This is a genomic window from Flavobacterium degerlachei, from assembly GCF_900106645.1.
GTDB lineage: Bacteria > Bacteroidota > Bacteroidia > Flavobacteriales > Flavobacteriaceae > Flavobacterium > Flavobacterium degerlachei.
Genome location: NZ_FNMV01000004.1, coordinates 1 through 57,671 on the forward strand (window position 1 = coordinate 1; position 57,671 = coordinate 57,671).

The 57,671-nt window shown below is 34.1% G+C and carries 51 protein-coding genes and 1 tRNA gene (1 of these 52 running past the window's edge); 21 read left to right on the plus strand and 31 right to left on the minus strand.

Annotated features, from left to right (window positions below):
• Nucleotides 1–230: 230 nt before the first annotated feature.
• From BLV91_RS04905 to BLV91_RS04935, 7 genes are all read right to left on the minus strand, one after another.
• Nucleotides 231–305 (minus strand) — tRNA-Val (locus tag BLV91_RS04905).
• A gap of 86 nt (nucleotides 306–391) precedes the next feature.
• Nucleotides 392–1,612, minus strand: coding sequence for a bifunctional folylpolyglutamate synthase/dihydrofolate synthase (locus BLV91_RS04910; RefSeq protein ID WP_091430328.1), 1,221 nt, complete (start codon nucleotides 1,610–1,612; stop codon nucleotides 392–394).
• Nucleotides 1,613–1,663: 51 nt separating this feature from the next.
• Nucleotides 1,664–2,461 (minus strand): energy transducer TonB, encoded by a 798-nt coding sequence (locus BLV91_RS04915; RefSeq protein WP_091430330.1) that lies wholly within the window; start codon nucleotides 2,459–2,461, stop codon nucleotides 1,664–1,666.
• A gap of 33 nt (nucleotides 2,462–2,494) precedes the next feature.
• On the minus strand, nucleotides 2,495–2,887 hold the full coding sequence (locus BLV91_RS04920) for an ExbD/TolR family protein (RefSeq protein WP_091430333.1): 393 nt from the start codon (nucleotides 2,885–2,887) through the stop codon (nucleotides 2,495–2,497).
• A gap of 33 nt (nucleotides 2,888–2,920) precedes the next feature.
• Nucleotides 2,921–3,625 (minus strand): MotA/TolQ/ExbB proton channel family protein, encoded by a 705-nt coding sequence (locus BLV91_RS04925; protein WP_091430336.1) that lies wholly within the window; start codon nucleotides 3,623–3,625, stop codon nucleotides 2,921–2,923.
• Between the two features lie 238 nt (nucleotides 3,626–3,863).
• Nucleotides 3,864–5,090 carry a Glu/Leu/Phe/Val dehydrogenase dimerization domain-containing protein gene (locus BLV91_RS04930; protein WP_091430338.1) on the minus strand — a complete coding sequence of 409 codons (1,227 nt, stop codon included), beginning with the start codon at nucleotides 5,088–5,090 and terminating at the stop codon, nucleotides 3,864–3,866.
• A 68-nt stretch (nucleotides 5,091–5,158) separates the two neighbouring features.
• Nucleotides 5,159–6,229, minus strand: a complete 1,071-nt coding sequence (locus BLV91_RS04935) for an anhydro-N-acetylmuramic acid kinase (protein WP_091430340.1) — start codon at nucleotides 6,227–6,229, stop codon at nucleotides 5,159–5,161.
• Nucleotides 6,230–6,448: 219 nt separating this feature from the next.
• On the opposite strand from BLV91_RS04935, the gene BLV91_RS04940 reads away from it, so the two are divergent.
• The 8 genes from BLV91_RS04940 to BLV91_RS04975 all read left to right on the plus strand — a co-directional run bounded on the left by BLV91_RS04940 (nucleotide 6,449) and on the right by BLV91_RS04975 (nucleotide 13,235).
• On the plus strand, nucleotides 6,449–7,588 hold the full coding sequence (locus BLV91_RS04940) for an acyl-CoA dehydrogenase family protein (protein WP_091430343.1): 1,140 nt from the start codon (nucleotides 6,449–6,451) through the stop codon (nucleotides 7,586–7,588).
• A gap of 396 nt (nucleotides 7,589–7,984) precedes the next feature.
• The gene (locus BLV91_RS04945) at nucleotides 7,985–8,473 is read left to right on the plus strand and encodes a hypothetical protein (RefSeq protein WP_091430345.1); all 489 of its coding nucleotides are present in this window, start codon (nucleotides 7,985–7,987) and stop codon (nucleotides 8,471–8,473) included.
• On the plus strand, nucleotides 8,461–9,171 hold the full coding sequence (locus tag BLV91_RS04950; protein ID WP_091430348.1) for an NRDE family protein: 711 nt from the start codon (nucleotides 8,461–8,463) through the stop codon (nucleotides 9,169–9,171). Before BLV91_RS04945 ends, BLV91_RS04950 begins: the two co-directional genes overlap by 13 nt.
• Nucleotides 9,172–9,185: 14 nt before the next feature.
• Nucleotides 9,186–10,235, plus strand: coding sequence for an ATP-grasp domain-containing protein (locus BLV91_RS04955; protein WP_175513959.1), 1,050 nt, complete (start codon nucleotides 9,186–9,188; stop codon nucleotides 10,233–10,235).
• Between the two features lies 1 nt (nucleotide 10,236).
• Entirely contained in the window at nucleotides 10,237–10,878 is a 642-nt protein-coding gene (locus BLV91_RS04960) for a hypothetical protein (RefSeq protein WP_245709609.1), read from the plus strand.
• 33 nt (nucleotides 10,879–10,911) lie between these two features.
• The gene (locus BLV91_RS04965; RefSeq protein WP_091430350.1) at nucleotides 10,912–11,889 is read left to right on the plus strand and encodes a M28 family peptidase; all 978 of its coding nucleotides are present in this window, start codon (nucleotides 10,912–10,914) and stop codon (nucleotides 11,887–11,889) included.
• A gap of 56 nt (nucleotides 11,890–11,945) precedes the next feature.
• Nucleotides 11,946–12,623 (plus strand): SDR family NAD(P)-dependent oxidoreductase, encoded by a 678-nt coding sequence (locus BLV91_RS04970; RefSeq protein WP_091430352.1) that lies wholly within the window; start codon nucleotides 11,946–11,948, stop codon nucleotides 12,621–12,623.
• A 12-nt stretch (nucleotides 12,624–12,635) separates the two neighbouring features.
• Nucleotides 12,636–13,235, plus strand: coding sequence for a SprT-like domain-containing protein (locus tag BLV91_RS04975; protein ID WP_091430354.1), 600 nt, complete (start codon nucleotides 12,636–12,638; stop codon nucleotides 13,233–13,235).
• Nucleotides 13,236–13,280: 45 nt separating this feature from the next.
• Here the strand turns inward: BLV91_RS04975 and BLV91_RS04980 are convergent, their stop codons facing one another.
• From BLV91_RS04980 to gcvP, 6 genes are all read right to left on the minus strand, one after another.
• Nucleotides 13,281–14,042 carry an ABC transporter ATP-binding protein gene (locus BLV91_RS04980; RefSeq protein ID WP_091430357.1) on the minus strand — a complete coding sequence of 254 codons (762 nt, stop codon included), beginning with the start codon at nucleotides 14,040–14,042 and terminating at the stop codon, nucleotides 13,281–13,283.
• On the minus strand, nucleotides 14,039–14,788 hold the full coding sequence (locus BLV91_RS04985; RefSeq protein ID WP_091430361.1) for an MlaE family ABC transporter permease: 750 nt from the start codon (nucleotides 14,786–14,788) through the stop codon (nucleotides 14,039–14,041). The genes BLV91_RS04980 and BLV91_RS04985 overlap by 4 nt, the downstream gene beginning before the upstream one ends.
• Before the next feature lie 92 nt (nucleotides 14,789–14,880).
• On the minus strand, nucleotides 14,881–15,729 hold the full coding sequence (locus tag BLV91_RS04990) for a glycosyltransferase family 2 protein (protein ID WP_091430363.1): 849 nt from the start codon (nucleotides 15,727–15,729) through the stop codon (nucleotides 14,881–14,883).
• Nucleotides 15,729–16,253 carry a class I SAM-dependent methyltransferase gene (locus tag BLV91_RS04995; protein ID WP_091430365.1) on the minus strand — a complete coding sequence of 175 codons (525 nt, stop codon included), beginning with the start codon at nucleotides 16,251–16,253 and terminating at the stop codon, nucleotides 15,729–15,731. The genes BLV91_RS04990 and BLV91_RS04995 overlap by 1 nt, the downstream gene beginning before the upstream one ends.
• A gap of 215 nt (nucleotides 16,254–16,468) precedes the next feature.
• On the minus strand, nucleotides 16,469–17,527 hold the full coding sequence (locus BLV91_RS05000) for a 3-oxoacyl-ACP synthase III family protein (RefSeq protein WP_091430369.1): 1,059 nt from the start codon (nucleotides 17,525–17,527) through the stop codon (nucleotides 16,469–16,471).
• A gap of 304 nt (nucleotides 17,528–17,831) precedes the next feature.
• Entirely contained in the window at nucleotides 17,832–20,675 is a 2,844-nt protein-coding gene (gcvP, locus tag BLV91_RS05005) for an aminomethyl-transferring glycine dehydrogenase (protein ID WP_091430371.1), read from the minus strand.
• 137 nt (nucleotides 20,676–20,812) lie between these two features.
• Between gcvP and BLV91_RS05010 the strand changes: the two genes are divergently transcribed.
• Entirely contained in the window at nucleotides 20,813–21,625 is an 813-nt protein-coding gene (locus BLV91_RS05010) for a hypothetical protein (RefSeq protein ID WP_175513955.1), read from the plus strand.
• A 75-nt stretch (nucleotides 21,626–21,700) separates the two neighbouring features.
• Here the strand turns inward: BLV91_RS05010 and BLV91_RS05015 are convergent, their stop codons facing one another.
• Both BLV91_RS05015 and BLV91_RS05020 read right to left on the minus strand, forming a co-directional pair.
• The gene (locus BLV91_RS05015) at nucleotides 21,701–22,771 is read right to left on the minus strand and encodes a hypothetical protein (RefSeq protein ID WP_139262278.1); all 1,071 of its coding nucleotides are present in this window, start codon (nucleotides 22,769–22,771) and stop codon (nucleotides 21,701–21,703) included.
• An 82-nt stretch (nucleotides 22,772–22,853) separates the two neighbouring features.
• Entirely contained in the window at nucleotides 22,854–24,881 is a 2,028-nt protein-coding gene (locus BLV91_RS05020) for a M3 family metallopeptidase (protein ID WP_091430781.1), read from the minus strand.
• 219 nt (nucleotides 24,882–25,100) lie between these two features.
• Here BLV91_RS05020 and BLV91_RS05025 point away from each other — a divergent pair, with 219 nt between their 5' ends.
• Nucleotides 25,101–25,769, plus strand: coding sequence for a hypothetical protein (locus BLV91_RS05025; RefSeq protein ID WP_091430377.1), 669 nt, complete (start codon nucleotides 25,101–25,103; stop codon nucleotides 25,767–25,769).
• Between the two features lie 70 nt (nucleotides 25,770–25,839).
• On the opposite strand, the gene purE is transcribed toward BLV91_RS05025, so the two are convergent.
• The 3 genes from purE to BLV91_RS05040 form a co-directional block, all read right to left on the minus strand.
• Nucleotides 25,840–26,328: a 5-(carboxyamino)imidazole ribonucleotide mutase gene (gene purE, locus BLV91_RS05030; RefSeq protein ID WP_091430379.1), complete on the minus strand. Its 489-nt coding sequence runs from the start codon at nucleotides 26,326–26,328 to the stop codon at nucleotides 25,840–25,842.
• Nucleotides 26,329–26,397: 69 nt separating this feature from the next.
• A complete protein-coding gene (locus BLV91_RS05035) occupies nucleotides 26,398–27,549 on the minus strand; it encodes a 5-(carboxyamino)imidazole ribonucleotide synthase (RefSeq protein WP_091430381.1) in 1,152 nt (383 codons plus the stop codon).
• Between the two features lie 55 nt (nucleotides 27,550–27,604).
• The gene (locus tag BLV91_RS05040) at nucleotides 27,605–28,135 is read right to left on the minus strand and encodes a hypothetical protein (protein ID WP_091430383.1); all 531 of its coding nucleotides are present in this window, start codon (nucleotides 28,133–28,135) and stop codon (nucleotides 27,605–27,607) included.
• 112 nt (nucleotides 28,136–28,247) lie between these two features.
• Between BLV91_RS05040 and hpt the strand changes: the two genes are divergently transcribed.
• The 4 genes from hpt (at nucleotide 28,248) to obgE (ending at nucleotide 31,954) form a co-directional block, all read left to right on the plus strand.
• Nucleotides 28,248–28,778, plus strand: coding sequence for a hypoxanthine phosphoribosyltransferase (gene hpt / locus BLV91_RS05045; RefSeq protein WP_091430385.1), 531 nt, complete (start codon nucleotides 28,248–28,250; stop codon nucleotides 28,776–28,778).
• A gap of 22 nt (nucleotides 28,779–28,800) precedes the next feature.
• A complete protein-coding gene (locus BLV91_RS05050; protein ID WP_091430387.1) occupies nucleotides 28,801–29,373 on the plus strand; it encodes an adenylate kinase in 573 nt (190 codons plus the stop codon).
• Between the two features lie 200 nt (nucleotides 29,374–29,573).
• Nucleotides 29,574–30,797 (plus strand): hemolysin family protein, encoded by a 1,224-nt coding sequence (locus BLV91_RS05055; protein WP_245709617.1) that lies wholly within the window; start codon nucleotides 29,574–29,576, stop codon nucleotides 30,795–30,797.
• Between the two features lie 155 nt (nucleotides 30,798–30,952).
• Complete coding sequence (gene obgE / locus BLV91_RS05060; protein WP_091430391.1) at nucleotides 30,953–31,954, plus strand: GTPase ObgE; 1,002 nt, start codon at nucleotides 30,953–30,955, stop codon at nucleotides 31,952–31,954.
• A 73-nt stretch (nucleotides 31,955–32,027) separates the two neighbouring features.
• Here obgE and BLV91_RS05065 read toward each other — a convergent pair whose 3' ends face one another.
• The 3 genes from BLV91_RS05065 to BLV91_RS05075 form a co-directional block, all read right to left on the minus strand.
• Entirely contained in the window at nucleotides 32,028–32,435 is a 408-nt protein-coding gene (locus tag BLV91_RS05065) for an alpha-2-macroglobulin family protein (protein ID WP_175513960.1), read from the minus strand.
• Between the two features lie 2 nt (nucleotides 32,436–32,437).
• Nucleotides 32,438–32,899 (minus strand): Mpo1 family 2-hydroxy fatty acid dioxygenase, encoded by a 462-nt coding sequence (locus tag BLV91_RS05070; protein ID WP_091430393.1) that lies wholly within the window; start codon nucleotides 32,897–32,899, stop codon nucleotides 32,438–32,440.
• 248 nt (nucleotides 32,900–33,147) lie between these two features.
• Complete coding sequence (locus BLV91_RS05075) at nucleotides 33,148–34,137, minus strand: glycosyltransferase family protein (RefSeq protein ID WP_091430395.1); 990 nt, start codon at nucleotides 34,135–34,137, stop codon at nucleotides 33,148–33,150.
• A 199-nt stretch (nucleotides 34,138–34,336) separates the two neighbouring features.
• On the opposite strand from BLV91_RS05075, the gene BLV91_RS05080 reads away from it, so the two are divergent.
• The 6 genes from BLV91_RS05080 to BLV91_RS05105 are packed head-to-tail and all read left to right on the plus strand — an operon-like array spanning nucleotide 34,337 to nucleotide 39,111.
• Nucleotides 34,337–35,044 (plus strand): tetratricopeptide repeat protein, encoded by a 708-nt coding sequence (locus BLV91_RS05080; RefSeq protein WP_091430396.1) that lies wholly within the window; start codon nucleotides 34,337–34,339, stop codon nucleotides 35,042–35,044.
• Nucleotides 35,041–36,396, plus strand: a complete 1,356-nt coding sequence (locus BLV91_RS05085; protein ID WP_091430398.1) for a UDP-N-acetylmuramate--L-alanine ligase — start codon at nucleotides 35,041–35,043, stop codon at nucleotides 36,394–36,396. Before BLV91_RS05080 ends, BLV91_RS05085 begins: the two co-directional genes overlap by 4 nt.
• Nucleotides 36,397–36,404: 8 nt before the next feature.
• Nucleotides 36,405–36,863, plus strand: coding sequence for a GNAT family N-acetyltransferase (locus BLV91_RS05090; RefSeq protein WP_091430400.1), 459 nt, complete (start codon nucleotides 36,405–36,407; stop codon nucleotides 36,861–36,863).
• Nucleotides 36,864–36,894: 31 nt separating this feature from the next.
• Complete coding sequence (radC, locus tag BLV91_RS05095; RefSeq protein WP_245709610.1) at nucleotides 36,895–37,626, plus strand: RadC family protein; 732 nt, start codon at nucleotides 36,895–36,897, stop codon at nucleotides 37,624–37,626.
• An 18-nt stretch (nucleotides 37,627–37,644) separates the two neighbouring features.
• Nucleotides 37,645–38,334 (plus strand): YjjG family noncanonical pyrimidine nucleotidase, encoded by a 690-nt coding sequence (locus BLV91_RS05100; protein WP_091430402.1) that lies wholly within the window; start codon nucleotides 37,645–37,647, stop codon nucleotides 38,332–38,334.
• 3 nt (nucleotides 38,335–38,337) lie between these two features.
• Nucleotides 38,338–39,111: a hypothetical protein gene (locus BLV91_RS05105; RefSeq protein ID WP_091430404.1), complete on the plus strand. Its 774-nt coding sequence runs from the start codon at nucleotides 38,338–38,340 to the stop codon at nucleotides 39,109–39,111.
• A gap of 66 nt (nucleotides 39,112–39,177) precedes the next feature.
• Here BLV91_RS05105 and BLV91_RS05110 read toward each other — a convergent pair whose 3' ends face one another.
• Nucleotides 39,178–40,455, minus strand: coding sequence for a replication-associated recombination protein A (locus BLV91_RS05110; RefSeq protein ID WP_091430406.1), 1,278 nt, complete (start codon nucleotides 40,453–40,455; stop codon nucleotides 39,178–39,180).
• Nucleotides 40,456–40,778: 323 nt separating this feature from the next.
• Between BLV91_RS05110 and BLV91_RS05115 the strand changes: the two genes are divergently transcribed.
• Complete coding sequence (locus BLV91_RS05115) at nucleotides 40,779–41,531, plus strand: rhomboid family intramembrane serine protease (protein WP_091430786.1); 753 nt, start codon at nucleotides 40,779–40,781, stop codon at nucleotides 41,529–41,531.
• A 113-nt stretch (nucleotides 41,532–41,644) separates the two neighbouring features.
• Here the strand turns inward: BLV91_RS05115 and BLV91_RS05120 are convergent, their stop codons facing one another.
• The 9 genes from BLV91_RS05120 to BLV91_RS05160 form a co-directional block, all read right to left on the minus strand.
• Nucleotides 41,645–43,141 carry a RagB/SusD family nutrient uptake outer membrane protein gene (locus BLV91_RS05120; protein ID WP_091430408.1) on the minus strand — a complete coding sequence of 499 codons (1,497 nt, stop codon included), beginning with the start codon at nucleotides 43,139–43,141 and terminating at the stop codon, nucleotides 41,645–41,647.
• A gap of 9 nt (nucleotides 43,142–43,150) precedes the next feature.
• Nucleotides 43,151–46,297, minus strand: a complete 3,147-nt coding sequence (locus tag BLV91_RS05125) for a SusC/RagA family TonB-linked outer membrane protein (RefSeq protein ID WP_091430410.1) — start codon at nucleotides 46,295–46,297, stop codon at nucleotides 43,151–43,153.
• 432 nt (nucleotides 46,298–46,729) lie between these two features.
• A complete protein-coding gene (gene rlmB / locus BLV91_RS05130; protein ID WP_091430411.1) occupies nucleotides 46,730–47,464 on the minus strand; it encodes a 23S rRNA (guanosine(2251)-2'-O)-methyltransferase RlmB in 735 nt (244 codons plus the stop codon).
• Nucleotides 47,465–47,532: 68 nt separating this feature from the next.
• Nucleotides 47,533–48,033: a lipid-binding protein gene (locus BLV91_RS05135; RefSeq protein ID WP_091430413.1), complete on the minus strand. Its 501-nt coding sequence runs from the start codon at nucleotides 48,031–48,033 to the stop codon at nucleotides 47,533–47,535.
• 10 nt (nucleotides 48,034–48,043) lie between these two features.
• Nucleotides 48,044–48,790 (minus strand): immunoglobulin-like domain-containing protein, encoded by a 747-nt coding sequence (locus BLV91_RS05140; protein WP_091430417.1) that lies wholly within the window; start codon nucleotides 48,788–48,790, stop codon nucleotides 48,044–48,046.
• A gap of 17 nt (nucleotides 48,791–48,807) precedes the next feature.
• The gene (locus BLV91_RS05145; RefSeq protein WP_091430419.1) at nucleotides 48,808–50,283 is read right to left on the minus strand and encodes a SusD/RagB family nutrient-binding outer membrane lipoprotein; all 1,476 of its coding nucleotides are present in this window, start codon (nucleotides 50,281–50,283) and stop codon (nucleotides 48,808–48,810) included.
• Nucleotides 50,284–50,295: 12 nt separating this feature from the next.
• Entirely contained in the window at nucleotides 50,296–53,451 is a 3,156-nt protein-coding gene (locus BLV91_RS05150) for a SusC/RagA family TonB-linked outer membrane protein (protein ID WP_245709611.1), read from the minus strand.
• Between the two features lie 1,404 nt (nucleotides 53,452–54,855).
• Nucleotides 54,856–56,292 (minus strand): SusD/RagB family nutrient-binding outer membrane lipoprotein, encoded by a 1,437-nt coding sequence (locus BLV91_RS05155; protein WP_091430424.1) that lies wholly within the window; start codon nucleotides 56,290–56,292, stop codon nucleotides 54,856–54,858.
• 11 nt (nucleotides 56,293–56,303) lie between these two features.
• Nucleotides 56,304–57,671 carry the end of a SusC/RagA family TonB-linked outer membrane protein gene (locus tag BLV91_RS05160; RefSeq protein ID WP_091430426.1) on the minus strand. 1,893 nt of this gene lie beyond the right edge of the window, so the window shows 1,368 of its 3,261 coding nt (coding positions 1,894–3,261); its start codon lies off the right edge, out of view — the gene reads right to left on this strand; the stop codon is at nucleotides 56,304–56,306.

The window sequence follows — 57,671 nt, forward strand, 5'->3', positions numbered from 1 at the left end:
GGAAGTAAGTTCGAAATATTCAACAATAATTTCTGGCAATAATAACTTGATCAGTTCGCTGTAGGAATCTTGCATTGAGATATATTTTATAAATGCAAAAGTCGTTATTTATATATTTCCCCACAACATTTAGACTTGATCCCTTTTGAACTTGATCCATTATTTTTCAGGGAGTTTTTTTTTGAGACTATTTTACAAAAAAAAACTTCTCAATTTCTTGAGAAGTTTTGTGGGCGATGAGGGGTTCGAACCCCCGACCCCCTCGGTGTAAACGAGGTGCTCTGAACCAGCTGAGCTAATCGCCCTAATGCAATTTGTTAATTTTCATTTCCTTATTGCGAGTGCAAATATAAGACTGTTTTTTGAATAAACAAGCAAAAAATAAAAAAAATTATAAAATTTCTGCAACTACAAATGTGCTCCCACCAATATAGATAAAGTCGGCGTCTTTTGCTGTTTGTTTTGCTTTTTTGTAAGCGTTTGTAATTGAATCGAATATCTCTCCTTTTAAGTTGAATTCAAGTGCTTTTTTATATAGTATTTGAGAATTTAACCCTCTTGGATTATTTGGTCGGCTAAAATAATAAATTGCGTTTTTTGGTAATAAAGGCAAAATCTCATCTAAATTTTTGTCATTGACTACTCCAAAGACAATATGTAATGTTTCAAAAGTTTCTTTTTCGATTTGATGTAATACAATAGATAGCCCCTCTTTGTTATGTGCTGTGTCGCAAATAATTTTAGGTGAATCACCTAGTTGCTGCCACCTCCCTTGAAGGTTGGTGTTTTTTACAACATGTAACAGCCCTGACTTTGATTGAACATCAGATATATTAAATTCTGTCTGCGTATTTAGAATATGGATTGTCTGTTGAACCGTTTTTTTATTGTGGATTTGATAATCGCCAATTAAGTCAGAAGGATAGGTTTCTGAAATTAAATTGGAGGCAAAATATATTTCAGAATTACATTCTTCGGCTTTAGCCAAAAAGACTGGTTTTGTTTCGGGAGTGTATTCGCCAATAACGACTGGAGTATTGGGTTTAATTATGCCTGCTTTTTCAAAAGCAACCGCTTCGAGTGTATTTCCTAGGAATTGAGTATGGTCTAATCCTATATTGGTAATTACAGATACAACTGGTGTTATGATATTGGTTGCATCAAGTCTTCCGCCCATTCCCACCTCAATGATAGCAATATCTACTTTTTCTTTCGAAAAATACTCAAATGCTAAGCCAACACTCATTTCGAAAAAACTGATGTCCTTAGATTCAAAAAAGCTTTTGTTGGTATTGATGAATTCACAAACGAATTCTTCCGAAATATCTAGTCCGTTAATTTTGATTCGTTCTCGAAAATCTTTTAAGTGAGGGGAGGTGTAGAGTCCTACTTTATAGCCAGCTTCTTGTAATATTGAGGATAACATGTGCGAAGTAGAACCTTTTCCATTGGTACCTGCAACATGAATGCTTTTTAAATTTTGTTGCGGATTATCAAGATGATTAACCAGTAGGTGGGTGTTTGTTAAATCCTTTTTATAGGCGGATGCACCCTGAAGTTGATACATAGGAAGTTGATTAAACATCCATTCTGTAGTTTCGTGATAATTCATTGTTTTTGATGTTTTGATAATTAAATAGTGTCTTAAATTATCAATTGGATATTATTCCCCCAGTTTGAAATTAACGGTTATGAAACCTATTTGGGTTTCAGGGGCATTTGAATCAGCTTGCCATTTGTATTTTCTGGCTGTTGCCAATGCTGGTTCTACAAGACATGGGTTTGTATTTGTGGTTCCCTTAGTATATTTGGCTGCAATAACGTTCCCGTTTCTGTTTACCGTGATTTGAACCACCACAGTACCAAATTCGTTGCACTTTTGTACTTCCTTACCTCTTGAGCTGATACTTCTTCCGTTCAGTCCCCAGCCACTTCCGTTTCCAGTTCCGCTTCCGGAACCATAGTAACTGTTTGCGTATGGATCGCCGTTTAGACTTCCTTTATCACCAGCGACATTGTCGTTGCCTTCTCCTCCTTTTGCTTTCCCGTCTGATTTGGGTCCGTTTATTAAGCTGGAAAGTGCATCCGAAGTACTTTTTGAAGGCTTTGGACTTTCTTTTGGTTTTGGTTTAACCTCTTCTTTTGCTACTTCTTTTGTAGGCTGTGCTTTTTTGACCTGCTTCATCACGACCGCTTCCTCGATGTCTTGTGAAAGTATCTCGTCCTCGCTTGAGGCTGCTTGTTTTGCAGCGGTTGTTTTAGGTGCTGATTGGATCGCTTCTGTAGGTTGTATTTCTCCAGAGCCAAACTCAGTTGTTCCAAAGTTAATGGCAATTCCGTTTTCAGGTGGAGGGTCTAAATAAGTTAATCCTAAATAAAAAAACAAAACAAACATGATCACAAAAAGAACTGATGTGATGATAAATGAGTTTTTTTCTTCTTTTGTTTCTAAATATTTCATGTAGAATCTATCTTTTTTGAGGGTCAACTAAAATTATTTTGGCCTTACGGCTAAAACAACTTTGATTTGGTTTCTGTTTGCGATATCCAAAACATTGACTGCTTTTTCTATTGGAACCCCTTCTTCTGCTCTTAAAATGATTGCTTTCTCCTTGTCTGCAGAAAATAGTGTTAATAGTTTTGCCTCTAACTCAGTTTCTGATACTGGCTCTTTATCAATGAAAAACTCTAATTCTTTATTTATGCTCACTGCTATATTCTTATTGCTGTCTGTTTTTCCTTTTGCTTTAGGGAGTACTAAATCCAAAGCATTTGTGGTTACCATGGTAGATGTAAGCATAAAGAATATCAGTAATAAGAATACAATATCTGTCATGGATGACATATTGAATTCGGCACTAACTTTATTTCGTCCTCTTAAATTCATAAGTAGATTATTTTTTTATTGAAATCCCTAATGTTATGCAGGATCGTTTAGTAAATCCAAAAAGTCAACGGCATTGGCTTCCATTTGATGAACAATTTTGTCCGTTTTTACAACTAAGTGATTGTAACCTACATAAGCGATAATACCTACTACTAATCCAACAACTGTTGTTGTCATTGCAGTGTAAATCCCTTCTGAAAGTGCTCCAACCTCAATTTGCCCACCTGCAGTTGCCATTTTATGAAATGCTTGAATCATCCCTACAACTGTTCCTAGGAAACCGGTCATAGGACCTGCTCCAGAAATGGTGGCTAGCATACTTACATTTTTTTCGAGCTTGTATATTTCTAATTTTCCGGCATTTTCAATTGCGGTATTAATGTCTTCAAGAGGTCTGCCTATTCTGGATATTCCTTTTTCAATTAATCGGGCAACAGGGGATTTAGAATGTGCGCAGGCAATTTTTGCATTGTCAATGCGGCCATTTTTAATATTTTCTCTGATTTGTCCCATGAAATTGGGGTCAATTTGAGAGGCAGCATTAATAGCCATCAAGCGCTCAAAATATAGGTAAAGTGCGGCAAAAAACATCAAAAATAAGGCGGTCATTATGATCTGACCAGCTAATCCTCCGCTTGTTAGTAATTCAATAATGGATAATGTTTTTTCAACTGGAACAGCATCGGCTAAATTTTCTTGTGCAACAGATAGGGTATCTGCTTGTAACAATATACTCATAGAAATTTTCTTTATTATGGAAACGCTAATATATTATAAAAATTGTTATCTTATTTAAGATAATAATATCAAACAAAAATAATATTAATTGTGGTTGTTCTATTCAATATTCGAGCCAATTTTTATATTTTAGTAAAAAAAGTCAGTTCGATAAATTCGCGTTAAGGCGTTTTTATCGAACTGACTAATAAGTATTATTGTAGGCTATTAAATAATGAAGCGTCCCGAAACGGAATTGTTATACCAATTGTTTCAAGGCAATTTCAAAAGCTGTAGCGCTTATGTTTGTTTTTGAGCTATTTAATGCGTGTGCTTTTTCAATAGCATTTTTTATAGTTGATGAAGTGTCCTGGAAAATGGCTTCATCAGTCATTTGTACTTTCTTTTCCATGAAATAAGCAAAAACTCTTGCCATACCACAGTTTGAAATAAAGTCAGGAATCAAACTTACTTTATGGTCGACGTCTTCCATTATAGAACCAAAAAAGATTTCCTTATCGGCAAAAGGAACATTAGCGCCACAAGAAATAACTTCTAGTCCATTAGCAATTAAACTATCAATTTGAGATTGTGCAACTAATCTTGAAGCTGCGCAAGGAGTGAAAATTTCAGCACCAATTGTCCAGATTTTTTCATTGATTTCTTCAAAAGGAATCATATTTTCTGCAACTAATTTATTACCATCTTTAGAAAGGAATAATGATTTTATTTCTTCAAAAGAGAATCCTTCTTCGTTTATTAATCCACCATCTCTATCGATTATACCTATTACTTTAGCACCCATTTCAGCTAAATAGAAAGCTGCTGCTGAACCTACATTTCCAAAACCTTGTACAATGGCTTTCTTTCCTTTTACATTTCCACCATAAATAGAGTAGAAGTGGCGAACAGCTTCTGCAACACCAAAACCAGTGATCATATCTGCAACGGTATATTTTCGAGAAACATCTGGTGAGAATTTTGGGTTTTCGATCACCTTAACAACACCTTGACGCAATTGACCAATTCTATTGATTTTATCAGCTTCAGTAGGCTTGAAATGACCGTTAAAAACACCTTCTTGTGGATGCCAAACACCACATTCTTCCGTCATAGGGATTACTTCGTGAATTTCATCTACATTTAAATCACCACCTGTTCCGTAATAGCTTTTCAATAATGGTGATACGGCTTTATACCAGCGTTGCAACACACCTTTTTTTCTTGGGTCATTAGGGTCAAAGTTAATTCCAGATTTAGCACCACCAATTGCTGGTCCAGATACTGTGAATTTTACTTCCATGGTTTTTGCCAAAGACAATACTTCATTTATATCTAATCCTTTTCTCATTCTGGTACCACCACCAGCTGCTCCACCACGAAGTGAATTAATCACTGTCCATCCTTCAGCTTCAGTTTCGGCATCTTTCCAGTTAAAAACAATTTCAGGCTCTTTATTTTCAAATTTCTTTAATAAATCTTTCATTTAGTTGCGATATGTTTAATTTGTACAAATATAAAAATTAGTATTATGTGTATAGTTTATTTTGAATTTTATTTCAATTGATGAATTATTCCTGAACTATGGTCTGTGTTTGCTCCTGTTACACTAGATAATACGTTGACTTCTTCTCGTAATTTTAGAATTCCAAGTAAGGCAAAAATCAAGGCCTCTTTAAACTCTAGAATTTTAGGGGAAGGGATTATTATTTTAATTTTGGGAATATGATTCTGGATTGTTTCAATAAAAAAATCATTGTATGCACCACCACCAGTTATAAAAAGGCTAGCTTGTTTATTAGGCAGAGCCAATGCTATTTGAATGGCTGCATGTTCCGTGAAAGTCCTTAACTTATCTTCAATGCTAATTTCGAAATTTTCGATAAGAGGCAAAACAGTTTCTTTTACAAATTCAAATCCCAATGATTTAGGGTATTTTGTTTGGTAATAAGCTAGGTCGTTTAGTTTGTCCAATAAATTTTGATTGATTTTTCCAGATCTTGAAATTGATCCTTTATCATCATAATTCAATCCCAATTGGTTAGCATAAAAATTTAAAACGGTATTTACTGGAGAGATATCAAAGGCTACACGTTTGCCGTTTTCTTCAAAAGAAACATTCGAAAAGCCACCTAAATTCATGCAGTAATCGTATTCTGGAAATAAAATACGGTCGCCAATAGGAACCAAGGGAGCGCCCTGGCCTCCTAATTGCACATCTTGTACTCTAAAATCACAAACGACCAATTGCTGAATTAAGTTTGAAATTTCGGCTAAGTTTCCAATTTGAAGTGTAATTCCATTTTGGGGTTGATGCAAAATCGTGTGTCCATGAGAGCAAACTGCATCTAATTTTGTAATTTTATGTCTTTCGATAAAATCAGAAATAACGGAAGCCAGAAGCGTAGTGTATTCTTGGTTCGTACTTTTTAGCTCGGCTTGAGAGAAATCCACAGCTAACTTTAGAATGTCTACCCATTCATTACTGTAAGAAACGGTTTCGCTTTCAAGAATTTTGAAATCCCATTTGTCGTTGTTTTTGTGGAATTCTATATGGGCCAAATCGATTCCGTCAAGTGATGTTCCTGACATAACTCCGATAACGTTGTAATAATCCTGTTTCATAGGGCAAATTTACAAATCAAAATTGATAATTTCACAAGAAAAAAGTATCTTTGACTACTTTATTTAAATAAAAAGCAGGATAAATTAAACAATGTAAAATAATCGTCAATTCTTCAGTGGAATAGTAAATAAATCGGTTCTAAATTTAAATCTAAGTTATGGATTTATATTTTTGTTTTATAAGAAGAGTTTGCAAACTAATAAAAAAGTTATATAGTTATGGATTTTAATCTAACAGAAGAGCAGTTAATGATTCAACAAGCCGCTAGAGATTTTGCTCAAACCGAATTGTTGCCGGGAGTAATTGAAAGAGATGAGTTTTCGAAATTCCCAACCGAGCAAGTTAAGAAAATGGCTGAGCTTGGCTTTTTAGGAATGATGGTTGACCCCAAATACGGAGGTTCTGGATTGGATAGTGTTTCTTATGTTTTAGCTATTACGGAAATCGCAAAAATAGATGCGTCTGCGGCAGTTATTATGTCTGTGAATAATTCGTTAGTTTGTGCCGGATTAGAGAAATACTGTAACGAAGAGCAAAAAATGAAATACCTTGTTCCCCTTGCCAAAGGAGAAGTAATAGGTGCTTTTTGTTTGTCTGAGCCAGAAGCGGGTTCTGATGCGACTTCGCAAAAAACAACAGCAATCGATAAAGGAGACCATTATTTGTTAAACGGGACTAAAAACTGGATTACAAACGGATCTTCTGCTTCTACCTATATTATCATTGCACAAACGGATATCGAGAAAGGACATAAGGGAATCAATGCCTTTATAGTTGAAAAAGGTTGGGCTGGATTTGATATTGGTCCAAAAGAAAAGAAAATGGGGATTCGTGGATCAGATACACACTCTTTACTTTTTAATGATGTAAAAGTACCTAAGGAAAATAGAATAGGAGAAGACGGATTTGGATTCAATTTTGCCATGAGCGTTTTAAATGGTGGAAGAATAGGAATTGCATCTCAAGCTTTAGGAATAGCAACGGGTTCTTATGAATTAGCATTGAAATATTCTCAGGAGCGTAAAGCTTTTGGAAAAGAAATTTTTAAACATCAAGCGATAGCTTTTAAATTAGCAGATATGGCGACTCAAATTATGGCAGCCAAAATGTTATGTCTAAAAGCTGCATCAGAAAAAGATGAAGGAAAAGATATTTCTCAGTCAGGAGCAATGGCCAAATTATTTGCTTCGCAAACAGCGATGGACACTACAATTGAAGCAGTACAAATTCATGGTGGAAATGGCTATGTAGCAGAATATCATGTGGAACGTATGATGCGTGACGCAAAAATTACTCAGATATATGAGGGAACTTCAGAAATACAACGTATTGTGATTTCTAGAACTTTAGTCTCTTAAATAGAATTTAATATCCTTTTGAAAACCCTTTCAAGTTTCGATTTGAAAGGGTTTTTATTTTTTATTCTAATTTTTAATACATTTACCAAAACACATTTATTTACGAAGATTTAAAATATTGGTATTTGCGCGTTCATAAATTGTTTAGAACTTTAAGTTCTGGACAAATAAAGTGATTTTGGATTGTGTAGTATTTATATTTTCTCCGCATTAGTCATGTAGGTTAGATGGTTATGAATGGCGCAATCTCATCGCATCTTTTTGTTTTAGGGATAGAAGTGCAGAACGATGGGGGCGTCCTTTTTATTATGGCGGTAATTAGCTTTCTTTGTTGTTCGGTTTTAGTATTTCAAAATAAGAATGAAATACCCAACTTGTTAAAATTAAAGTTCTAATATGCTAATAGTATCCATAAAAAACAGCTTAAGCAAATTGGTTGATTTACTCAATCAAATCTCAAATTCAGAGTACTCAAATCAATGTGCGGCATTGAGTAACTCCACTATTGGGGAACATTCAAGACATATTATTGAAATGTTTCAATGCCTTGAAAATAATTATGATTCGGGTATTGTCAATTATGATCAACGCGAACGAAATATACGGATTCAAACGGATACTGATTTTGCGATAAGTCAGATTGGAATTATCCAGAATTCTTTGGAAAAAGAAAATAAAAAAATGGAATTGCAGCAAATTATTGATGGCGAAGAAATTCGAGTTGAAAGCAGTTATCTTAGAGAGTTGCTTTATAATCTAGAGCATTGTATCCATCACCAAGCTTTGATAAAAGTAGCTGTTTTGCAAAATCCCGCCATTTTAGTTTGTGAAAATTTTGGAGTGGCTCGTTCAACAATTGAATATAGAGAGCAATGTGCACAGTAAGTTTTGTAAAATCGTTTGATAAAATTATCATTACCTCAAACCGTGACGAAAAGGTAATTAGACCCAATGCAATAGCTCCTCAAAATTATATCATAAAAGGTAAAAACGTTATTTTTCCTAAAGATCCAAGAGCGGGTGGGACTTGGTATGTAGTAGATGAAACGGGAACTGTCTTGGTTTTATTGAATGGTGCCAGCGAGAAACATCAGCTCGAACTGCCTTACAGAAAAAGCAGAGGATTGATTGTTTTAGATCTTATAAGTAGCGTTTCGCCAAAGGATTTCTGGAAAGAAATGGATTTGGTAAACATAGAGCCTTTTACCTTAGTATTATTTCAGAATGAAAAACTCTTTCAGTTGAGATGGAATGGAGAAAGTAAAGAGACTGTCGAACTAAACTGCAGTGAAAAACATATTTGGTCTTCATCAACACTATATCCAGCTGACATTAGAAAAGAGCGTTCGGATGCTTTTTATTCCTTTTTGGATAATAATCCTATAATTTCAGAAAACGAAATATATCAATTTCATCGATATTCAGACTCTGAAAATCAAGAAAAAGGATTGGTCATAAATAGAAATAACGAGCTGAAAACCTTGAGTATTACACAGTCAGTAATCGAGAAAAATAAAGTGGCCATTTTGCATTATGATTTGGTTGCGCAAAAAGATACTTGCACCTCATTTATAATTATTTAAATTTATTCCGAGTGATGAAAAATAGCAGAAACAAACTACTGTTTCACAAGATTACCCACTGGGAATATTGGCCTTTTCAGGTCGTTTATATTCCAATATATTTTCTTTGGATCTTTTACTCGTTTAAAGCTAGGTCTATTTTTTTCTTTAATGCATCAAATCCTTCTATAAAAAATGGTGGGTTTATTATGGAATCCAAGAAAGCTATTTATAATTTAATTCCGCCGCACTATTACCCAAAAACTGAACTTATAAAGGAAGCCACGGCATTAACGCAAATAGAAAAAATAATCAGTGATGCAGGTATAAACTACCCATTGATTGCCAAACCAGACATTGGTTTGCGTGGTTCTGGTGTAATGAAAATAAATACTGTCGCTGATTTAGAGCAATATGCTTTAAAAGCAAATTTTGACTATGTGATTCAAGATTTAATTCCTTTTAAAAATGAGGTTGGTATTTTTTACGTGCGGTATCCTGATCAAAAGTCAGGAAAGCTTACCGGAATTGTATCTAAAGAATTTATGATACTCACTGGAAATGGTACGGCTACTATCGAAGGATTAATAAAAGAGAATCCAAGGTATGAATTGCAATTAAAAGTATTGAGACAAGAATTTGGAGAAAAACTAAAGGAGATATTGGCACAAGGAGAAAAGTTGAATTTGGTCCCTTATGGGAATCATGCTCGAGGCGCAAAATTTATTGACGGAAGTCATTGGATTACTCCAAAGCTAGAAGAGACCATTAATGAAATGTGTCTGCAAATACCAGGGTTTTATTTTGGAAGATTGGATGTGATGTACAATACAATTGAAGAATTAGAACGCGGAGAAAACTTTTCAATAGTGGAGTTAAATGGCGCTGCAAGTGAACCAACTCATATTTATGACCCTAAACATTCTTTGTTTTTTGCATGGAAGGAATTGGCTAGACATATTACCTATATGTATGAAATAAGTGTTGCCAATAATAAAATGGGAACTCCTTATCTTGACCATAAACTAGGCATGCGTGAATATAGAATGCATCTGGAACAAAGCAATAAAATTGTCAATTTCTAATATGATGAAGAGATTTAAAAATATTCTTGTTGGTTTTTCGGTGAGCTTTATTGGTTCAATTCCGCTGGGATATTTGAATGTTGTTGGATTCGAAATCTTTTCTGCTTTTGGGGTTGAAGAACTACTTTTATATTTACTGGGCGTCATTTTTATTGAAGCCTTTATCGTTTACTATACCTTAATTTTTGCAAATCGTTTAGTCAATAATAAAAAGCTAATGAAATTTATTGACATCTTTGGGATTGTCTTTTTGTTGATTTTGGCCTATTCCTTTTATTCACTGTCAAGCGGAACTATAGCAAACCGTAACTATTTAGAAAAATATATTAGCTATTCCCCTTTTTTAATTGGTTTAATATTGAGTAGTTTGAATTTTCTTCAACTACCGTTCTGGACCGGCTGGAACCTCTACTTGATTAATGGAGAATATATAAAAACAAAGAGTTCTCTGAAGTTCTATTATTTAGCTGGAACCTTAATTGGGACTTTTGCAGGAATGATTGCATTGGTTTATTTTTTACATTCTCTTTCTCAAAACACCGAAAATTTCTCAAAATACTTGATGCCCATAATTATTCCGGTATTTTTCATAGTTTTGGCTATTGTCCAAGGCTATAAAGTATTTAAAAAATATTTCCGTTAGAGACAATCAGATTCAATTACGAAAAATCAAATTATGAGAAATTTTATATTGCTGCTTCCATTACTCTTTTTATGCTGTAAGCCAAATTCTAATTTAGTTGCAGATGTGGTCGAGGTAACTTCACAGAAGTCAGCAGCCATTCATTACCAAGTCAAAGAGCATGAAGTAGCAGATATGCTACAATATCTCTCGTCAGATGAGTTAGAGGGAAGGGAAACGGGTAGAAAAGGGATGGAGAAAGCGGCAGTTTACTTAGAAACCTTTTTTAAGAGTAATAATGTTGCGCCCTACTTTTCTTCTTATCGAGATACTTTGTCTAATTTTAAAGGAACGGCTTATAATATTGTAGGCTATATAGAGGGAAGTGATCCCGTGCTGAAGAAAGAATTTATTTTGATAAGTGGTCATTACGATCATATAGGATTATCAAAAACAGCTGTTAATGGTGATTTTATTAATAATGGCGCAAATGATGACGCTTCGGGAACTACAGCAGTAGCCGAAATGGCAAAGTATTTTAGTGCTACTAAATCAAATAAAAGAAGCCTGTTATTTGTATTCTTTGTTGGAGAAGAAAAAGGACTGTTAGGATCTAAGCATTTGGCAAAAAAACTGAAAGAGCAAAACTTCAACCTCTATGCGCAGTTTAATATTGAAATGATTGGGGTTCCTATGAAAAGGGATTATTTAGCCTATATATCGGGTTTTGACAAATCTAATATGGCGAGTAAAATTAATCAATATACTGGGAAGAACACTATTGGCTTTCTTCGTAAAGAAGCGGAATTAAGATTGTTTTATCGCTCAGATAATTACTCTTTTTATGATGTGTTTCATGTGCCTTGCCATTCTGTGAGCACTTTTGATTTTGATAATTTCGACTACTACCACCATGTGTCTGATGAATTTAAAATGATGGATATAGTGCATATGACTTCCTTTATTCAGGAAATGCTACCGGCAGTGACAGAAATGACCAACACAGCGAGCCGTGAAATTCACATGAATTAGCTTTTTTGGATCGCTGTAATTAGTGATGTTTTGTTAGTTTTGTTTATTTTTGCCTTATGAAAAATATTATAGTAACAGGTACAAGTAGGGGAATAGGATATGAGCTGGCTTTGAAATTTGCTAATGCAGGACATCAGGTTCTCGCTATTTCTAGAAAAACTCCTCGAATTCTTATTGAAAATAAAAACATTACTTGTCTGTCTGTAGATCTTTCAAACGAAGCTGATTTAGATAAAGTAAATGATTTTTTGTCGACTACTTGGAAAAAAGTAGATGCGATTGTTCATAATGCAGGTAGTTTTATGTTGAAACCTTTTTCAGAAACGGAACAAAAAGATTTTGAAGATATTTATAAAGTAAATGTTTTTGCTGTTGCAAATTTGACTCGTATTTGCTTGCCGTATCTACAAAAAGGAAGCCATGTTGTTACCATAAGTTCTATGGGAGGAATTCAAGGCAGTCTTAAATTTGCAGGATTAGCAGCTTATAGTTCAAGTAAAGGAGCTGTGATTACCTTGTCAGAATTATTGTCAGAAGAATATAAAGAAAGAGGTATTTCTTTTAATGTTTTGGCTTTAGGGGCAGTACAAACAGAAATGTTAGAAGAAGCTTTCCCAGGGTATCAAGCACCGATAAAAGCCAACGAAATGGCTGATTATATTTTTGACTTTACATTGACAGGAAATAAATACTACAATGGGAAAGTACTACAAGTATCCTCAACAAACCCATAATTCCTAATTGCTTTGAGCGAAACACTTGCAAGATATATTCCGGAACACGCTGTAAAACCCGTTTTTGAGCTAATTGTGGTCAACCGTGTGCATCTCAAAATTGTAAACGAAAGGCAAACACGTCATGGAGATTACAGAAAGGGATTGAACGGGAAGCACGAAATTACGGTTAATTCAAATCTGAATAAATATAAGTTTCTGATGACCTTGATTCATGAAATTTCTCATCTGGTTGCTTTTGAGAAATATGGACGGAATATAAAACCGCATGGGAATGAGTGGAAATATTCCTTTCAGCAGATGATGGTTCCTTTTATTAGACCAGAAATTTTCCCAAATCATCTGTTGCCATTACTAGCCAAGCATTTTAGGAATCCTACTGCAAGTAGTGATACTGATGCAACTTTGTCATTGGCATTAAAGCAATTTGACAAACAAAATGATAAAAACTACGTATTTGAGATTCCGTACGGTAGTGTTTTTAGAATCCAAAACGGAAAGATTTTTAAGAAAATAGCAATCCGAACCAAGCGTTTTGAATGCTTGGAGGTGAGTTCGGGGAAAATGTATCTTTTTAATCCAAATGCTGAGGTAGAGTTATTACCACATTGATTTATGACATAGGAAACATTCGAGAATATTTATTAATAGCTTGATTTACTCCTTTAAATAGGCTTCTCTGACTTTCTTAAATAAATTTGATGAATAAACGAAGTCTACAACATCTTGATTGTCAGTTTTAAAAATCTCTTCTTTTGTTCCTTGCCAAGCTTTTAATCCGTTTTTTAGAAATAAAATATTTTCACCAATTTCCATTACTGAGTTCATATCATGTGTATTGATAACCGTAGTTATATCGTACTCTTCAGTAATTTCTTTAATAAGGTTATCAATTAATATGGCAGTATTTGGATCTAAACCTGAGTTAGGTTCGTCACAAAAAAGGTATTTCGGTCTGTTCACAATTGCTCTTGCAATAGCCACACGTTTTTGCATTCCACCCGAAATTTGTGAAGGTAGTTTATTGTGTGCGTCCACTAAATCGACTCGTTTTAGTACTTGATCAACCCTTTCCTTAATTTTTGCGCTATTATCTTTGGTAAACATCCTTAGCGGGAAGCCTACATTTTCTGCTACTGTCATTGAATCAAACAAGGCACTGCCTTGAAAAACCATTCCAATTTCAGTTCTCAGTTCTCTTTTTTCACCGTCTTCTAATTCAGAGTATACCCTTCCGTCAAAACAGATTTTTCCTGACTCGGGTGTATGAATTCCCAAAAGACTTTTTAGTAGAACCGTTTTTCCCGAACCACTTTGTCCAATAATTAGATTTGTTTTTCCAGTTTCAAAAACGCTCGAAATTCCCTTAAGAATTTTAGTTCCTGCGAATGATTTTTCTAAGTTTATTATCTCTATCATGCTCCTAGTAACAACTGCGTTAGTATATAATTGAAAAGTATTATTGAAACTGATGTCCATACGAAAGCTACGGTACTGGCTTTACCCACTTCTAATGCTCCACCTTTCATGTAGTAACCATGAAACGATGGGATAGTGGCTAATAACATAGCAAATATTAGTGTTTTTATAAAAGCGTATGCAATATGAAACGGGATGAAATCCATCTGAGCTCCATTAACAAATTCAGCACTCGAGGTGAAACCACCGTATACACCAGCCATCCAGCCGCCCAGAATCCCTAGGAACATAGCAATTCCAATAAGGAATGGATATAGTAACAAAGCGATTATTTTAGGGAATACAAGATAATTTAGTGAATTGACTCCCATTACTTCTAAGGCATCTATTTGTTCGGTTACTCTCATGGTTCCGATACTAGATGTAATAAAAGAGCCCATTTTTCCAGCCATAATTACAGAGATGAAAGTAGGTGCAAATTCCAATATTATCGATTGTCGTGTGGCAAAACCGATGAGGTATTTTGGAATTAATGGATTGGTAAGGTTAAGTGCCGTTTGTATGGCAACAACTCCCCCAACAAAGAAAGAGATGAAAGCAACTATACCTAATGATTCAATGACTAAGTCATCAATTTCCTTGAAGATAAGTTTTTTCATTACAGACCATTTGGTTTGTTTGCTGAAAATTTCCTTTAGCATCAAGAAGTATCTTCCTATCTGCGTTATATATCGAATGAGCATCATATGTTTTACGATTATGGGCTAAATTACAAAATTAGTTATGAGTAATAAGTTATCGGTAATGAGTTTTTTCAAATATCCGATTCTTGAGATATTTAAAAAAGTTTTTCCTTCATCTTTTTCAAGCGATAGTTCTTTATGAACTTTGCTTGTTCTGGGGTAACTAATAAGGGCGTTTTTGCAGTTTTTGCTTTCCAGAAACCTTTTATATAATCTATAAAGAGTAATGGTTTCTTTTTCATCATTGCCAGCTTAGCTGATGCTATGGCTGTTATTGCAAAACCATATCCTAGTGTATAAAAAGCCTCGCCTTGTTTATAGCGTGCCGTTTTGTTGTAGTTTGCTCCGGTAGGTTTAAGATGTTTTACGTGTAAAGAAGCATCTGTTATTACTTTCCAATTGTAGAACTTACAAAGTAATTCATCAACAGTATCCCAACCCATTTGAGGTTTTAAACCGCCAATTTGCTTGAAAGTTTCTTTTCGGTAGGCTTTAAGTGCACCACGAATATGATCTTTATCGGTCAAATTCTCTAATACCCATTGCCCATTTTTTTCAATATAACAAAAACCGCCAACCATGCCAATTTTGCTGTCTGATTGAAAGTGCTTTATGATTGTTTCGAAATAATTATCGGGAAAAACCAAATCGGCGTCGGCTTTCATCATAATATCATATCCATCATCGAGCGTTTCTAAACCAGCGTTAAAGGCTTGAATCACCTTGCTTCCTGGTAAGTGTATAGCGCTTGAGGTTTTGTTTACCAATGTTATAAACGGATTTTCTTTGGCGAAAGCCAATACAATTTCGGCAGTTTTATCAGTCGAATTGTCATTGACCACAACTACTTTTTTAGGTAAATGCGTTTGCGAAATCAAGGATTGCAATGTTAACGAAATAAAAGCTTCTTCGTTGTGCGCCGGTATAACAATATAGTATTCCATTATTTTATTCTTTCGGCATAAACGATATAATACCTATTTGTGAAACGACGTAATAGGGGACGGATTCCAATTTTATTGACTGGATTAGTCCATTTTTGACGGTCGATAATCTTCCATCCTGTTTTTTCCAAAAGCCAGTCTAGCTGCCAATCTTCAAATTCATGATAATGTCTGTCCCACATGTCTGTTTTGCTTCTGTAAGCTGGTGAAAACCACAAACGCATTGGAATAGATATGAAAAGCTTATCTGATTTTATTTCGCTTAAAATAGTATATGGATTCAGTAAATGCTCAAATATTTCAAAAGCAGTTACTACATCTTGTTTTTCTGCTGAAAATACGGATTGGTCAATATCTAAATCTTCACCGCTTGTATTCTTGACTGAATAACCAGCTTCTTTCATGATTTTTGAAAAAGGATTTTCGACTCCTAAATCTAGAATGGTTTCAGCAGTTGAGGTGTGCTTGTTTAAAAATTCTAAAGTGTGTTTGAATCTTTTATTGGGAAACGTTTTTTCGTACATTTTTTTAATGGGTATAAACAAAGGCGCAAAGGTACAAAGATATATTTCTTGTTTAGCAGATTTTTAGCCCAGATAGAAATGAAAAGCCCACAATTAAAAAAGGCAGTTTTTATTAGCTTAAAAAAGCGACTAAAAGAAGCTCTTTTTGAGTTTTGTAAAAACACTTTTTTTAAGTGTGGACTTGTAGTGTATAGCTGGATTAGCTACAAATAATACTAATATCTGTATACGAAGGCATTTACATTCATTCCTGCTCCTACAGAAGCAAATAGCAGAACATCTCCTTTTTGAATAGATTGATTTTTTATTTCACCACGTATTAAAAGGTCAAAAAGAGTAGGTACAGTGGCAACACTGCTGTTTCCTAGCTCGCTTATACTCATAGGCATAATGTCTTGAGGTACCGGTCTATCGTGTAATTTGTAAAAACGTTGAATGATGGCTTCATCCATTTTCTCATTAGCTTGATGAATTAAGATTTTTTTGACATCATCAATCGCAATTCCACTTTTGTCTAAACAACTTTTCATTGCTGCAGGAACGGTAGTTAGAGCAAATTCGTAGATTTTACGTCCGTGCATTTTTATGTAACGTGTGTCTGGATCTAAATCAGTATTGTATGATTTACCAAAAAACAAATAATTAGCTTCATCGATGGCGTAAGTTCCACTTTCATAAGAAAGCATTCCTGTTTCGTCATCAGAAGCTTCAATAATTGCTGCACCCGCACCATCTGAATAAATCATAGAATCTCTATCGTGATCATCAACAACTCTGGATAAGGTTTCAGAACCTATTACCAAACATCGCTTAGCCATGCCTGATTTGATAAATGCATTCGCTTGAAGTACCCCTTCGATCCAACCTGGACATCCAAAAAGGATATCATAGGCAACGCATTTTGGGTTTTTTATTTGCAATTTATTCTTAACTCGTGTAGCTAGACTTGGAAGCATGTCAGATTGAGTTGTTCCGTATTTTACATCACCAAAGTTATGTGCAAAAATAATGTAGTCAATCGTTTCAGAATCGATTGCTGCATTTTCTATTGCTTTTTGGGCTGCCATAAAAGCTAGATCAGAAGAGTTTAAATTGTCTTCTGCATAGCGCCTATGCTCAATTCCTGTAATCCCCTTAAATTTGTTGATTATAATATCATTTGGTTTCCCAAATGGCGTTCCGTCTTCATTTAAAAAAACATGATTGATAAAGTCAGTATTGCTTACTTTTTTCTCAGGAATATAACTTCCTATTCCAGTTATTTTTATTTTCATGGGTTTATTTTGAAAAAAATTTTAGGCTAATTTAAAGATAAAAAAATGATTATAGCTATGTTATTTACTATGCGTGCATATAATTATGATATAGTAATTATTTGGCTAATTTACTGATGATTTTTTAATAAATATTCAAAAATCGTATAGTTTTTATCGCGCATTTTATGATTGTCAAATTAGTACTTTTTTGAGGTGTTGTCTTTTGAAGGAAGATTTGGCTATAGCAAAGGTATTATATCTTAATAAAAAATGCCTCGATTGATTTCGAGGCATTTAATAATATATATAAAAGAGGTATGATTTACATGTATGCCTCAATAGGAGCACAACTGCAAATTAAATTTCTATCGCCATAAGTTTCGTCAACACGACGAACGCTTGGCCAGAATTTATTCTCGGCTACGTACTCTAAAGGATATGCAGCTTTTTCTCTTGAATAAGGTAATGTCCAAGTGTCAGCTGTTAGCATCGCTAGAGTATGCGGTGCATTTTTTAATGCATTATTTGGTTCGTCAGCTGAAGCTTCTTCGATTTCTTTACGAATAGAAATCATAGCATCACAGAAACGGTCTAATTCAGCAACATCTTCAGATTCTGTAGGTTCAATCATTAAAGTTCCAGCTACAGGGAAAGAAACTGTTGGAGCATGAAAACCATAATCCATTAAACGTTTTGCTATATCAGTAACCTCAATTCCTTTTACTTTAAAACCTCTACAGTCTAAAATCATTTCGTGAGCTGCTCTTCCTTTTTCTCCAGAATATAAAATAGGATAATGCTCTTCTAGACGCGCCTTCATGTAGTTTGCGTTTAGAATTGCGTATTTAGTAGCATTAGTAATTCCTTCAGCGCCTAGCATACAAATGTATCCGTAAGAAATCAGGCAAACTAAAGCTGATCCGTAAGGAGCTCCAGAAATTGCAGTAATTCCTTTTTCACCACCAACTTTTACTAATGGATTTGTGGGTAAAAACGGAACTAATTTTTCGTTTACACAAATAGGGCCTACACCAGGTCCACCACCTCCGTGAGGAATAGCGAATGTTTTGTGTAAGTTTAAGTGACAAACATCAGCACCAATTGTTGCTGGATTTGTTAGTCCCACTTGTGCATTCATATTAGCACCATCCATATATACTAAACCACCGTTGTCGTGAATGATTTGAGTGATTTCTCTAATAGCACTTTCAAAAACACCATGTGTAGATGGGTAAGTAACCATTAAGCAAGATAATTGATCTTTGTATTGAAGTGCTTTTTCTCTAACATCTTCTACATCAATATTACCGTTTTCCATTGTTTTGGTAACGATAATTTTCATTCCAGCCATAGCAGCTGATGCAGGATTTGTTCCGTGAGCCGAAGCAGGAATCAAACAAACTGTTCTTTGATCATCGCCTCTTGACTGGTGATAAGCACGAATCGTCATTAAACCAGCATATTCTCCTTGAGCACCTGAGTTAGGTTGTAATGTAGTTCCGGCAAAACCAGTAATTACATTTAACTGATGCTCTAGTTTTTTAAGCATTTTAGTATAACCTTCTACTTGATCTAAAGGTGCAAATGGGTGAATGGTGTTCCAATAAGGCATGCTTAATGGTAACATTTCAGCAGCTGCGTTTAGTTTCATAGTACAAGAACCTAAAGCGATCATCGAATGATTTAATGATAAATCTTTGCGCTCTAATTTTTTGATATAACGCATCATGCTGGTTTCAGAATGGTATTTGTTAAATACTTCATGCGTTAAGAATTCCGATGTTCTGTTTAAAAGCATCGGGTAATTATTCTCTGAAACATATTCAGAAATTTCAAAAGCTTCTTTTCCTAATGCTTCTGCAAAAACCGCAATCACTTGATTGATGTCCGACATTAAAATTGTCTCATTTACAGAAATAGAAATCGTTTCATTGTCGATGAAATAGAAATTCACTTCATTTCTTTCGGCAATAGCTTTAACCTTTAAAGCGTCAGCTTTTACAACTATTGTATCAAAAAATGCTGTGTTCGTTTGTTCGATTCCTAATTTACCTAAAGCTTGTACTAAAGTTGCAGCAGAAGAGTGCACTTTGTTAGCAATATACTTTAGTCCTTTTGGACCGTGGTAGACAGCAAACATTCCGGCCATAACTGACAATAATACCTGAGCAGTACAGATATTTGAAGTTGCTTTTTCACGTTTAATATGTTGTTCACGCGTTTGTAACGCCATACGTAATGCACGGTTTCCATTAGCATCTTGCGAAACTCCAATGATTCTTCCTGGCATAGAACGTTTGTACTCATCTTTTGTTGCAAAATATGCAGCGTGTGGTCCGCCGTAACCCATTGGGATTCCAAAACGTTGTGTTGTTCCAACTACAACTGCAGCTCCCATCTCTCCTGGAGGAGTTAATTTTACTAATGATAAAATATCAGCAGCAACAGCTACTTTTATTTCATTATCATTCGCTTTTTTGATGAAATCAGCATAATCATAAACTTGACCGTATTTTCCAGGATATTGTAATATTGCACCGAAGAATTCGTTTGAGAAATCAAATTCTTGGTGATTCCCAATCACTAATTCAACACCAATAGGAGCAGAACGTGTCTGTAAAACAGATATGGTTTGTGGTAGAATTTCTTCAGAAACGAAGAATTTACATACGTTGTTTTTCTTTTGATCTCGAGAACGAACATCAAACAATAAAGCCATTGCTTCAGCTGCTGCAGTACTCTCATCAAGTAACGAAGCATTTGCAATTTCCATTCCGGTTAGTTCAATAACCATTGTTTGAAAATTCAATATTGCTTCTAAACGACCTTGAGCAATTTCTGCTTGGTACGGTGTGTAAGCTGTATACCATCCTGGATTTTCAAATATATTCCTTTGAATAGCAGGAGGGACAATTGTTGGGTGGTAGCCTAAGCCGATATATGATTTGTATACTTTGTTAGTACGACCTAATAACCGAATATGATTTGCATATTCGTATTCAGTCATAATATGCTCCAATTCCAATGGTTTTTTTAAACGAATGTCAGAAGGAATAGTTTCGGCGATTAACTGATCTAAAGTCTCAACACCTATGGTTTCTAACATTTGTGGAATATCGTTTTCCCTTGGGCCTAAGTGTCTTAAAGCAAATGAGTCTGTTTTCATGTAAGTATGGTAATGTTGTGTTTTTTTAGTGCTGCAAAAATAAGTATTATAAACAATCTAATTCATGTTTTGAATTGATTTTTTATCAATTTTTCAACCAAAGCGTGTATTTGTTCACAATTGACTAATTTTGTTTAATGATTAGTTTAAAACAAATATTTAATTTCTATCTCAGAAGCAGTATTCATGTGGCTTTGTCCGTATATGCTTTAGTTCGAATGACCCATTTCATGTTCAACATAACTGCTGATGTACCTATGGCTAACTTTGCTTTTTTAGGAACTATTGTAGGTTATAATTTTGTGAAGTATGATGCTTTGGCCAGAGCCAAAAAAAGAGAAATGCGAAACGAGCTTAAACTAATCGCTTTGTTGAGCTTTATTGCATTAATAGGGGTTGGTTATTACTTTTTTCAATTAGAATTAATTACTCAGTTGGTTTCAGTAGCTGTTTTAGTATTGACTTTATTATATACACTGCCTTTTTTTCCAAATAGGAAGAATGCTCGAAACTGGGCTGGCGTCAAAATTTATATTGTGACTTTGTGCTGGGTAGGAGTAACCTTAGTTTTGCCTTTGCTGAACGCTGATGTTCCACTTGGATTTGATTTTTTTCTTAAATGTATCCAGCGCTTTATATTGGTTTTTGTTTTAATTCTAATTTTTGAGATATTGGATTTGGCTAATGACGATCCGCATTTAAAGACAGTGCCGCAACAAATAGGATTAAAGCGAACAAAATTTGCAGGGCTATTACTCTTGCTCCCTTTTTATTTTTTGGAGTTTTTAAAAAACAATTTCGTCGAAGAACAATTAATCGTAAACGGAATCCTAGTTGTTGTTCTTTCTTTATTTTTGGCTTTTGCCAATGAAAAAAGACATAAATATTATACTTCTTTTTGGGTAGAGAGTATTCCGATTTTTTGGTGGTTGATGGTGGTTTTCTTCTAGAAATATCAATTTTGGTGATTACGTTCACCGAAAATACTATAAAATTGGTGAATAGAATTCATCTTTGATGATTAATTAATCATTGAAAAAGTCTATGTAATCTCTATTTAATAAATATTGTAAGTAGTTGTAAGATGAATAATATTCAAGATTTTCTCCAATATTGTTTTCCATATTTTTTAATTCTTCAATAATGTTTTTATCTTCAGAAAATCTGTTTTTAAAATAAGATATCCCAAATATAGGATGATTTGAATATAGCTTCCCAAATGTATAATTACTTGATAAACCTACATATTTACTATCAATTATAGGATCTTTTTTGTTTAAATACTTCTTGTTAATATTATTGATATTTTCAATTATATCACATTTTATATTTTTCAAAAAAAGTTCAAAGTTGTAAATGTATCTAGGATGTGATTTTTTTAAAACATAAAGTTTTGATATATCTAAAGAATTAAAAGTATTGTTCGAACCAATGAAATAGTTTGAGTATAGATTTACTTCTTCTAGTAATTTTTTAAATTCTAGATTTTCTATATTGCTATTCAAATTATTCAATTTTTTTTTAAATTGTGTTAGCAAGGATTTAATTTTATTTATAATAATATCAAAATTTTTGTTTAAAAACTCAACATGTTCATTAACAACTTGACTTGTGAAATAGCCCTTTATTTCACATTTGAAATCATTGTTCTTATGGTATTTTAAATAATTGATATCGCCTAATTCACTACTGTTGTACCCAAATAAACAAAAAGATTCCAATGAATTCTTGTCTCTTTTGTTTCGACTTATAGGATGACCAATTAGTTCATTTCTTAAATTGCGATTGTCTCCAAATTCTATTTTATGAGTTATTCCAAATGATTTATTTAATTCTGAGATTAAATCTTGTTGTAGGTAAATAACTTGAAGTAATCCGATAGATGTTAAAAATTTGTTTCCTAATGAGAGACTAGCTTTGTTATCTATATAGTTAGTTACAATCGGTAAAGTATCATGAAAATAACCAAAAATAACTCCAACATAATTAGTGTTTAATTCATCATTAAAATTTAATTCTTCTTTTAAGAAATTATATTCCCAAATATAGTGTCGCCAAGTATCTTCTATAAGGCGTAATTTTTCGATTGTATTCATTTTAAAAATTTTTTCTAATTTAACAAAAAAAAACCGAAGCATTGCTGCCTCGGTTTGAAATCAAATGTCTTTAATCGAATCTTTATATCAATCCTGCTCTTTTTAATAGAGCATCTGGGCTTGGTTCATGTCCTCTGAAACGTTTGTATAAAATCATTGGATGTTCAGTTCCTCCTTTAGAAAGGATATTGTCTTTGAATTTATCAGCCACTTCTTTATTGAAAATTCCTTTTTCTTGGAAAAATTCAAAAGCATCTGCATCTAGTACTTCGGCCCATTTGTAGCTATAGTAACCAGAAGAATATCCGCCTTGAAAAATATGTGAGAATGAGGTACTCATGGCATTCTCAGCTACATCAGGATACAATTGTGTGTCGGCAAATTGCTCCAACTCAAAAGTTTTTATATCCTTGATATTTGAAGGGTCTTGAGCATGCCATCCCATGTCTAACATTCCAAAACTCAACTGACGCATCGTTGCCATTCCTTCCTGGAAATTAGAACTCTCCTTGATTTTTTGAACTAATTCAACAGGTATCATTTCATCTGTTTGGTAGTGATAAGCGAATAAAGCCAAAGCTTCAGGTTCGTAACACCAGTTTTCCAAAATTTGACTCGGTAATTCCACAAAATCCCAATAAACAGAAGTTCCTGATAAACTTGGGTAAGTTGTATTAGCAAGCATTCCGTGTAATGCATGACCAAATTCATGAAACAAAGTAGTTACTTCATTAAATGTTAATAAAGATGGTTTTGTTTCTGTTGGTTTTGTGAAATTACAAACGATAGAAATGTGTGGTCTTTCGTTTATGCCTTCTTTTATAAACTGTGATTTATAAGAAGTCATCCAAGCGCCATTTCGTTTCCCTTTTCTAGGAAAAAAATCAGCGTAGAAAACGGAAACCAAATTGTTATCGATGTCTTTTACTTCATAAGTAGTTACTTCATCGTTGTATTTATCAATTTCGAAAGATTCCTCAAAAGTAAGACCATATAGTTTTTGAGCTACTGTAAAAGCGCCGTCTAAAACTTTTTCCAATTGGAAGTACGGTTTTAGTTTTTCGTCATCTAAATTAAACAACTCTTGTTTTAACTTCTCAGAGTAATATGCTCCGTCCCATTTTTCTAATTGTTCAATACCGTCTAGTTTTTTGGCGAAAGCCGCTAACTCAGCAAACTCTTTTAAAGCAGCCGGTTTTGCTTTTTCTAATAGATCGGTAGCAAAAGATTTTACTTTTTCAGGACTCTCAGCCATTCGCTCTTCAAGAACAAAATGAGCGTGAGTGGCATAACCTAAAACTTGTGCTCTGTCAAAACGCAATTTGGCAATTTTAAGTACGTTTTCTTGATTGTCAAATTCGTTGTTTTGAAAAGCTTTAGCTCCAGAAGCAATCGCCATTCGTTTTCTAAGCTCACGGTTGTCGGCATAAGTTACAAAAGGGATGTAGCTTGGGTAATCTAAAGTAAAAATCCATCCTTCGCTTTCTTGGCTTTTAGCCAATGAACGAGCAGCTTCAATAGTTCCTTCTGGTAAACCTGAAAGGTCATTCTCATCGATAATGTGCAATTGAAACCCTTGAGTTTCGGCTAAAACATTTTCACCAAACTTAAGACTTGTCTTAGATAGTTCTTTGTCTATTTCTCTAAGAATACTTTTTTTATCTTCCGGCAAATTAGCACCATTTCTAGAGAATCCTTTGTATTTTTTGTCTAATAGTGTAGCTTGTTCTGGGTTGAGGTTTAAACTGTCCTTTTGATCGTAAACGGCTTTTACTTTGGCAAATAAATCAGCATTTAGCGTTATGTCATTTCCGAATTCAGATAATAACGGAGAAACTTCCTGAGCGATTTTCTGAATCTCATCATTAGTTTCTGCCGAGTTCAGATTAAAGAAAATACTGGAAAGACGATCTAGTGTATAGCCACTAAAATCTAAAGCTTCGATAGTATTTTGAAAAGTAGGTTTATCGGTATTTGAAACAATAGCATCAATTTCGGCTTTTGCCAATGCGATTCCTTCTACAAAAGCAGGAAGATAATCTTCGTTCTTGATTTTCGAGAATGGCGCCGTATCGTATTTAGTATTGAATTTTGAAGTTAAGACTTTCATTGTATTATAATTAGTTTTCATTAATTGAAACGAAATATTTTGAAATACAAATGTAGGGATTTATAAAAAAAGGAGATTGCTAAACGCAAGAGATTTATGGCTATTAGCCTAAAACGATTATGTTATAATAATGTTATTTATTTCTCTTAGTTCTTTAAAAAGCCTAAATTGTGAGATTAGATTCTAAATAAGGAATAAGAAACAATAATAAATCAACAGATGAACTATCAAATTATAATAAAACGTATTGATACCGTAAACGAAGTAGAAGGGTATTGGTCAGACGAAGATTATATTGCATTATTAGAAAAATTCAATTTTCCGGATGCAGCCACGGCAGAAAAAAAGAATTTACCAGAATTACTAGAAATGGCCATATCTGATTATGAGCCAAATGAAGCTGCTGAAATAGTACTAGCTTACAAGCTAGGTGAAGAATTAAATGAAGGACAAATTGAGCAAATTTCGCACAATATGTTAATTGATAAAGTATGTGAAGAATACCCTGAAATTCACATGCAAGGAAGGTTATTTCATGTCAATCAATTGCTCTTTAAAGCCTATAACGGGAAGTTTCCTAATACTAAAGCCTCTGTTGTTCATTTCTCAATGACACCAACAGATGGTGAGGTCAAAGAACTAACGGCTGAAAATATATTGAAATTATTGAATAATGGATTGTCTGATCGAAATTTAATTAAAAGATTATTTGAAGACCAAATGACTACAAATATTCCTTTTCCTACAGCTCCAGCGATTATTTGGGAATTAAATACAGCCGATAATGTAAATTTCAGCTTGGTTACTTCAGAGAATTGGATAAATAATGACGATATAATTGCATCTGAATTTGAAAGTGTTCTTGAAGAAATTGAAGTAGAGGACTAATTTCGAATAAAATAGATTAAAATAATAAAGGCTTCCGTAATGGGAAGCCTCTTATTTTTATAAGGTAATGTTAGTTTTTAAGTAAACTTTCTGAGGCAATAATTACTGCTTCTTTTAATCCTGTTTTGTATTGAATTACTTTTTCTAATATATTTTTGTCATGGCTCCCAATAATTTGTGCTGCTAGTATTCCTGCATTTTTCGCACCGTTAAGAGCAACCGTTGCTACGGGAACTCCGCCAGGCATTTGTAAAATAGAAAGTATACTATCCCAACCATCGATAGAATTGCTTGATTTTACTGGAACCCCAATAATAGGTAATGGAGACATAGAAGCGACCATTCCGGGTAAATGTGCTGCGCCACCTGCGCCAGCTATAATTACTGAAATACCACGAGTGTGAGCGTTTTTACTAAAATCGAATAGTTTCTCGGGTGTTCTATGTGCAGAAACAATATCAACTTCTATTTCTATTCCAAATCCTTTTAGGACTTCAATGGCTTCTTGCATCACTGGCATATCAGATACGCTTCCCATTATTATAGCTACTTTGCTCATGTTGTTTTTTTGTTTAAAGTTTAAGGTTGAATAATATTTAAAATTTATAATTCAACATTTAAAATGTTTTTATGCAATTACTCTAATTGTATTCTTAACATCCTCAGCAATTCTTCTGGCTTCTTTTATGTCTGAATTTACTATCGTAACATGTCCCATTTTACGAAACGGACGCGTCTGTTTTTTACCATATATATGTGGCGTAACTCCATTCCAGCCTAATATTTTTTCGATGTTCTCATAAACAACATTTCCAGAATAGCCTTCTTCTCCTACTAAATTGACCATGATTCCGGCAACTTTACTATCAGTATTTCCTAAAGGTAAATCAAGTATGGCGCGTAAATGATTTTCAAATTGAGAAGTGTAGCTCCCTTCTATAGAATAGTGTCCTGAATTGTGTGGGCGAGGAGCAACTTCATTTACTATGATTTCATCGTCTTCAGTTTGGAACATTTCAACGGCAAGTAATCCTACGTGGTTGAATTTTTCAGATACACTTAATGCAATAGCTCTCGCTTTATCAGCAACTATGTTGTCAATTCTAGCAGGGCAGATAACGTATTCTACTTGATTGGCTTCTGGATGAAATTCCATTTCTACCACCGGGTAGGTTCTGATTTCTCCTGATGGATTGCGACAAACAATAACTGCCAACTCATTTTTAAAAGGAATCATTTCCTCTGCGATGCATTCTACATTAGGAAGTTCATCTAAATCAGCCATTTCTCTAATGACTTTGACACCGTTTCCATCGTAACCAAATTCAGTGCATTTCCATACAAATGGCATACGTGTTTTAGAATCTAAGATGTCAACGATTAGGCTTTTCAGATTGTTAAATCGGCCGTAGCTTGCAGTAGGAATATTGTGTTCAGTGTAAAAATCTTTCTGAACACCTTTGTTTTGAATTAGTTTTAGTGTTTTAGGCGAAGGATAAACTTTCAATCCCTCTTCTTCTAATTTTACCAAAGCGGCAAGATTTACTAATTCAATTTCAAACGTCAAAACATCGACTTGTTTCCCAAAATTATACACGGTTTCAAAGTCCATTAAATCCCCTTTAAAAAATTTATCGCAGGCAATTTTGCAAGGTGCTTCGTTACTTGGGTCTAAAACATAAGTTTGTATGTCGAACTTTCGGGTGTCAAATAAAAGCATTTTTCCAAGTTGTCCACCGCCTAATATTCCTAATTTAAAATCAGAAGAAAAATAATTCATTGTGTTGTAGTTTGTTTAGAGCAAAGATACTTTATATAGCTCAAACATAGAAACGCTATTTTATTTTCTTCAAAATTTCTCTTGCCACAGCTTTGTACGCGGCAGTATGTTTTCTATAATCATCAGTGAGTATACGTTGCAATTCTGGATAAATCCAATCGTATTTTTTGCCTAGTTCATATAATGTTCTAATCGAATATGCTTTCGTAGCTACTTTGCAATTTTCTTGAATTAGCCAATCGAAGCAGTTTTCAGTAATTTGCTCCTCTTGTAAAGTAGTCAAGGAAATATGCTGGCTAAGAAACATACAAATTTTTGAAATTGGGCGCAAAGCACTTTCGTTCGTGAATTTTGAAATATTATCACAAAAATAAGGAAGGTAATCGGTCAGTAAATGGAGTTGCTTTTCAAGTACTAATTCCAGAATCCAGCAGGCCTTATGGTGATTTTTGTCAGCAGTGTCAAATGCAATTGCTAATAGGTCAGGAAATAATTGCGAATCAGTAAAAATAAGCTGCGCGTTTTCGTCTCGACTTGATCGATAGGCGGAGCTATTTACTACATTTTTATAAAGTTCGCTGTTCATCTAGGATCAAAAATAGCTAATATTTTTAATTGCACTCTATTCTTATAGTTTTAAAATCGAATTGGCAACTCAGAAATTCCTATCTTTGCCCATTATTTTAAATAGGATAATAATGATAGAACTTCACGATAAACAATTTGTTCCGTTTATTTCTGCTAAAGAAATAGAGTTTGCCATCACAAAAATGGTACAACAAGTGGAAGACGATTTTATAGATGAAACACCAGTATTTGTAGGGGTTTTAAACGGCTCTTTTATGGTGGTTTCTGACTTCATGAAAAAATATACAAAACCCTGCGAAGTAAGTTTTATAAAAATGGCTTCGTATGAAGGTACTTCTTCAACAGAGCAGGTGAAACAATTAATTGGTTTAAACCAGGATTTAACTGGAAGATCAGTTGTTGTCATTGAAGATATTGTAGATACGGGTAACACTTTGGTCGAATTAAAGGAATTATTCAAAGCTCAAAATGTCAAGCATTTCAAAATAGCTACACTTTTCTTTAAACCAGAAGCGTACAAAAAAGATATTAAAATAGATTATGTAGGGATTAGAATTCCAAATAAATTTATTGTTGGATATGGTCTTGATTATGATGGACTTGGAAGAAATTTACCAGAAGTATATAAACTAAAAGAATAACTACAACTACTCAACACACATTATGATCAACATTGTTTTATTTGGAAAACCAGGAGCAGGAAAAGGAACTCAAGCAGAATTTTTAAAGGAGAAATACAATTTAACACATATATCTACTGGTGATGTGTTTCGTTTCAATTTAAAAAATGACACTGACCTTGGGAAACAAGCAAGAGTTTACATGGATGCCGGAGATTTGGTGCCAGATGAATTGACTACAAAAATGCTTATTGATGAGGTAAATAAACATCCTGATACTAATGGGATTTTGTTTGATGGTTACCCAAGAACAATCTCACAAGCAATTGCTTTGGATGCTTTTTTGGAGTCAATTGATTCTAAAGTTGCCGCTACAGTTGCACTAGAAGCTGACGATGAAATCTTGATTCAGCGTTTGTTAGAAAGAGGAAAAACAAGTGGTAGAATTGACGATCAAGACGAAGATAAAATAAGAAATCGTTACCAAGAATATAATGAAAAAACAGCTCCATTAATGGGGTATTATAATGAACAAGGAAAGTTTTATGCCGTAAATGGTATAGGAACAATCCAAGAAATTACGGAGCGTTTAAGTACCGTTATAGATAATTTATAGGAGCAAACACCAGCTGTACGTTACAAGTCCTCGTCCCGTTGTCTATTTTTATAAAGTACCCATAAAGCTTCTTTTAGTCGCTTTTGGTCACTAATAAAAATGCAACAACAAGACTGTGGGCTTTTCACTGCCATCTGGGCTAAAAGAATATGGAAATACTAATAATATTTTTTTTAATACTATTGAATGGGGTTTTCTCCATGTCTGAAATCGCATTGATTTCAGCAAGGAAAAATAGATTAGAAACTGCTGCCAAAAAAGGAAATAAAAGCGCGAAAATCGCTTTGGAGTTGGCTAATTCGCCAAACAAATTTTTGTCAACCGTTCAAATAGGAATAACACTGATTGGAATCCTAACAGGAATCTATAGTGGTGATAGAATAACAATGAATGTGGAGACTTTTGTCAAAACGTTTGCTATACTGACACCGTATGCACATACTATTGCAGTAGGAATCGTTGTAGTGATATTAACTTTTTTCTCACTAGTATTAGGGGAATTGTTACCTAAAAGGATCGGGATGAATCATCCAGTTGCTATTGCTAAAGCTGTGGCGATGCCTATGAAAATGGTTTCTATTGTAACGGCACCATTTATATGGTTGTTAACACAAGCGACAGAATTTTTGTTGAAAGTGCTACAGATTAAACCAAATACAGACGGTAAAGTAACAGAAGAGGAAATTAAGGCTTTTATTAGAGAAGGAACTGAAGGTGGAGAAGTTCAGGAAATTGAACAAGATATTGTAGAGCGTGTTTTTCACATTGGAGACAGAAAAGTTAATTCTTTGATGACGCATAGAAAATCAGTTGTATTTTTGCCTTTGCACTCAAATAAAGCTGAGATTAAGGAATACATGCTAAAAGAGTTGCATTCTATTTACCCAGTTTACGACAAGGATTATGATGACATTGTAGGCGTTGTGAATTTAAAAAATATTTTTGCGCACATCGATGACGAAAGTATCATTTTATCGGAGATTATGACCGAAGCCCCATTTATGATGGAGCATACAACTGCATACAAAGCCTTAGAGCGATTTAAGAAAACGAATATTCATTACGCTTTTGTAGCTGATGAGTATGGTATTTTTCAAGGTGTGATAACTTTGAATGATATTCTGGAAGCATTGGTTGGCGACGCTTCAGAATTTGATAAAGAGGATTTTAAATTGGTAGAAAGAGAAGATGGGAGTTGGCTAGTAGACGGACATTATTCGCTACATGACTTTCTTACTTATTTTGACTTGGATGAATTAATAAATGATTATAATGTGACTACGGTCAGCGGATTAATAATGACGGAACTTTCACATATACCAAAGCAAGGAGAAAAATTGATTTGGCATAAATTTGAGTTGGAAGTCATTGACATGGATGGAGTAAAGATTGATAAAGTAATGGTGAGATCATTGCAAAAATAAAATAGCTTGCCGTATTAAAGGATAAAGAAAGTGCTGAATACGACAACTGAACATTGAATACTAAAAAAAAGAGGACAGAGGATTTGAAAAAAAAAGGAGGACAGCCGGTGGCTGTTAGGTATTTTAGATCAATGTCGAAGTAAAAGAAAAGAGTTATGACTGAAGGGAATTTCGTAGATTACGTAAAAATATTTGTTTCATCCGGTAAAGGAGGGAAAGGATCTACGCATTTGCACAGAGAGAAATTTATTGAAAAAGGGGGTCCAGATGGTGGAGATGGTGGTCGTGGTGGACACGTTTATCTTGTAGGAAACAAAGGGCTTTGGACCTTGTTTCACTTAAAGTTTGCCCGTCACATTAAAGCTGGTTACGGTGGTGATGGTGGTGGTGACAGAAGTACAGGTGCTGATGGAGACGACAAGTTTATTGAAGTGCCCTTAGGAACTGTTGTTAGAGATAAAGAAACAGGAGAAATATTGTTTGAAATCACTGAACATGGTGAAAAACAAATTCTTTCCAGAGGAGGAAAAGGTGGACTAGGAAACTGGCACTTTAGAAGTTCTACAAATCAAACTCCAAGATATTCGCAACCCGGATTACCTGGAACTGAAATGGATGTTATTCTGGAGCTTAAGGTTTTGGCTGATGTAGGTTTGGTTGGTTTCCCTAATGCTGGAAAATCGACGTTATTGTCTGTATTGACTTCTGCTAAACCAAAAATCGCAGATTACCCGTTTACAACATTGAAACCAAATCTTGGGATTGTTGCTTACAGAGATTTTCAATCTTTTGTAATTGCTGATATTCCTGGTATTATTGAAGGTGCTGCTGAAGGAAAAGGATTAGGTCATTATTTCTTACGTCATATTGAGCGTAACTCAACCTTATTGTTTCTTGTTCCTGTGGATACTCCAGACATCAAAGGAGAATATGATATTTTGGTAAACGAATTGACAAAATACAATCCTGAAATGTTAGATAAAGAGCGTCTATTAGTAATATCAAAATGTGATATGCTTGATGATGAACTGAGAGCTGAATTAAAAGAAGAGTTAGATGTTTCCTTTAAGGGAATTCCTTATATGTTTATTTCATCTGTAGCTCAACAAGGGTTAACAGAATTGAAAGACAAACTATGGAAAATGTTGAATGACTAAATTGTCATTTAGATTTTATTAAAACAAAAATCCGTTTCAAGTAATTGAAACGGATTTTTGTTTTTCTATTGATTTAATTCTGTACTTTTACTTGGATTCCATTGCTGTGACTGGTGAATTCAGGAGCATACATACTTTGAATTGTCGTAATTCCGTTAGAGAAATTTCCTTTGTTATTTACCCTTACATCGTATTCTAAGACGTAAGTTCCTTTATTGATTTTGTCAAAAAAGAAATGTGTTGCCGCATCTTTTGTGCTTTTATAAAATCCTAAATTATCTTTGTATTGGTAAGCAGATAAAACATCAACAGGTTCAAAACAGGAAGCTCTCATGTCTTTTAAATGTACAAATTCCATATCTTCTTTTGTCGAAATGATTAATCGTACGGTAAGTAAATCTCCAATATTCAAATCTCCATTAATATTAGTTAAAACAGCTGCCTTTGGCAGTGCTTCACTTTTTTTCTTAAAGTATATAATTTTTAATTCATTTTAAATACGGAATGAATAACCCAGGCAGGGCCAATTAGTAAAAATTGCAAGTCTTTGATGAAAGAGGGTTTCTTCCCTTCAATCTTGTGACCGTAAAGTTGACCGATCCAGCCTATCGTAAAAACCGCAATAGAAAACCATAATAGAGGTAATGATTGAGCAATAATGTAATTTCCAATGAGACAAATCGTTGTGAAAACAAGCATTTTTAATCCCATTGAGATGGATAATCTAAAATAAAAAAACAGCACAAAAACTAAAACTATAAAAGCCCAATTAGCCAAAATAAGGTGTATTGAAGCGAGTGGATTTAGAATTTGGCTTGGAATACTCATAAACAGTCCAACTACCGAAAAAAAGATTAAAGGAACGCAGATGTAATGGATTTTTTTATTGGTTAAGTTTTTATGGCTTACGCTGTATTCTTCAAACCATTCGTTTAATGTTTTCATGTTTTGTTTTTACTATTGCAAGCTAATTTAATAAAAAAAATAGAAAACGGCTGTTGTTTGGTCTGTTTCAGTAAATTATTGTTAGTTAGGCGAATTATGATTTTATCAGTGTTGTTTTTTGGATGAGGGATAGTAGTGGAAATCCTTTTTTTGAGGTTTTTTTTACCTCAAAAAAGATTGTAACAAATAGCCCGACCCTCCTTTTTTTGGAGGGGCAGCCCCCGAAAATAAATTGATTTAATATTTTTTTAGTCTTTGTAGGTGTCAAATAAATAGTCAAGAGTTTCTGGGATATTGTTGGCCTGCATAGTTGGGTAAATAATTTCTTTGTCGAGCCAGCTTTCGATTATTAAATTAAAGTCGTCCTCAATATCATAGACAACAGGGACACCTAGTTTTTTTAAAGCCGCGGCATTGCATTCTTGTTCATAATGATTGCGAATAGGTATGCTAAGGATTTTCTTTTTAAGGTAAAGTGCTTCTGCTGGAGTTTCAAATCCGCCGCCTGTAATTATTCCTTCACAATTGATTAAGCTTTTATTGAATTTTTTTTGATTGACCGGGTAGTAGGTAATATTCCTAATAGTGTAAGGAGATTCTACATCATTTAAAAACCAATGAAAATGCACATGCTTTACTTTATTGAACGCTTTTTCTAAACAGTCTTTGTCAAATGAAGGCAAGTAGACCGTAATGTGTCCTAAGTTTTTTGGCTCAGCTTCTATAATTTGATCCTTGATAATAGGAGGGCGAATAAAGCTATCGTAGTTTTCAAAATGCAATCCAATGTTTTTAGGAGAAGGGGCGTAGTGTTTGAGAATCATTTCGCCCATAAAACTTTTCTTATTTGGTCTTGGGGTAGCCTTAGAAATGAAGCTGGCTTGATGTCCAAATTGAACCGAATGCACATTTTGTAATTTACAAGCCAAAGATGTTATAGCGTCAAAATCGTTAATTATTACGTCATACTCTTTTAATGGTAATGCATCAGCATCTTTGTACATCTGGCGTGGTTTGATGTTTTTAACGATATTCCAATAATCGAGGCCGCCACATTTGCTATAATGAAGACTGCAGCCTTTGCTTTTAAATTTTATGGGTAATTTTATGTCAAGACTAGCATTGTTGCCGCTTAAGAAGAAATCTACTGTGCCATATTTAAGTAGATATGGATATAATTGTGTAGCCCTACTGATGTGTCCGTTTCCAGTAGCTTGGATAGCATAAAATATTTTCATTTCGTAAGGCTTGTTATGATTGATTAAGAAGATGTATTAACTTTTATTATTGCTTTACGAAAGTAGTTTGTGGATGTTATCTTAAGGTTTTTTAAAGTTTTCTATTGTATTATAGTTTTCTGTTTTAATTGGGATAAATTTGGGTTTTATCTTAACTAATAATATTTTTATTCCTTATAAATTTCCTTATTTTTGAAGAATGAAACATTTACTTTTTTTATTATTTCCTTTTTTGCTTTGTGCGCAATCGAGTTTTGATAAAGCACAGAAACTTTTTGACGATGGTAAGTATGAACAGTCAAAACCTATTTTTGAAACACTATTGAAATACAATCCTTCAAATTTAAAAATAATTGAAAATTTAGGAGATATTGCTGGAAGTAATAAGTCATGGGAGGACGCGATTTTTTATTATAAAAAGCTGAAAGAATTAAAACCTTCTGAAGCTAATTATTTTTATAAATATGGAGGTGCAACAGGCATGCGTGCTTTAGAAGTCAATAAGTTTAAGGCACTTGGTATGATTGATGAAATCAAAGAATCTTTCGAAAGAGCAATAGAATTAGATTCGGGACATATTGATGCAAGATGGGCTTTGATAGAATTATATATAAAGCTTCCCGGATTTGTTGGAGGAAGTGAGACAAAAGCGATAAGATATTCAAATGAATTACTGAAGTTGTCAGAAGTAGATGGTTATTTGTCGCGAGGACATATTGATGAGTATTTTAAGAGATATACAGCTGCGGAACAACAATATAAAAAAGCAATTGCTGTAGGAAGTACTATTGAAGGGTATAAAAAGCTAGCTGATTTGTATAAAAATAAAATGAAGGAACCTGCAAAGGCAAATGCAATCTTACAAAAAATAAAAGATTTAAATTCAACACCTAAGAAAAATATATGAGAACTCATTTTATCGCTATCGGTGGTAGCGCCATGCATAATCTTGCTTTAGCATTACATAATAAAGGGTATCAGGTAACAGGAAGCGATGATGCGATATTTGAACCATCAAAATCAAGATTAGATAAAAAGGGGATTTTACCTGCAGAATTAGGTTGGTTTCCTGAAAAAATCACTTCTGATATTGAAGCAGTGATTTTAGGAATGCATGCTAAGGCTGATAATCCAGAATTGTTAAAAGCGCAGGAATTAGGGCTCAAGATTTATTCTTACCCTGAGTTTTTATACGAGCAATCTAAAAATAAAACAAGAGTTGTTATAGGTGGTTCTCACGGGAAAACAACTATAACCTCTATGATTCTTCATGTAATGCATTACCATGACATCGCAGTGGATTACATGGTAGGAGCACAGCTGGAAGGTTTTGACACCATGGTACATCTAACGGAAGAAAATGACTTTATTGTTCTTGAAGGAGATGAGTATTTGTCATCACCAATAGACAGAAGACCTAAGTTTCATTTGTACCAACCTAATATTGCTTTAATTTCAGGTATTGCTTGGGATCATATCAATGTTTTTCCAACGTATGAAAATTACGTAGAGCAATTTGAAATTTTTATTGGTAAAATTACCAATGGAGGAATTCTAGTATACAATGAAGATGATGCAGAGGTAAAACGTGTTGCTGAAGTAGCGACGAATCCAATCAGGAAATTACCATACCACACACCTAATTATAAAGTTGAAGATGGAACGACGCTATTAGAAACTCCTGAAGGAGATATGCCTATTGAAGTTTTTGGCGCACATAACCTAAATAATTTGGCTGGAGCCAAATGGATTTGCCAAAATATGGGGGTAGATGAAGCTGATTTTTATGAAGCAATCTCCAGTTTTAAAGGAGCATCAAAACGTTTAGAAAAAATTGCTGAAAGTAGAAATAGTGTTGCGTATAAGGACTTTGCCCATTCACCTAGTAAAGTAGCTGCAACTACTAAAGCGGTTAAAGAGCAGTATCCAAACCGCAATTTAATAGCTTGCTTGGAATTGCATACATATAGTAGCTTGAATGCTGAATTTTTAAAGGAATATGAAGGTGCATTAGAACACGCTGATGTAGCTGTTGTTTTCTATTCTCCGGATGCTGTGAAAATTAAGCAATTAGATGAAGTAAGTTATGAGCAAATTGCAAAAGCGTTCAATAGAGAAGATTTAATTATCTACACCAATGCGAATGAGTTTAAGGATTATTTATTCAATCAAAACTTTGATAATTCAGCACTATTATTGATGAGTTCAGGGAATTATGGCGGATTGAATTTTGATGATGTTAAAAAAATAATTGAGTAAGCTTTACAATGGAGGATCAAATAAAAATCATAAGAACTACTAGTGAGAATCATGATTTTGTTTCATTAGTTAGTGCTTTGGATAAAAGTTTGTGGGAAGCGTACCCTGAATTAAAATCAAATTATTGGGGGAATAATATCATAGAGTTGAACCCTAATGTAGTGATTGTATATCTTGACGATGTGGCTGTTGCTTGCTCTTGTTTTAAGAAATATGATCGAAATACAATTGAAATAAAACGTATGTTTGTTTCTGTTGATAATCGTGGCAAAAGATTGGCACAGTTGATGTTACGGGAATTGGAATCTTGGGCGAAGGAATTAGGGTTTACAGTTTCGGTTTTAGAGACATTATATAAGCAAGAAGCGGCTATTAGAATGTATCAAAAAGCGGCTTATGTTATCACGGAGAATTATGGACCGTATGTAGGATTGAAAAATAGTATTTGTATGCAAAAACAGATTTAAGTTCAATTTAAATATTGGGTTTAAAGTATTAATGAGCGTTGGCATTTGGATTAATTTAAATCTTTTAAACGTGGAGCAAAATAATTTTCCCATTACGCATTGGTCCGAAGACGATAAGCCACGTGAAAAACTGATGCTCAAAGGCAAGAGTGCTCTTAGTGACGCAGAATTAATTGCCATTTTGATTGGTTCAGGAAGTCGAAATGAATCAGCGGTTGAGTTGAGTAAGCGCATTTTAAAAAGCGTAAATAATAACTTGAATGCTTTAGGAAAACTGACAATTTCACGATTGATGGAGTTCAAAGGAATAGGGGAGGCAAAGGCCATTTCTATTATTGCCGCTCTTGAACTAGGAAGACGCCGAAGAACCGAAGATGCTTTAGAATTAGTGAAAATTACTTCGAGTAAAGCGATATTTGAATTGATGCAGCCAGTCATTGGAGAGTTAGCGCACGAGGAATTTTGGATCGTTTATTTGAACAATTCTAATAAAGTACTTTCAAAATCCCAATTAAGTAAAGGTGGTATAACTGGCACTTTGGTTGATGTGCGATTGGTCTTTAAAAATGCACTTGAAATAGGGGCCACAGCTTTAATTTTATGTCACAACCATCCTTCTGGAACATTGATTCCTAGTGATGCCGACAAACAAATAACAAAAAAATTAAAAATAGCTGGTGACAGTTTAGAGATTAAAGTTTTAGATCATTTAATTGTTACAGAAACCAGTTATTATAGTTTTGTTGATGAGGGAATTTTTTAATAATAAATTAAAAATATAATGAAGATTGATAATATAAGAGATGTTTTTTTTGATTTAGATCATACCCTTTGGGATTTTGATAAAAATTCTGAAATCACTTTTGAAAAGATATTTAGTAAAAGTCATCCATCCATTGAAATAAAGACTTTTATTGGGAAATATGTGCCCATAAATCAAGCGTGTTGGAAATTATTCCAGTATGATAAAATTTCACATAAAGAATTACGTTATAACAGATTGAAACAATCATTTGATGCATTGAATTATGATATATCAGATAAAGACATCGATTTGATTGCTGATGAATACATTCACTTTTTACCGGATAATAATCATCTTTTTGACGGCGCATTTGAAATTTTGGATTATTTAAATCAAAAGTACAAGCTTCATATTATTACTAATGGTTTTGCTGATGTTCAGCATAGAAAGATTAGCAATTCAAAATTGGTGAGTTATTTTGATACCGTTACTAATTCAGAAATGGCGGGAGTTAAAAAACCCAATCCTATCATTTTTGAGTATGCATTAGATTTAGCTAAAGCCAAAAAAGAAAATAGTATTATGATAGGAGATTCGATAGAAGCGGATGTGCAAGGTGCTTTAGATATTGGATTAGATGCCATTTTTTTTAATGAAACACCTAGTCCTGTTGGAAAACATATAAAACAAATTAACCATTTATTAGAATTAAAAAATTATTTATAAATTATGAAAAAAATATTATTATTACTTGTTGCATTGATCTCTACATACGGTTTTTCACAATCGATTAATAATTACAAGTATGTAATTATCCCTTTGAAATATGAATTTATGAAGTCAGAAAATCAATATCGTTTGGCTACATTGTCTAAGTTTAACCTTAACAAAGCAGGTTTTGAGGCGTATTATGAAAATGAGCATTTAGCTGTAACTACTGAGAAATGTGACTTACTTTCTTTTGAAGTAATCAAAGAAAAATCTTTTTTGACAACAAAATTACACGCTATTTTTAAAGATTGTTATGGTAAAGTTGTTTATCAATCGGAAACAGGCGTGAGTAAAGAAAAGGATTATCAGCTTGCATATAGTGAAGCTTTAAACAAGGCTTTTGTTTCAATTGAAGGCTTAAATTATAAATATGCTGGGTCAGTAAAAGAGATTAAAAAAACTGTGACTCCTATTAAGGAACAATCTAATACGGTTGTGGTAAAAGAAGTTGCTACTGTCTTAGAAAAAGTTAATCCAAGCACTGTAGTTGCACCAAAAGTTTCAGTTCAAAGTTCAAGTGCTTTGTATGCACAACCAATAGCTAACGGATATCAATTAGTTGACAGTACGCCAAAAGTGGTGATGAAGGTTTATAAAACTTCAAATGAGTCTAATTTTATTGCTGAAAAAGACGGGACTAATGGAGTTTTAGTATTAAAGGACAAACAATGGTTTTTTGAATATTACAAAGACGGAACTTTGTATTCAGAGAAAATAGAAGTTAAATTCTAGTATGAATTAATTTATTGGATTAAACAAAAAAGCAGCTTATTCCTAACGAATAAGCTGCTTTTTTGTTTAGTAGCCGTATTTGTTTTTCCAGCGATTTTTCAAAAATTCTCGAGTTGTATTCTCACGAGAATTGTTGCCAGGGACATATATTGCTTTATTACTTAACTCATCAGGGAGAAACTCCTGTTCTGCAAAATTATTGGCATAATCATGCGAATACTTGTACTCGTCACCATAGCCTAATTCTTTCATTAATTTGGTAGGCGCATTTCGCAAATGTATAGGGACAGATAAATCACCTGTTTGTTTTACAATTTGTTGTGCAGTCCCAATAGCCATATAAGAAGCATTGCTTTTAGGGGACGTTGCTAAATAGATGGCGCATTGGCTTAATATAATTCTGCTTTCGGGATATCCAATTGTAGCGACAGCCTGAAAGGTATTGTTAGCCATTATAAAAGCCGTTGGGTTAGCGTTGCCAATGTCTTCACTAGATAGAATTAACATTCTTCGGGCGATGAATTTTACATCTTCACCACCTTCAATCATTCTGGCTAGCCAGTAAACGGCTCCATTTGGATCGCTTCCACGAATAGATTTTATAAATGCTGATACGATATCATAATGTTGTTCACCACTTTTGTCATACAATACTGTGTTTTTTTGAACAAGTTGAAAAACACGATCGTTTGTGATTGTTATTTCGTCTTCAGCAGAGGCGTTTACGACAAGTTCGAAAATATTCAATAGTTTTCGTCCGTCACCTCCAGAAAGACGCAATAACGCCTCTGTTTCCTTTAATTTAATATTTTTAGACATTAAAAAGCTGTCTTTTTTTAATGCGCGTTGTAATAAGGACTCTAAATCCTGTTTTGTGAACGCATTCAATATATAAACTTGACAACGAGACAATAAAGCAGGGATTACTTCAAAACTGGGGTTTTCTGTAGTTGCACCTATTAGAGTAATCCAACCTTTTTCAACTGCAGCTAAAAGGGAGTCTTGTTGGGATTTGCTAAATCGATGGATCTCATCAATAAATAAAATTGGATTTTTTGTTGTAAAAAGACCGCCACTTTGTTTTGCTTTATCAATAACGTCTCGAATGTCTTTTACTCCAGAATTGATGGCGCTCAATATATAAAATGGTCGTTTTGATTCTTGAGCTATAATTTGTGCCAAAGTAGTTTTACCCGTTCCCGGAGGTCCCCACAATATCAGTGAGGGAATAATCCCTTTGGCGATTTGTTGGGTCAACGATCCGTTAGGACCTATAAGATGGGCTTGACTTATATAATCTTCTAGTTTTTGTGGGCGTATGCGTTCTGCTAAAGGTGCTTCCATGTGTTGTATTGAATCTGAATTGCATATTCATTAATCGTCATCCTAAATTCAGTTTAAGAAATGTAAAATTACTGTATTTTTATAGTTCTACTTTTGAATCGAGATTTTTTTTTTGGAGCCATTTCCAGCTATCCGCTACAATCTTTTTATTCCATTTTAAAAAAAAATGAAATAAAAAGGATTTCCACTTCTATCTGGGCTAGTAGTTTTTGTACCAACTATTTATTGATACTGACAAAATAGCATTAAATTGCATCTGGATAAATTTTTGCGATAGCTTATTTCTAATCAAAAGAGCTAACCAAAATTCAAAATTGATACTAATGGACAAACATTTTAAATTCAGCAATTCCGTAATTGGGCTGCCACTCTTCTTTGTATTGTTCCTGTGGTTTGTATATTGGTTAGAGATTCGATTTGGTTTTGATTTCGGTAAGAATGGAATATTACCCAGAACCTTTTCTGGATTGCAGGGAATTATTTTTAGTCCGTTTATACATTCAGATCTCAATCACCTTTATAATAATTCAATTCCTTTACTAGCATTGTTGGCTGCATTGCAGTTTTTCTATGCAAAACAATCTTTTTCTGTAATAGGTTTTGGGATTATATTTTCGGGTTTACTGACATGGATAATCGGAAGGGAGAACTACCATATTGGTGCTAGTGGTTTAATCTATGTTCTGGTTAGTTTTATTTTTTTTAAAGGACTACTTACAAAATATTACCGTTTGATAGCGCTATCATTAACGGTGATTATGTTATATGGAGGGATGCTCTGGTATGTTTTTCCAGAAGTAGATAATTCCATTTCTTGGGAAGGACATTTGGCAGGATTGATAACTGGTTTTGCTCTTTCATTTATTTATAAAACTCCGGAGTATAAAAAGGAACTAAAATACGATTGGGAGAAACCTGACTTTGATCCTATAGAAGATAAGTTTTTGCAACGCTTTGACGAAAATGGGAATTTTGTTAATCTGCCACCTATAGTTGAGGAGGAGGTAGAGCTGCCGTATTTTAATTCTAACGATGCCGTGGTTTATACAATTATAGAAAAAAAGGAGGACGACTAGGTTTTATAAATTAGTTCTAATAGGATAGTAGAGCGTCTGATTTCGGTAGTACTTAAAATAAAAAATCCCGTTTGCTTGCGCATTCGGGATTTTTAACTAATTCAATCTAAATATTAATTTGGGTTTTGTTCGATGTTTGGGTTTGAATTTATTTCCGCTCTAGGGAAAAGCCATTGCCATCTTTTATCACCAGCAGGAATACTCAATACTTGAGCAACTGAAGAAATGTGATTCGATGTAGTAGCAGGAACCGTAGTAGGACCAACTCTATCTAAAGCAGAGTTAGTTCTTTTTAGATCGTAAAATCTAAATCCTTCACCCCATAACTCAAGTCTTCTGTGTAAGTGAATTTCGTTTACTAAAGCTTGACCAGTAGCTGTAGATTTTACATAGGCAGGGTTTCTATTTGAAATTAAAGTAAATAAAGCTGTAGCAGCTGTAGCATCGTTCATCTTCGCTTTTGCTTCAGCTTCAATAAGGTACATTTCAGCGATACGCATATAAGGAACATCACATCTACTATCACCAGTACTTACCGAAAGGAATTTCTGGCTAGTATAAGGGAATTTTACTGCAGTTGAAACCAAAGTAATATTTGGGTGTTGCCCTGTTTTACTAAAGATTGTAGTACGTACATCTGTAGACGGAAATTGATCCCATAGTTTGTTAAAAATTGCTTTTGGACAAGAACGAATTACAGTTGAACTGTAATTACGAGACATATAAGCACCAAAGTTAGCAAATGACTCCGATTGTAGTTCGTTTACATAACTTCCCCACATCCATTCTGAATTTGTGTATGAGTTAAATCCTGAAACATAAGCTGTATTGCTCATTAAAGATTTACCTGCTCTTGCAAGTGCTGCATTAGCTGCTGCAACTGGCCAGTTTTGTTGAACTAAAGCGACACGTGCTTTTAATCCTTGAGCTACTCTTAAATCTAAATGAGAATTGTTAGGCTTTGTGTATCCAACTAGTAGTACTAATGCATCATCAATGTCTTTATTGATTTGAGTGTAAACTTCCTCTACAGTTGATCTTGGTAATTGCTCATTTGATACGCTTAATACTAAAGGTATTCCTAATTGACTATTAGGTATTGCAGTAGCGTCGTAACGTTTTCCGTACAATTGTACTAATTGGAAATGTGAAAATGCACGATATAATAAAGCTTGTCCTTTTATTATTTTTTTATCAGCATCTGATCCAGTAGCAACATCTACATTCTCTAATATTGTGTTAGCATTTCTGTTGATTCTATAAAAAGTTCTGTATGGAAAAGCAACATCTTGCGAATTTTCATTGCTTAAACCATTCCAGTTATAAACTTGTAAAAACCATCCGTTTGATATTGGAAAAACAAGATCTTCTCCTGCAATATCTATTTGTTGCATACATCCAGCAATCCCAGTTTCATTTTGTCCTTCATATCTGATATACAATGATCTATGGATTCCGTTTAATAAAGAGAATAAATTGGCTGTTGTAGAAGTTGCTGATGCGTAATCAACAAACTCAGTTGGTTTCTTTACTAAGAAATCTTCCGAACACGAGCTTAATGACAGTATCGATAATACCACCAATAAAATTGTTTTGTTAAGTGTTTTCATGATATTGTATTAAAAGTTTAAATTGATTCCTAATGAAATAGTTCTAGATGGTGAGAATCTATTTTGAGTAGTTCCATTAAAAGTCGCTTGAGGGTCCATACCGTCTCTTTTGGCGAATAATTTTAAGTTTTCGCCATTAACATAAAACTTAGCTCCATCAATTTGTAATTTCGAAATAAGGTCTTTTGGTAAGTTGTAAGATAAAGATACTTGTCTTAATGATAAGTAATCAGAATCAACTAACCAACGATTTGAAGCTGCTGAGTTTTGTGTGTTTCTAGAGATATTCATTACAGGAACATCTGTGATGTCACCTGGTTTTTGCCATCTGTCCAAAATGTCTGTATGTAAAGCAGATCCGTAATTGTTACCTGAATGCATTAATGCAGCGTAGTTCGAGTCATAAATTTTTCCTCCTAATTGGTACGTCATTAAAACATCCATTTGGAAACCACCTACTTTAAAAGTATTAGTAAAACTACCAAACAAATCAGGTAATGAAGTACCGTGGTATTCGTATAATGCTTTGTTTTGATTGATGGTAACATTAACTCCGTTTACTGTTCTTGAATCAGTGTCAGTAGGAGTTGTCAATAAAGGGTCAACTACATAAAGAGCGTATCCATCTGTTGGATCTACACCATACCAAGTTCTCAACCAATAGTCGTAAATAGAGCTTCCTACTGCATATTTTTTAGTACCATTGATAATTTCTTTTTGCGGCAATGATGTAATTTCATTTTTAATAGTAGAAGCATTGATGTTTACATTCCAAGAGAATTCTTTTGTTTTTACAATCATAGCATCTAATGAAACTTCAATTCCTTGATTAAACATCGATCCAATGTTTTCAACTTTAGAATCTAAACCTGAAGAAACAGGAATAGGAACGTTAAAGATCAATCCGTCTGTTTTTCTATTGTAGTATTCTACTGAACCTCTCAATCTATTTCCAAAAAAAGCATAATCTATAGCGATATCTTTCTGTGTATTTTTTTCCCATTTTAAATTGGGAGCACCTTGGTCATTTGTAAGAATTCCTACTTCGCTAGCATTGTTAAGACCTAGTGAAAAAGTAGGTGCGCCAATGTAATAGTTTAGACCATCATAGCTTGTATGTGAATCATTTCCTACTTCTCCAAATGAAGCTCTTAATTTTAATTCATTGATCCAAGTTTGTTTTTCAATAAATGATTCTCTAGTTAAGTTCCATGCGGCACCTACTGACCAGAAATTACCCCATTTGTTAGCATCTGCGAATTTTGAAGACCCGTCTCTACGTACTGAAGCAGATAAAATATATTTTTCATCATAATCATATCCTACACGTGAGAAGTAGGATTCTGTTGCGTAATTTCTTGTGTAAGAATTTAAATCAGATACGGTAAGGTAGTTGATGAATTCGTTGTTGTTAGGTACACCTTGTCCTCTTTTTGAACCAAACATATAGTTGTATTCATAGTCAAAACTTTCGTGTCCTACTAATGCATTAAAATTATGGTTGTTTACGCTTTTAGTATAATCAAGTAATTGATTAAAAGTGATTCCTGTGGTTACAGTATTAGTACGTGATGCATATCCATCAGGTGCTCCATCTCCAATAAGTTTATTCCAAAATACATTGTTGTTGAAATGTGCGTTATCAAATGCAAAGTTGGTTGTGAATTTAAGGTCTTTTAAGAATTTTACTTCTAAATAAGTACGACCATTAAATGATAAGCTTTTATCTTTATTTTCATTGTTTAAAGTTTCATAAACAACGTTTCTTCCGTTTGAAGCTCCTGATCCACGTAGTGCAGAATAAACTGGGTTACCAGTTGCGTCTAGAATTACTGCTCCAGTAGTTGCATCATGACTCAATACAGGGTAAATTGGTCCCATATAACGGATAGTACGGAATGGATTATTGAAAGATGAAGTGTTAGCTACTCCGTCAACCGCTTGGTTTGAATCAGTAAATGTAGTTGCTACATTCGCTCCTGTTTTGAACCATTCTTTTAGTTTAGTGTTTACATTTAAACGTGCAGTCGTTCTCTTGAAATCAGAGTTTTGAATTGATGCTTCTTCGCTTAAGTTACCGATAGACACAAAATAATCACTTCTTTCTGTTTTTCCTTGGTAAGAGAAATCAATGTTTCTTCTTAATCCGGCTCTTTCTAGTTGTTTTCCCCAGTCCAAATCATCTGGATATAAAAGTTGTGCAGCAGGATTTAATTGTCCATTTGCATCAAATAAACTTGCATTCGGAACATTAAAAGGATTGATAACTAAATCTATAGGAGTTCTAGTAGAAGCAAATGCATTTGCAGTAGCTAATAATGCTGGAGTGCTCATTGGTCTACTGTTTCTAATAGCTTCCCAAGTTAAAGGGTAGTATTGAAATGCGTCAACTCTATCATATTCAGGGATAGATCTTGTAGAAAGACCTGTACTCATGTTGAAGTTGAATTTGTCTTTAGAAGAAGTACCTTTTTTTGTAGTAATCATTACTACACCATTTGCTGCCTTAGATCCGTATAAAGAGGTAGAAGCTGCATCTTTTAATATTGTCATGCTTGCAACATCGGCTGCGTTAATATTATTGATGTCTCCTGTAAAAGGAACTCCATCAACAACATAAAGAGGTGTGTTAGAACCGCTAATAGAGCTAAAACCTCTAATTCTAACTGACGGCTGAGAACCTGGTTGGCCTGAACCACTTTGAATTTGTACCCCTGATACAGCTCCTTCAATTCCTGAAAGTACATTGGTAACAGCTCTGTTTTCAATATCTTGTGATTTAATAGTCGTTGCAGATCCCGTGTAAGAAGCTTTTTTAGCTTTCCCATAAGCGATAATTACGACTTCATCTATAGCAACTGCTGTAGATTGCATTCTAACATTTAATGTGTTAGAGTTGTCAACAGTGATAGTTTTTGTATCTAACCCAATAAAGGATAGAACTAGAACATCACCTGTTTTTGCACTGATGGAGTATTTTCCATCAAAATTAGTTTGAACACCATTTGATGTTCCTTTAACTTTCACATTTACCCCGGTTAGGGCTTGCCCCTCATTGTCCGAAACAGTACCGCTCACAGTTCTGTTTTGCGCAAATGTAATTTGCGTAATTAATGCTAGTACAAGCATTAAAATTTGATTAAACTTTGGTCTCATTGTTAAATATTTTCGATTAGTGCGGCAAATATCTTAAGTAAATGTTAATATTACTATAATGTTAATTGTTGTAATATTTAAATTATTTTCATATATGTGGCAGAGACGGATTTTGGCGGTAGTAATGTTTTTGGTTTTTAAGTTGTTGATTTTGTGATTGTTATTGAGGTTATTTTAGTGTTGTGATTTTAATTTTGAAATTTATTTTGTTTTTTGAAATAGGAGAAATGGCAATTTTAATGTTAAAAATCGATAATTTTAACATCGTGGTCGAAAGTTGTTATAAAAAAATGAAGTTGAATTGTGAGTATTAAAAGTATTATGTTAAAATAGCGGTGTAATTGTTAGTATGTCGGTTAAAAAAGTAAAAAAAAAGGATTGAACAGCATAGAAGTTGCTCAATCCTTTAAGAATATTGTGTGTTTTAGAGTGTTAGCTCCTTTGTCGTACGGCTTCGTATAAAAATGCGCCGCAGGCAACTGATACGTTTAGTGATCCTATTGATCCAAACATAGGAAGTTTAGCTTTTTCATCAACAATTTTTAAAACCGATGGGTTTACCCCGCGGTCTTCTGATCCCATGATGATGGCTACGCCTTCTTTTAATTCGATATCATAAATATTTTTATCCGTTTTTTCAGTAGCAGCAACGGTTTTGATACCACTGGCTTGCAAAAGGAAAATGGCGTCTTTAATATGTTCTACTTTACAGATAGGAATATTAAATACGGCTCCAGCTGACGTTTTTACTGTATCTCCATTTACGGGTGCAGAACCTGCTTTTTGAACTATAATTCCATTTACACCAGTACATTCAGCGGTTCTGATTATAGCTCCAAAATTACGAGCATCTGAAATTTGATCTAAAACCAAAAACAATGGTTTCTTTCCGTTTTCTAATACTGACTCAATCAAAGTTTCTAAATCAAAAAAGGAGATAGGGGAGATGGTCGCTACAGCACCTTGGTGGTTATTGGGTGTTAATCTGTTTAGTTTTTCAACAGGAACATAAGAGAAGTTAATATTACCACGCTTCATCACTTTCATTAAGTCTTTCATCAGTTCGCTACTCGCTTCCTTTTGAATATAGACTTTGTCTACTGTTGCGCCTGCTTGGATGGCTTCGATAATTGCTCTAATCCCAAATATTTGATGTTCTTTTTCCATGGTGCAAATATATAAAAAAAACCACTCCGAATAAACGAAGTGGTTTGAATAATCTTGATATTAAAATATTAGTAATTGTCTTCTAGGAAACCTGTTCTTTTATGACCAGAAAAAATTAATATGTTTCCTGGGTCATAACTGAATTCTCCCTTAAAATAGATACTATCAGTAACGTTTCCACCTTTAGAGTGTGCGGCGTTTTTCAAGATCTTTCCTTCAGTAATTGTAAAAGTAGATCCCGGATCAAGTAAATTATCTTCGTCAGCTACACTAAAAGTTAAGTTGCTAGTATCTACTTTTAGTTTTCCTTTTAGCCACCAACCATCTTTATTGTCATTTATGTACATGGTGTTGTTTCCATCATTTGTATCATAAGTTACATGGTGCGCATGCTGAACTAAAAGTCCTGAAGCATCGCTGATATCAATATACCATTCACCATTCATTTCGATTGAAGGTCTTTCCACTGTTGTATAATCATCATAACCGTTATTGTCACAAGAGCTTACTGTGGCTATCATAAAAACTCCTAAAAGTATTTTATTGATATTGCTTTTTAATATATTCATGTTGTTTTGATTAAAGTTGTACTTGAGTTAAAGTAGATACAAAAACGTATGCAGTTCCAGTATTCCAGTCGCATGAAAGCACTAACGTTTTAGTTGTAGGATTTACAGTAAGTGATAAAAGATTTGCTGGAAAACCGAAGTAATCATTTGTCATTGGGTTTCCTGGGAAAGTGAATGTGTTTGTGCTGATATTTACAGCGTTTATTTTCCCACCAGGTGTGTTACTTCCTGCGATAGCTCTTCCTATAGAATACCATCCACCAAATGCATCAGATATTTCGTAAGTTCCATCAGTGTTTTTCCAGATATAGATATATTCCATGTTTCTGTATGCAGCACTAGGAGTAGAACCATTTCTAGCAACAGTTGAAGTGTATACACCTTCGATACTATTAACTAGATCTCCTGTTTTATAAACTATTACTTTTCTTGTAACTGTGTTTGCAAATCCATCTGCATTTATGGCTTTGTAAGTTTGAATGTACTCATCTTGAATAGAAGTATCCAATTTAGGCGATTTTCTGTTTACTCCAATTGCAGTGGAAGTGTATTCAACTGTAGCTCCATTTACTGTTGCGGTAACACCAGGGTCATTGTAAGTTGAACCTAGCGGAACAAATACTGTTGAAGCTCCATTTAATGTAATCTCAGGAAAATAGGTTACCGTTGATCCAATAACAGGTTCTGTGCTGCAGGAAAGTATTGTCAATAATAACACCGCTAACGCTGCTATCTTTGTTGTTTTTAAGTATTTCATATACGTATTTTTTTATATTAATTTTTTTGATCCCACCACACTTTTTGCGTGATTGATGTTCTTTGAGTAATATTTGTGTTTCTATCAATTTCGTTTTGTGGATAGAATAAAATACTTGGAACACTGTTAGAAGTTAATATAGAGGTACGAGAAGGGATTCTGTTTCCTGCTGCGTAATCTTGTGTTCCGAATGGTACAACTTCAGGAAATTTAGTTCTTGTAGTTTCGATGTACGCCTCGATGTTATTAACATTAGCAAGTGCTGCCCACTTTTGAATCATTACTTGTCTTACAGCTTGCTCAGTAGCAAGCCCAGTGATGAACTCATATACTGCACCTGTAGCAGTTAGTGCAGTAGCACTTGCAGTAGGTAGGCCATAAGTTGAAAAAGAACTAGCAACACCTAAATCATACTTCGCTTTTGCGCCTGCTTGTGCAGAATAGCGGATTAATGCCTCTGCTTGCAAGAAATTGCTCTCAGCTACTGTTATTAAGTAGACTGGAGTTTGTGCAGTAACATTTGGTCTAGCATAGCTTGGGGCAGTGTTATTAAAAGCTGCTCCGTTCCCTTGGTCTAGTGATGCATAAGTTCCAGTTGATGAAGCTCTATATACTGCATTTCTTCTCGGGTCACTGTTTTGTTCGTAAAACTGCATTAATGTATTACTTGCAACGTGGTTGATGTCACCAAGACCTGGAGATGATGATAAATTCACCTCGAAAAATGGATTACGTTGTGAAATTTGTGTACCAAAATTTGCAAATTTTGCATCAGCTGTTACAAAGTTGTTTTCGGCTAATAAAGCTCTAACTGCTGCTGGATTAGCTAAAGATGTATACGCCATACGCATATAAATCTTTAATTTAAGAGTGTTAGCAAATTTAAGCCAGTTTGTCATGTCTCCTTGGTAGATAACATCTTGTGTTCCAAAAGCAGATGGAACAGGATTTGCATTGTAGTTCGCAACTGCGGTATTGATTGTATTGATTAAATCAGTATAGATTTCATCTCCAGGTGTAACTTTAGGGTTGATGTTTGTAACACCAGCTAATGCTTCAGTATAAGGAACGTCACCGAACACATCTACTAACACTTGGTAGGTGTATGATTGAAGAAGTTTAGCGATCAAAACTTTTCCTGTGTTTCCTTGTAATTCTGACTCAGTAATCACAAACTGTAAATCATTTAAACATCCTGAGTAAAGTTCATCCCACGCTCTGTTTCCAAAAGTAGTAGGAAGATTGTATTCGTCAATAGCATCGTATTGACCAGCACTTGGTGCTTGAGTGTGATACTGGGCATAAAAACCTCCCATGTTTGCTAACTCTCCACCAGTCATTGCTATCAGAGATGCTTCTGCAGATGCAAGAGCTAAGTCTGGTGTGATTGCATCGGGAGTGTTAGGGTTTGTATTCACATCTAAATCTTGTTCGCAAGAGGTTAAAGCTCCAAACGAAAAGATTATTAGTAATATTTTAGATATATTTTTCATATTGTTTCTTTATTAAAAGTTTGCTTTTACACTAAAACCGATACTTCTAGTTGAAGGGTTAGCACTAAATTCACCAAATTGGCCACTAATATCTGTACCAAATGTTGAAGTTTCTGGATCGATGTATTGGTTGCTACTAGGAGTCCATAAGAATAAATTTCTTCCTACTACTGAAAAACCAAGTGATTGTAGTGGAGAAGATCCTAATAATTTTTTTGGAAGTTGGTATCCAATTACAACTTCTCTTAATTTTACAAAAGATTTGTCAATTACATTAGCTCTATCTAGAGCGGTTGCTCTGTAGTAATCATCTTGATGTTCAATATCTACAGGCGTAGTATTAGGAGAATACGAAACTGTTCCGTCAGCAGCTGTTGCTTGAGTTACAGATCCAGGTACCAGGAATGGTTGTCTGTTGTTCTCGTAAGTAGTAGTAATCGAGTTACCAGTAAATCTTGTGATATCAGCTGTTCTAGAATACATTAAACCACCTTGACGGATATCAAATGAAAAATCTAAAGTTATATTTTTATAGCTTAAAGAGTTTCCAATACCCATTGTATAATCATATTGAGTATCTCCATAAACTTCTTTGTTCGGAGAAGTAATCGGTATTCCATTTGCATCGACTACAATGTTTCCGTTGGGATCAGTCAAAGCTACGTTACCCTGAAGTAGTCCTATTGGTGATCCTTGTTGCGCTATAAACGCTGTAGTGCTCAATCCACCTAAATTAAGTTGACCTAATCTAGGATCTAACTTCTCTAAGATAGAGTTGTTTTTTGCGTAGTTTACAGTTGTTGACCATCCAAAACTATTGTTTTTTGGTTGGAAAAAGTTAAAAGTAACTAACCCCTCAAAACCTTTGTTAGAAATTGTTCCAACGTTAGCCGTTTGCGAAGTGTAACCAGTAGTTGCTGCAAGTGGCAATGAGATAATCTGATTAACAACTTTTGAGTCGTAGTAAGATAAATCTATAGAAAGGAAATTTTTGAAAAAAGAAGCTTCAATACCAAATTCAAATTCTTTTCTTCTTTCTGGTTTTAAATCTGGATTTGCAGCTCTATTACCTACTTCATATCCGTTTACTCCGTTGAAAGGGTATGTTAAGCTTCCAAAACCTAGACCTACGTCTCCTTTTACAAATACTGGCAATACTGCGTATGGATCTGTATCAACTCCTGTTTCACCGTAGTTAGCTCTTAATTTACCAAAATTTACAACATTCTTGATTTCTGGAAAAGTATCTGTGAAAGCCCAACTCGCATTGATTCCTCCGTATAATACTGATCGATTTCCTTCAGGTAAAGTTGAATACCAGTCATTACGTAAAGTTCCAGTTAAAAACAATTGGTTTTTAAATGATAAAGATGTGCTGTTGTATACTCCGTAAAGTTTTCTCTCAGATCTAGAAGAAGATGCAGTAGCATTTTCTGTCGAATTGTCAAATGAATGAAACCCAGCAATATCTTGACTTCCAACACTTCCAGAAATTGAACTACCTGTTCTTTGATTCATGTTGAATCCAAAAGAAGATTGTAATTCTAAATCTTTTGAAAGTTCGAAGTTTAGATTATATAAAAGCTCATGATTAATCTGTTTTGTAACAGACTTAGATTCTGCATACGAACCTGGTTGTTCCGTAGAAGAACCATCATTTGGGCTTCCAGGTAGAGCATCTACTCGTTCTTCCCAAAGAGCTAAACTCTCTGTAGATGAATCTAAACCAAAACGGTATACAAAACTTGACCATTTGTTGATTTCAGCATTTACTTCAATCGATCCGTATATTCTTTCTTTTGCAAATTTTGATCCATTTTCATTTAATGTAAAGTAAGGATTCGTTACGCCGTAAGGAGTATAGTAGTTTGATACGTTGTTAAATGGATTAGTGTAGTCTTTAAATTCAGTGATTGGAATATCAGTCGGAATTTGCATTAAGTTATTCATAACTGTTAATCCTTGTCCTGTAGCTACAGCGCTTCCGCCTGTATTAACATAGTTTAACGATCCTGAAATAGTTACGTTCTTTACTTTTGAGCTTCCAGATAAACCTAATGTGTTTCTTTCAAATTGATCAGCATCAGTAGGTATAATTCCGTCTTGTTGCGAATTCGAATAAGACAATCTTACTGACGAATCTTGAGATCCTCCTGAGATAGATAAAGTGTTTAATTGACTTACTCCAGTTTCGAAAAAGTTTTCAAGTTGATCTTTTTGGAAAGAGTAAGGTTTAATTTTTTGAGAATTGTCTACAACATTACCCCATGTTCTAATTTCACCATCAAATTTTGGTCCCCAAGATCCATTTTCTCCTAGGAAATGTTGTCCATCCCAACCTTGACCAAATTGATCTTGGTATTTTGGTGTTCTTAAGATTTCACTAAAATTAGTTGCGTTTGAAAAACTTACAGCTAACTTACCTGTCTTTCCTTTTTTTGTAGTGATAAGAATTACACCACTTGCTGCTCTAGATCCGTAAAGTGCTGTTGCAGCTGCTCCTTTAAGGATAGACATTGTTTCAATATCTTCTGGATTTATATCTCCAGACCCACGACCAAAGTCATAACCGCCATTCAGGCTGCTTGAAAAACTTGATCCATTGTTTATCGGAATTCCATCGACAACGTATAGAGGTTGGTTGTTTCCAGTCAAACTACTAAATCCTCTAATAATTACTCCTGAAGAAGCTCCAGGATCAGTAGAAGCGCTTGAAATGGTTACACCAGCTACTTTTCCTTTTAATGCATCAGCCACATTAGTCTGTGAAGATTTATTTAGCTCTTCTGAATTAATAGTAGTTGCTGAGTATCCAAGAGATTTTTTTTCTCTTTTAATACCTAATGCAGTTACTACAACTCCTTCAAGTTCTACAGCAGTACCTATTAAACGAACGTTAATAGATGTTGATGTAGCTTTTACTTCTTGAGATTTCATCCCAATATAGCTAAAAATTAAAATTTGACTTGGGCTAGCTTTTATTGCAAATTTCCCGTCAAAATCAGTTTGTGTTCCAAAGTTAGTTCCTTTAACTAATACACTTACACCTGGTATCGGCATTCCCGTATTGTCAGAAACAACTCCTGTTACAGCTCTCTCTTGCGCAAAAGTTAGTTGCGCCATAAGTACTATTAATAGTACTAAGATTCCATTGAACTTTAGTTTCATTTTTAAATATTTTGAATTAGTGAAACAAAATTCTTAATTAATTGTTAAGTATCCTAATTAAAGAAACCCTATTTTTAACATAATATAAAATTTAACATTTTAACACAATGGAAAGTATATGTTATGAAACAACCTCTTTTTTTGCCAATTTAGCCTTAAAAGAAATTTTTTATAAGATAAAACCTGCTTATTTATACAGCTATTAAGTATTGGTTATGAGTGTGTTATTTGGAAAATTGTGATTTGAAGAGTGGGGTAACTGTTGAAGTTTTATTTTGCTTTTAGAGTGACTTGTTATCGTGATTTTGGGTTGTTTAAAAAAAATCAAGTTGTTGGACTAGTTGCTGTGTATTTGTCGTGTTTTTTGCTTTAGTGAAAAGTAGGAGGTTGTGATTTATAGAGGAAATATGATTTCTAGTTTAATTTTTGTCTAGTTGTAGGAATTAGCATTGCTGATTTAAGGTAGGAGGAATGATAATTATGTAGCAGTAAAACGGAAAGCTTTTATCATTTTGTTTCTTAGAAGGTTTGTTTTTTGGTCGCATCTAACTGTGAGTTAAGTTAGCTAATAAGGTTTGTTTTGAGATGTAATTAATTTTTTCCGTTATGGTGTAATTCATATAACTGAAATGATATGTTTTTTACTATTAATCGATTGTTGTTTGTCTTGTCAATCAATAGTGTTTTTGTTATGGTGATTTGGCGATGTAATAGGATAATCTCAATTTTATGTAAGGCATCTCTGTAACCCTTGATGTAAAAAAATAATTAGCCAGATCAGTGGGGTGAACTTTTTTAAGGTTGTGTTATTAGAAATAATTGTGCTTTTAGAATGGATGTGAGAAATGTGGTATTTGGTAGTGAGTTTTTAGAGTATGTGTAGTTTGTTTTACACTATTAATATTTAGTACTTTTTTTTATGTGTTATATTTGAGGTTAGTATTTATGTCGTTATTTTTTGTTACAAGTATTAAATTTGACTTTTATGTTTGTTAAAGTAGGTTTGTGACGACTATTTTTTAAGGATTTTAGATATAAGATAAGGCTTCACATTAACAGTATGTCATTTTTCGGATATCTAGAAACGGAATAGAGAGATGGTTACTCTTGTTGGTTGATGATTATTCGGACTTAATTGCTTTGGCTATAAGAATATTGTTGTGAGCTGTTTATCTTAGTGCGGGTTTTATGAATTGAATGTTAGTTGTGTTTTGAATGTTGAATTTGGTCGTCATATTGATTAGTCGTTTAACTTTGGGAAGTATGGTAATCTGAAGCATTCTATTTTTTATTTTACAGCTAAAAAATATAAATACAAGAATAATTATTTTATTTGTGTTTTCTGTAAATAAAAAGGCTGCCAAAATTGGCAGCCTTGATAATTTAATAAGATAACTAATAGTTCTAGTTTACATCCCAAAATATTTTAGTAGTTTGTTCGTCTCCTCCTATTGCTGCTGCAGCAGAATTATAGTTGACACTATTTAGATTTTGTTCGCTAACAGGATATGTGTATCTTGTTGGAACAGGAAGTTCAGAAATAGCAGCTACGTTAAAGCCTGGTATGTCATAAGTTCTCCAAGCTGTCCAAGCTTCGTAACCTCTGTTGTACATCGCTAACCAAAGTTGGTTACCAATTTTTACTTTCCATGTACCAGGAGCAGTTGCATAGTTTACTTTAGGGTTTAATAAATAAGCAGCTACATTAGGAGTTTTCCAATAATCAAATGAAGCTGTAATACCTGCATTATAGAAAGCTGCTGCTTGAGCAGGTGTTCCTGAGATAGAGCGTTCAGCTGCATCAGCAAGATAAAAAGAAACTTCTGCAAAATCCATTAAGGATGCTGGGTTTGTTTGCTCTATTACACGGCTACCTACATGAGTGTATGAAGTAAAACTGTTGTTTTCACCGTAAGGTCCACCTTCATAAGTATTAGTTCCTAGGTTTTGGTCAAAGTAAAAAGCTCTTCTTGGGTCTTCAAGATCATTCATGAAATCTACGATTGTGTTAGCAATAACAAAATCAGATCTTCCAGATTGTACTAAATCAACCCAAACAGGATTTGTGTTAGGTGTTGCGCTTCCGTAAGATATAGTAGCGTTATCAGCATTTGAAGTAAAAACACCACCGCTAATAGCAGTTTTAATAGCAGTTTCAGCTACAGTTTTCATTGATGCAACGTCAACTACTCTGATACCCATTCTTAATTTTAATGAGTTACCAAACTTTTTCCAAGCAACAGTGTTACCACTATAAATTTTGTCTGCTTCACCAAAACCATCATCGGTTAAATTTGGAATTGCAGCATTCAAGCGTACAAGTAAATCACCGTAAATAGTTTTTGCATCATCATATACAGGAAGAAGATATTTATTTGGGTTCAATGTTTGAGTATATGGAACATCTCCATAAGTTTCAACAAGATTTGCCCAAGCATAAACGCTTAATATTTCAATTTGAGCATTTCTTGTTTTTTTAGTTGCTTCTGACATTTCAACATCCGCATCAGTGTAAGCTTTTGCAGTAGATAAGTCAAATAAAACATCTCTGTAGATTTCAGACCAATGTGCGTTGGTAATGTTACGAGTGTTTAAGTCATAATTAGCTTCATCCACATAAGTTGTTTCCGTCCAATGTTGAGCTAACATCCTGAAGACATTAGTGTTTACATTGGTGCTCGTCATTTGGTCAAATAAGCTCTTTGAAGCTGAATTGAATAAAAAAGACGCTTCAACCTCTTTAGGATTCTTCGGGTCGTTATTTAAACCTTCGTACTGGTCATTAGATTGACACGATACTAATGCTAGAATAGATAACGCTGTTAATATTATTTTTTTCATAATTTTTTTTTTTAAAACTGTAATTTAAGACTTGCTCCGATTTCTCTTATTGAAGGGAAGGCTCCAGATTGATATCCTTGTACGTTTCCAGAACTTAAACCAGCTTCTGGATCTGCATATGGTACACTTTTATCTATAATCCATAAGTTTCTTCCAATTAAAGATAATGCAACATTTGTGAAAGGTAAAGTGCTTAATGTTTTCTCTGTAAAGTTGTAAGTTAAACTTGCTTCACGTAATTTGATATAACCAGCATCGTAAACATGTAATTTGTTAGGAGCTCTAGCGTAACCCCATGCATTTGCATAAATATTAGCATTAGCTCTAACTTGATTTGGAGTTCCATCAGGAGCAACTCCAGGCATAATAACACCACCGCTGTTTGCTGCATAGTTACCAGGTGTTCCAACTACAACATCTCTTATTGGATTTCCTAGCTCGTTAGTTCCTGCAGAGAAGTCATACATCCCTGTTGCGTAACCATACCATGTATCAAGAGAGAATACGTCTCCACCTTTTTGCATGTCAATTAAGAAAGCTAAATTGAAATTTTTGTATGTAAAACTATTGTTAAGTCCTGCTTTCCAGTCTGGATTGATATCCCCAATTACAGAGTTGCTTGTAGAAGTTCTTTGGTATGTACCAATTCTGCTTGAGCTTCCTGTTTGGTTAACAATTGGTTGTCCATTGTCAGCATAAATATAATCACTACCTCTGATTGTTCCGTAAGGTTGTCCAGGAGTTGCGTTGATTGATACACCACCTTGTAATGATGCTAATTGTAAGTTATCAATACCATTAAGCAATTCAACTACTAAACTTTTGTTTTGAGACCAGTTTAGATTTAAATCCCATCTGAAATCAGTTGTCTTAAAAGGTGTAGCATTAAATGCAACTTCTATTCCTTTATTTTCGATAGTTCCTGCGTTTAACGTCGCAAATGAATATCCTGTTGATGTAGATAATGGAATATCTGTAATTTGGTTGATATTTTGATTGTTGTAGTAAGATAAATCAAATCCAATACGTCTGTTCAAGAAAGACATTTCTAAACCAAGTTCATAACTTTCTTGTCTCTCTGGTAAAAGATCTAAGTTAGCAAGAGTACCATTATTAGATGCCATAGGAGTTCCGTTAAATGGAGTTCCAACAGCATATGTGTTAAAAACTTTATACGGGTCTGTAGCACTACCTACCTCTGCATAATTTGCTCTTACTTTTCCAAATGACAACCAAGGAGCGTCAATTAGTGAAGAGAAAACTAAACTTCCAGAAATAGAGTAGTATCCAAATCTATTGTTCGCTTTTGGTAAAGTAGAAGAACGGTCAGTTCTGTATGAACCTTCTAAGTATGCGAATGAATCATAACCTAAACTAGC

Excerpts from the sequence above, each read along its gene's own strand:
- BLV91_RS05090 (WP_091430400.1), top strand. The coding sequence starts at position 36,405 with ATGGAGGATCAAATAAAAATCATAAGAACTACTAGTGAGAATCATGAT.
- BLV91_RS05115 (WP_091430786.1), top strand. The coding sequence starts at position 40,779 with ATGGACAAACATTTTAAATTCAGCAATTCCGTAATTGGGCTGCCACTC.
- BLV91_RS05085 (WP_091430398.1), top strand. The coding sequence starts at position 35,041 with ATGAGAACTCATTTTATCGCTATCGGTGGTAGCGCCATGCATAATCTT.
- BLV91_RS04960 (WP_245709609.1), top strand. The coding sequence starts at position 10,237 with ATGATGAAGAGATTTAAAAATATTCTTGTTGGTTTTTCGGTGAGCTTT.
- BLV91_RS05105 (WP_091430404.1), top strand. The coding sequence starts at position 38,338 with ATGAAAAAAATATTATTATTACTTGTTGCATTGATCTCTACATACGGT.
- BLV91_RS04930 (WP_091430338.1), bottom strand. The coding sequence starts at position 5,090 with ATGAAAGATTTATTAAAGAAATTTGAAAATAAAGAGCCTGAAATTGTT.
- BLV91_RS05125 (WP_091430410.1), bottom strand. The coding sequence starts at position 46,297 with ATGAGACCAAAGTTTAATCAAATTTTAATGCTTGTACTAGCATTAATT.
- BLV91_RS05040 (WP_091430383.1), bottom strand. The coding sequence starts at position 28,135 with ATGAACAGCGAACTTTATAAAAATGTAGTAAATAGCTCCGCCTATCGA.
- BLV91_RS04980 (WP_091430357.1), bottom strand. The coding sequence starts at position 14,042 with ATGATAGAGATAATAAACTTAGAAAAATCATTCGCAGGAACTAAAATT.
- BLV91_RS04935 (WP_091430340.1), bottom strand. The coding sequence starts at position 6,229 with ATGAAACAGGATTATTACAACGTTATCGGAGTTATGTCAGGAACATCA.
- BLV91_RS05025 (WP_091430377.1), top strand. The coding sequence starts at position 25,101 with ATGAACTATCAAATTATAATAAAACGTATTGATACCGTAAACGAAGTA.
- purE (WP_091430379.1), bottom strand. The coding sequence starts at position 26,328 with ATGAGCAAAGTAGCTATAATAATGGGAAGCGTATCTGATATGCCAGTG.
- BLV91_RS05135 (WP_091430413.1), bottom strand. The coding sequence starts at position 48,033 with ATGAATATATTAAAAAGCAATATCAATAAAATACTTTTAGGAGTTTTT.
- BLV91_RS04910 (WP_091430328.1), bottom strand. The coding sequence starts at position 1,612 with ATGAATTATCACGAAACTACAGAATGGATGTTTAATCAACTTCCTATG.
- BLV91_RS04950 (WP_091430348.1), top strand. The coding sequence starts at position 8,461 with ATGTGCACAGTAAGTTTTGTAAAATCGTTTGATAAAATTATCATTACC.
- BLV91_RS05120 (WP_091430408.1), bottom strand. The coding sequence starts at position 43,141 with ATGAAAACACTTAACAAAACAATTTTATTGGTGGTATTATCGATACTG.
- BLV91_RS05100 (WP_091430402.1), top strand. The coding sequence starts at position 37,645 with ATGAAGATTGATAATATAAGAGATGTTTTTTTTGATTTAGATCATACC.
- rlmB (WP_091430411.1), bottom strand. The coding sequence starts at position 47,464 with ATGGAAAAAGAACATCAAATATTTGGGATTAGAGCAATTATCGAAGCC.
- BLV91_RS04945 (WP_091430345.1), top strand. The coding sequence starts at position 7,985 with ATGCTAATAGTATCCATAAAAAACAGCTTAAGCAAATTGGTTGATTTA.
- BLV91_RS05000 (WP_091430369.1), bottom strand. The coding sequence starts at position 17,527 with ATGAAAATAAAAATAACTGGAATAGGAAGTTATATTCCTGAGAAAAAA.
- BLV91_RS05020 (WP_091430781.1), bottom strand. The coding sequence starts at position 24,881 with ATGAAAGTCTTAACTTCAAAATTCAATACTAAATACGATACGGCGCCA.
- BLV91_RS05150 (WP_245709611.1), bottom strand. The coding sequence starts at position 53,451 with ATGAAACTAAAGTTCAATGGAATCTTAGTACTATTAATAGTACTTATG.
- BLV91_RS05145 (WP_091430419.1), bottom strand. The coding sequence starts at position 50,283 with ATGAAAAATATATCTAAAATATTACTAATAATCTTTTCGTTTGGAGCT.
- BLV91_RS04995 (WP_091430365.1), bottom strand. The coding sequence starts at position 16,253 with ATGTACGAAAAAACGTTTCCCAATAAAAGATTCAAACACACTTTAGAA.
- gcvP (WP_091430371.1), bottom strand. The coding sequence starts at position 20,675 with ATGAAAACAGACTCATTTGCTTTAAGACACTTAGGCCCAAGGGAAAAC.
- hpt (WP_091430385.1), top strand. The coding sequence starts at position 28,248 with ATGATAGAACTTCACGATAAACAATTTGTTCCGTTTATTTCTGCTAAA.
- BLV91_RS05015 (WP_139262278.1), bottom strand. The coding sequence starts at position 22,771 with ATGAATACAATCGAAAAATTACGCCTTATAGAAGATACTTGGCGACAC.
- BLV91_RS04955 (WP_175513959.1), top strand. The coding sequence starts at position 9,186 with ATGAAAAATAGCAGAAACAAACTACTGTTTCACAAGATTACCCACTGG.
- BLV91_RS05035 (WP_091430381.1), bottom strand. The coding sequence starts at position 27,549 with ATGAATTATTTTTCTTCTGATTTTAAATTAGGAATATTAGGCGGTGGA.
- BLV91_RS05080 (WP_091430396.1), top strand. The coding sequence starts at position 34,337 with ATGAAACATTTACTTTTTTTATTATTTCCTTTTTTGCTTTGTGCGCAA.
- radC (WP_245709610.1), top strand. The coding sequence starts at position 36,895 with ATGAGCGTTGGCATTTGGATTAATTTAAATCTTTTAAACGTGGAGCAA.
- BLV91_RS05110 (WP_091430406.1), bottom strand. The coding sequence starts at position 40,455 with ATGGAAGCACCTTTAGCAGAACGCATACGCCCACAAAAACTAGAAGAT.
- BLV91_RS04965 (WP_091430350.1), top strand. The coding sequence starts at position 10,912 with ATGAGAAATTTTATATTGCTGCTTCCATTACTCTTTTTATGCTGTAAG.
- BLV91_RS05055 (WP_245709617.1), top strand. The coding sequence starts at position 29,574 with ATGTCTGAAATCGCATTGATTTCAGCAAGGAAAAATAGATTAGAAACT.
- BLV91_RS04940 (WP_091430343.1), top strand. The coding sequence starts at position 6,449 with ATGGATTTTAATCTAACAGAAGAGCAGTTAATGATTCAACAAGCCGCT.
- obgE (WP_091430391.1), top strand. The coding sequence starts at position 30,953 with ATGACTGAAGGGAATTTCGTAGATTACGTAAAAATATTTGTTTCATCC.
- BLV91_RS04920 (WP_091430333.1), bottom strand. The coding sequence starts at position 2,887 with ATGAATTTAAGAGGACGAAATAAAGTTAGTGCCGAATTCAATATGTCA.
- BLV91_RS05075 (WP_091430395.1), bottom strand. The coding sequence starts at position 34,137 with ATGAAAATATTTTATGCTATCCAAGCTACTGGAAACGGACACATCAGT.
- BLV91_RS05010 (WP_175513955.1), top strand. The coding sequence starts at position 20,813 with ATGATTAGTTTAAAACAAATATTTAATTTCTATCTCAGAAGCAGTATT.
- BLV91_RS04985 (WP_091430361.1), bottom strand. The coding sequence starts at position 14,788 with ATGATGCTCATTCGATATATAACGCAGATAGGAAGATACTTCTTGATG.
- BLV91_RS05155 (WP_091430424.1), bottom strand. The coding sequence starts at position 56,292 with ATGAAAAAAATAATATTAACAGCGTTATCTATTCTAGCATTAGTATCG.
- BLV91_RS05140 (WP_091430417.1), bottom strand. The coding sequence starts at position 48,790 with ATGAAATACTTAAAAACAACAAAGATAGCAGCGTTAGCGGTGTTATTA.
- BLV91_RS05050 (WP_091430387.1), top strand. The coding sequence starts at position 28,801 with ATGATCAACATTGTTTTATTTGGAAAACCAGGAGCAGGAAAAGGAACT.
- BLV91_RS05070 (WP_091430393.1), bottom strand. The coding sequence starts at position 32,899 with ATGAAAACATTAAACGAATGGTTTGAAGAATACAGCGTAAGCCATAAA.
- BLV91_RS04970 (WP_091430352.1), top strand. The coding sequence starts at position 11,946 with ATGAAAAATATTATAGTAACAGGTACAAGTAGGGGAATAGGATATGAG.
- BLV91_RS04990 (WP_091430363.1), bottom strand. The coding sequence starts at position 15,729 with ATGGAATACTATATTGTTATACCGGCGCACAACGAAGAAGCTTTTATT.
- BLV91_RS04925 (WP_091430336.1), bottom strand. The coding sequence starts at position 3,625 with ATGAGTATATTGTTACAAGCAGATACCCTATCTGTTGCACAAGAAAAT.
- BLV91_RS04915 (WP_091430330.1), bottom strand. The coding sequence starts at position 2,461 with ATGAAATATTTAGAAACAAAAGAAGAAAAAAACTCATTTATCATCACA.